Raw genomic sequence first — 57,671 nt, forward strand, 5'->3', positions numbered from 1 at the left:
GTCCAGCAAGTTGCGCAGCGCCGCCACCGCCAACGGCGCCGGCATGCTCAGGTAGACCTTGGCCGCCGCCTCGGGCAGGCGCAGGTGAATGCGCCGGTTGTCGCCGCCACCAGCGTCCTCGATGGCCTGTCGGGCAACCTGCTCGGCGCTGCACTGCACGCCATCGTCGAACGACAGGCTGCCCTCGACCCGCGCCAGCATCAGCAGTTGCTCCAGCGTGCGGTGCATGCGATCGGTACCCTGCTCGGCATGCTCCAACGCCTGCTCACGCATGGCACCGTCGGTCATGCGCGCCACCTGCAGATGGGTCTTGATGGCGGTCAGCGGGCTGCGCAGCTCATGGGCGGCGTCGTCAGTCAGACGGCGTTCGCGCTCGATGGTCTGGGCAATGCGCAGGAACAGCTGGTTCTGGGTATCGAGCAGCGGTTGCAGCTCGCTGGGCAGGCCGGCCACCTGCAACGGCTCGACGCTGTCGGCGCGGCGCCTGCGCAAGGCATCACGCATGCGATTGAGCGGCGCCAGCCCCTTGCCCAGGCCGATCCACAATAGCCCCAGGCTGCCCAGCAAGGCCATCAGCACAGGCGCCGAGGCCGCCAGCAGGATTGACTGGTTCAGCGCCTCGCGCTCCTGGTGGCGGTCGGCGGTGGTGATGCGCACATCGCCATGGTTGTAGGTGAAGGTACGCCAGGAGGCGCCATCGATGGTCTGGTCACGGAAGCCGCTGCGCTCGTCGTCCATGGCGCCGTCGTGCTTGTGGTTGCTGGCGAGGATCTCGCCGCGCAGCGAGCTCACCTGACAGGCCATGCCGTCCGGCACGCTGAACTGGTCGGCGGAAAAATGCGCATCCTGGCCCTTGGCAGTCAACGGTTGCGGCAACTGATCGATCAGCCCCGCGACCATGCGCGCCGACGCGACTAGCCGCTGGTCGAGGGAAAACATCATCTGCTGGCGCAGGTCGCGCAGCATCCAGGCCGCCGCCAGCGCCCAGATGACGATGAACACACTGCCGAGAATCAGTGAAAGGCGAACCCGCAGGCTCATGACACACGCTCCTCCGGCGCCTGGGCCGGCCCCAGACGGTAGCCAAGGCCGCGTACGGTCTCGACGATGCTGTTGCCCAGTTTGCGCCGCAGGTGGTGGATATGCACGTTCAGCGCGTTGCTTTCGACCTCGTCGCTAAAACCGTAGACGCAGTCCTTGAGTTGCTCGCTGGACAGCACGCGCCCCGGGTTCTGCAGCAATGCCTGCAGCAGCGCCTGCTCGCGGCGCGACAGGTCCACCGCCTGGCCGCCCAGGGTCGCCGCGCAACTGCTGGGGTCGTAGCGCAGCGGGCCGTGCTCGATGACGTTCACCGCCCGCCCGGCGACGCGGCGCAGCAGGGTATGCAGGCGAGCGGCCAGTTCGCGCAGGTCGAAGGGCTTGAGCAGGTAGTCGTCGGCGCCGGCCTGCAGGCCGTCGACCCGGTCGGTGACCGCGTCGCGGGCGGTGAGCACCAGCACTGGCAGGGTCTCGCCCTGCTGGCGCAGGCGGCGCAACAGCTTGAGGCCGTCCTCGTCGGGCAGGCCCAGGTCGAGGATCATCACATCAAACTTCGCGGTTCCGAGCATCTGCCGGGCCTGCGAGGCGCTGGCCACCCGGTCCACGGTCAGGCCCTGGGCCGAGAGGCCGGCGCAGATGCCGCTGGCGATCAGGTCATCGTCCTCGCAGAGCAGAACGTGCATATGGGGTCTCCTGGGTGGGGAAGCTGGCATTGCACAGGGTGGCGATTAAGGGGGGATTATGAACGGATTTGGAGGACTTCGTCGGGCTGATAGCATCGGGACAGACAAGGCTGTCGCCGATCCTAAGACCAACTTAACCTTCAGTTAATAACCCAAGGCCAGCATGGCCCTCTTCAAAGCTCTGCCAAGGCGTCGACATGCGTGTTCTCCTGCTCTTCCTGACATTCCTGCTCGCCGGCCCCCTCCAGGCCAACCCCTTTGCGGTCAAGCCGGACTTCCTGCCGGTCAACGAAGCCTTCGTCCTGACCCACGATCGCCTGGAAAACGGCCAGATGCGCCTGCATTTCCAGATCAAGGACGGTTACTACCTTTACCAAAAACGCCTGAAGTTCGACGGACTGCCCCCTGAGCAGCACCCCGTGCTGCCCCAGGCCGAGAACCACCACGACGAGTTCTTCGGCGACAGCGCAGTCTATCGCTCCGAGCTGGAACTGCTGCTGCCGGCCGGCGCCAGCGGTGAACTGCGCCTGGGCTGGCAAGGCTGCGCCGACGCTGGCCTGTGCTACCCGCCGCAGACCACGCCGATCGCTCTCGGCGGTAGCGCCACGCCAGTCGCCGCTGCCGATCAGGCCAGCGACCAGGCGCTGGCCGGTACCCTGCAACAGGACAGCCTGGCCTGGAGCCTGCTGGCGTTCTTCGGCTTGGGCCTGCTGCTGGCCTTCACCCCCTGCTCGCTGCCGATGCTGCCAATCCTTGCCGGGCTGGTCCTGGGCAACGGCGCCAGCGCCCGGCGCGGCTGGTGGCTGGCCGGTATCTATGTGCTGAGCATGGCGCTGGTCTACGCCGCCCTGGGCGTGATCGCCGCGCTGCTGGGCGCAAGCCTGCAGGCCTGGTTGCAACAGCCCTGGCTGCTGGGCAGCCTGGCCGGCCTGTTCGTGCTCCTGGCCCTGCCGATGTTCGGCGCCTTCGAACTGCAGTTGCCGGCCGCCCTGCGTGACCGCCTGGACCGAGCCGGACAAGGCACCCGTGGCGGCAACCTCTACGGTGCGGCATTGCTGGGCGCGTTGTCGGGCCTGCTGCTGGGACCTTGCATGACCGCGCCACTGGCCGGCGCGTTGTTGTTCATCGCCCAGAGCGGCGATGTGCTGCAAGGCGCGCTGGTGCTGTTCAGCCTCGGGCTGGGCATGGGCGTGCCATTGCTGTTGCTGGTCACCCTGGGCAACCGCTACCTGCCACGCCCGGGTGCCTGGATGAACCTGGTCAAGGGCTTGTTCGGCTTCGTGTTCCTGGCCATGGCTCTGTACACCGTGCGTGGCCTGCTGGCGGAAACGCTGGTGCTGGCCCTGGCCGGCGCCTGGCTGATCGCCCTGGGCTGGGCCGCCTGGCCGGCCCTGCAACGCCTGCCCGCCTTGCGCGCCATTCCTCTGCTCGGCGCCCTGTGGGGTGGCCTGCTGCTGGTGGGCGCCGCAGCCGGGGGCAACGACCTGTGGCAACCTCTGCAGCCCTTCGCCGGCAAGGGCACGGCAGCAGCCCCGGCCAACGCCCACGACGCCTTCGTCACCGTGAGCGCGCCGGCCGACCTGCAACGTGAGCTCGACGCCGCCAAGGCCCGTGGCCAGTGGGTGCTGGTGGACTACTATGCCGACTGGTGCGTGTCGTGCAAGGTCATGGAAAAGCAGGTGTTCGGCCGTGGCGATGTCCAGGCTAGCCTGGCCGGCATGCACCTGCTGCGCCTGGATGTGACCGCCGATTCCCCGGCCAGTCGCGAACTGCTGCAGCGCTTCCAGGTACCAGGCCCGCCCAGCCTGATCTGGATTGGCCCGGAAGGCGACGAGCGCCGTGCCCGACGCATCACCGGCGAGATCGACGCCACCGGTTTCCTGCAACACTGGGCCCAGACCAGGAGCCAAGGCTGATGCTGACCGTCACCCTCGGTCCACTGACCATGGCCCTTAACCACCTGCTGCTGCTCGCGGCGCTGGGCATCGCCAGCCTGGTCGGCTGGCGGGTGGCCAGGCACGGCGGCGAGAATCCGGAGTCGGCGCTGTTCAATTTGTTCCTGCTGGGATTGCTGTTCGCTCGCCTGGGCTTCGTCCTGGCCTACTGGCCGATGTACCGCGACGACCCGCTGCAGGTCATCGACATCCGCGACGGCGGCTTCCTGCTCTGGGGCGGCCTGCTGGGCATCGTCCTCGGCACCCTGTGGCAGGGCTGGCGGCGCCCCGGCCTGCGCCGGCCACTGGGCTGGGCGTTGTTCAGCGGCGCGCTGTTCTGGGGGCTGTCCAGCCTGGCCAGCCACCTGTACAGCAAGGGCACCGAGCTGCCGGACCTGAGCCTGCGCGACAGCCGCGGGCAGGTGGTGGCCCTGCACAGCTACCGCGGGCGACCGCTGGTGATCAACATCTGGGCCACCTGGTGCCCGCCCTGCCGGCGCGAAATGCCGGTATTGCAACAGGCCGAGGACGACTACCCCCACGTGACCTTCCTGTTCGTCAACCAGGGAGAAACCCCGGAAAACGTCAGCACCTTCATGGCCACAACCGGCCTGACCCTATCCCACGTACTGTTTGACGGCACTGGCGAACTGGCCCGCAAGGTCGGCTCCATGGCCCTGCCCACCACCCTGTTCTACAACGCCGAAGGGCGGCTGGTCGGCAGCCACTTGGGCGAGCTGTCGCGCGCCAGCCTGCGCCACGCCCTGGAACCCTTCGAACGCGCCGATGCGCCCGCCCCACAAGGAAACTGACATGCGATTGAATGCGCTGCTGCCCCTGACCTTCACCCTGCTCGCCGCGCCCCTGCTGCACGCCGAAGAGCTACCCAAGCCGATCCAGCAACTGCAGGCCAAGGGCGCCGTGATCAAGGGCAGCTTCGACGCCCCCAATGGCCTGCGCGGCTATGCCGCCGAGTACCACAACAACGGCATCGCCCTGTACCTGACGCCCGACGGCAAGCACGTGCTGGTGGGCAGCCTGTTCGACGAGCAGGGCAAGGACCTCAGTGCCGAGCCACTGGAAAAGCTGGTGTACGCACCGATGAGCAAGGCGGTCTGGGCGAAGATGGAAAAGACCGCCTGGATCCAGGACGGCAAGGTGGACGCACCCCGTACCGTCTACCTGTTCAGCGACCCCAACTGCCCCTATTGCAACATGTTCTGGCAGCAGGCCCGGCCCTGGGTCGAGTCGGGCAAGGTGCAGCTGCGCCACATCATGGTCGGCATCATCCGCGAGGACAGCCCGGGCAAGTCCGCCGCGCTGCTCGCCGCCAAGGACCCGGCCAAGGCCTTGCAGGAACACGAGAAGGCCGGCAAGGCCAGCACGCTCAAGGCGCTGGACAAGGTGCCGGAGACGGTTCAGAAGAGGCTCGAGGCGAATCTGGCGCTGATGGAAGAACTGGGCCTGGCCGCGACACCGGCGATCTTCTACCAGGATGAGCAAGGGCAGTTGCAGAGCCAGCAAGGGGCGCCGCGGCCGGAGATGCTGGGGAAGATACTCGGCAAGCGTTAAACGGCAATCTATCTGAAGGTGCAACGATAGCCTTTGGCGAATACCTCGACAGGGCTGTCGTAACCCACCAGCAGACAGCGCTTCAAGCCCAGCGACCCTGACGGGTCGCAAAGCGCTTTGCGTTCGCCTGGGCACTGTACGAAAAGTAATGCCATAAACACCGCCGCCAGCAAGCCATCCTGATCATTGCAGCAAAGCTTTCCGCCAGCTTGCAGCGGCGTGTACCCAGGCGGCGGTTCTCCTTCAGCCAACCAAATAGTCGTGGACAAGGAGATACGGTCGGCACACGGCCGGAGCCGTCCTTTACACGCTCATTGATACGCCCGCTTCACCCTCGACCTTGACCATGGCTCAAGCCATCAAGGTCTCGGAAAATAGAGTGTGTATACGCTGACAGAAATCTGATTTTTCGACACTGTCCGGCAACACCAATACATAGTAAAAAATTCGATTGAAGCGCAAATTGATATCGTACGGTTCGAAATCCGAATCACCTTCAAACTCGAATAGCGTAGCGATCCCGTTCAACGCTGCTGGCTTTGCCTCAACGCCGAAGCACCCCTCGCCCGTCGCCCCCAGATTGTAACCTTGCTCAAGGTGGGCCTTCAGCATCCCCTCATCTTTATAGAAAAGAATAAACTCCTCTCCCCGAATGCACTCCTGCTGTGACTGAAACCCCAGACGTGCTGCTTTTTCCGTCAATGCCGCGAGCCCTGCCTCCAGCGACGTATCGGTATAAAAGCCATACATGACACCCGACCAATCAGCCATTTCACTGTCTCCTATAGCTTGCATCCGGAAGCACCGTGACTGACATCAGCGCGAAGTCTTCTATTAGCGTCCCGGAGCTGAATATCTTCTTGTATATAGAGCCTTAGATAAGCATTCTGCCGATCCACTTTTTTAACTTTCCCGCTATCAACCTCAAATGAAACAAAATGGGTACTTTTCTCTTTGGTCAGCCCCATTTTACCTCTTACATTGGTGCTCTCCATTTCCTCAGGCGTTAGTGTCGTCACGTAGACACCTTTGGGCTTGCCTTGAATAGCGCCTCGCCCCCTGGCGCCGGGGTCACTTTGATTAATCACGCCTGTCCCCATGATTCCCTTATAACCTTCCTTGCTCGTGTAATGATAAACACGCACCACCTCCAAGCCTAACGGATCGATCCATGACAGAGGATTAGGCGCATATTGATAGAGGTTGATCCCGCCCCTCAAACCTAGCGGGTCTTGTTGGGTAAACCGCCCGATATCCGGGTCATAGAATCTGAATGTGTTGTAGTGCAGCCCAGTTTCCCGATCCAGGTACTGCCCCTGAAAACGCACATTCTGCCGGCTGACCTGCTCCGGCGCATGCCATTCCTCGCAGTTGTTGCCCCATACCTGGTACTGCCCCTGCCAGGCAGTTATCCCGTGTTCGTCGGTCAGTTGCTCTACCAGGCCGACCAGATTCGTATGAAAGTGGAAAACCTGCTCATGTCCAGGCAGCCCATCTACCCTGGCCAGTGGCTCATGGCCCGCCGCGTCTGCGTACAGATAGAGACTCGGTTTGCCGTCCTGAACTTCTCGCAACAGACGCAGGCCTTGCCACTGAAACTCGGTTCGGCTGACCGGCACGTCCAGCTCGTCACGGTAGACCCTTTTGTCGATGCGCCTGCCCAAGGGGTCGTAAGCAAACTCGATCCGTTCGCGAAGCGGCCCACGCCGCTGACGGATACAGACCAGCCGGTGCTCTGCATCGTACTCAAAACGCTGGAGCAGACGATTGCCGGAGCGTTTCTCCTCGAGCCGACCAAAGCGGTCGTAGCGATAGCGTCTGTCTTGGAACACCTTGACCCGGTTATGCCGTACCCGACCGTTGACCTGATATCCCTCTAGCAGGTTGCCGGCAAGGTCGTAGCCAAAGTGCTCGACCATCGGCTGTTGCTGAGGCAACTGGCGTGACGCGCCATGGATTCGTTCGGTGGGCCCATAGTCATAACCAATGCGCCCCTGGTAGCTGCCACGCCCACCGGCACCGGCCTGGAAACGACCGACCAGATGCTCAAGCTCGACCCCCAGCCCGCTACCAGCGCGCTGCGTCTGGGTCAGTACCTCGCCGACAAGGTTGTCTGTCGCATCGTACTCATAGTCCTTCTGCAGCAATGGCAAGCGGGTGGGCTCGCCATCCTGATATTCCACAGCCTTGCGCAGCAGGCGCCGCGTGCTGTCATAACGGGTTCTGGTAAGCAATGCGCCCTGGCTGCGCAAGACCTCGCCGTGTAGCGCATCGCGCTCGAAATCGCTGATCACCCGCCCATCGAGGTTGATCTGGTGCAGATGTCCGCTGCCGTAACACAGGTAGTTGATCCGGCGAGAGTCAGGCAGCGTCAAGGTCTGCAGGTTACCGAGGGGATCATAGGTGTAACCGAGTTGCCCTGGACCCTGACTTTCGCTCAGCAATCGCCCCATGGCGTCGTAGGTGAAGTCCAACTGCTGGACCTGACCATTACGGTGAGTGAAACGGATCGCCAGCAGATTGTCAGCAGCATCGTAGCGGTAGGTCGTCTCGCCATCGTCGGTCCGCCTGCACAACAGACGACCGACCGCATCGTGTTCATGGTAGTGAACCTGTGCAAACACTTCGGGCTCATCCGGGCTGCCCGGCAACACGGGCTCCGCTTCGCGGCATGGGTGCACGGTGCGTTGGGTGATCGCATCCAGGGCATCATAAAGCAGACTGAAACCGCCACCATCGAGGTTACGCTGACCAACCAACCGATCTAGTGCATCCCACTGGAAGCGATAGTGCTCGCCATTCTCGTTTTCCAACTGCTGCAAGCGGCCATAGGCATCCCAGTGCAACCGCACGGTGTGCCCCAGCGCATCAGTACGCTGCAGCAGTCGACCGCTGCCGTCATATTGCCATTGGGTCATGCGCTGTGCTGGGTCGACATGGCGGGCCAACTGCCCCGCTGCATCGATCTGGTAGTGCTCGACCCTGCCGTCAGCCAACTCGCGCTGCAACAGGCGACCACGGCTGTCGAAGCGATAGCGCGTGGTGCCACCCTCGGCGTTGCGCACCTCACTCAGGTGCCCGCGCCAATCGTAGCGATAGTGGGTCTGTTGAGCAGAGCAGTCACGCGCACAGATCAGTTGGCCGCGATCATTCCAATTGAACGAACGCTCCTTGCCTATGGCGTCGACACTACGCACCATACGCCCCTGACGATCGTGGTCGTAACGTGTCAGTTGCCCGAGTGGATCGACTTCGGACAACAGGTTGCCCCGAGCATCATAGGTATAACGACGCTCATGCCCTGCTCCATCGACGATGCGGGTGGGCAAGGCCCAATGTTCGGTGTAGCCGATGCTTTCACGACGCCCCAACGGGTCGGCAGTGGCAACCACGCGCCCGAGCGCATCGTAGCTATAGGACCACTCGCCACCTTGTGGATCGAGGGTGCGTCGCAACAGGCCATCGACATAGTCGTGCCGCCAGCGATATCCCAGCGCATCGATGTAGGTGTGTACCTCGTTCAGCGCGCCCCAGTGATAGTGTTCCTCACGCCCCAGGCCATCGATGACCTGGGTATGGCCCTGCTCCAGGTCATAGATGAAGCGATAGTCCTCGCCGTCGCTGCCCCAGTGCCGAACCACGCGCCATTCATGCTCAGGCTGTGGCTCCAACAGCGCAGGCATGGCGTAAGGCGTGCCATCCAGACTGCACGGTTGGCGCGCCGGCGGTGGCGTGAAGCAGGCCCACTCGTAGTACCGGGTAGCCCCCATGGGCAGCGTATGGCTGGCCAGCAACCCTTGGTCGGTGTAGGTAAACTGCCTCAGCAATTGCCCTTCGGCATCGGCGACAGCCTCCAATTGCCCTGCCGAGGTGTAGCGATACTGCACCAGGCATTCGCGCTGCTCGACGGCAAAGGCCCGGCCGGACCGCAAGGATAGTCTGTGGATCTCGGCTACCCGGCGCGGTTGCCCGTCGGCATAGCACAGTTCGATGAAGATCCGGGCCGAGCTGTCGCCGAGGAACTGCAATCGGCCGTGTTCATCGTAGAACAGCTCCAGGCAATTGAGGTTGCGATCACCGACCTTGACCAGGCGCGACCGCCGACTGTCCAGTGGATCGGTATGAAACACCCGGTACAAGCCGCTGTTGATGTCCTCGACGATGGTGAAGCCGTTGTCCTGATGAAAAAACGCCAGGCCATCGAGAATGCTGACAAAGGCACTGCCGACCTGCAGACGCCCGAGCTCCAGCCTGGCGCCCTCATCATCGACGTAGATCCACAACTCGCCCCCCTCAGGGTGCGCGACACGCTCCAGGCGCACTTCGTAGGGCACACTCCACCCCATGCCGAACAAGCCATCGCTACGCCGGTCGTTGCTGTCATAGCGCCGCGCCCAATTGATCGGGACCATCGCTGCGAGTGTGAAATCCACATCCTCGGGGCCGTCCTGGAATTTGCTGCCCATCGCTGGAGCCACCGGGTTGCCCACCCCGCAGCGGCGCCCCTTGAGCATGCCCCGGCGACTGATGAGCATCCCGGCAATCAGGCCAATGATCTTCGCCGCGGCGCTCTTGCCGTCTTGGATGTCGCGCACGGTGGTGGTGCCGCCACCGATGCGCACATTGGGCGAGTAGGTCATGCCGATCGGCCCGTCGCAGGTGGTCTTGTCTCCAACCCGCGCTGCCGGCTGACCATTGATGAACACCTTGTCCGAGCCCTGGGCAACGAACTGTTCGGGCATCGGTGGGTGCTTGCTGCAGACCGCCTTGTCCTCGGGCTTGGGAATCGATCCGGGCGCGGCCGGCGTGGTCACCGGCGGGTTGAAGATGCTGTTGATCTCCTGCGCCAGGCCGATCACCGGCAACACCATCGAGGCGCCGACCATGGCGTAGGCACCGATGTTTTCGAGGATCGACGGTTCATCGGCTGGGCCCGGCGCCTCGACCGGGCCACCACTCACTCCGGCGGCGCGCGCCGCGAAGATACCGTTGATGCGGGTGTTGTGCGAACCACTGCTGATCGAGCCGTACGGCTCGGGCGGAAACAGCGAATTGCCGACCCAGTTGCTGAAGTCGCTGATATGGTCGCCAATGCTCTTGTCTTCACCGGCCGGCAGCATGGCGGCGGCACTGACCATGACCCCGGCAATCAGCGGTGTGAGCACGGCGGCGGCGCCGCCGGTACCGACCACAGCGACCACCGCGCCACCGATGGCGGCGCCGACCGCGGCGACCGCCGCCGCATAGACGGCGGCCTCGACCAAGCCACTGACCAGCTCGGCCATCAGCGGGGGATGAAGAATGAGATCGCCCATACGGGCGGCATGCAGGCTATCGTCCATGAAACCAGTGAAATCCTTGCGCAGTGTGTGCAGCGTAGCACCGGCAAGTGTGAGGATTACAGGGTGGCCATGCGCCACTTCGGCGCATCAGCGCAGGGCTTGCCTGATCCTGTGGAAACAGGCAGGCCCTGCGCTGACGTGCCGAAGTGGCTACAACGCCTCCAGCTCCGCCATCAGGTCGCTCAACCGATCGACCTTGGCGTCATCCAGCGCGCTGTCCTGCAGCCCGCGCACATAGTCCGCCAGCTCTTCGACCGTGCTGCACTCGAACATCGCCCGCAACGGCACATTCAACTGCAGGGCCTTCTGCACCCGCGAGGCGATCTGCGTCGCCAGCAGCGAATGCCCGCCCAGCTCGAAGAAGTTGTCGCGCACGCCCACCCGCTCGGCCTTGAGCACATCGGCCCAGATGCCGGCGAGGGTCTGCTCCAGATCGTCGCGCGGCGCCAGGTAGGCCTGGCTGTGCTGGCCGCCGATCTCGATGGCCGGCAGCGCCTTGCGGTCGAGCTTGCCGTTGGCGTTGTGCGGCAGGTTGTCGAACCAGCCCCAGTGCAGCGGCACCATGTACTCCGGTAGCTCGGCGCGCAGGCGCTGCTTGAGCTGGTCGAGCAGCGCGGCGTCGGCGGCGACGCCATGGTGCGCCACCAGGTAGCCGACCAAGTGCTTGCCGTTGATTCCTTCCTGCACGCCCACCGCGGCATCGCGCAGCTCGGCTTGCTCGTGCAGGCGTGCCTCGATCTCGCCCAGCTCGATGCGGTAGCCGCGGATCTTCACCTGGTGGTCGATACGCCCGACGTACTCCAGCACGCCATCGGGACGGCGCCGGGCCAGGTCGCCGGTGCGGTACAGGCGATCGCCCGGCGCACCGTACGGGTGTGGGATGAAGGCCTGGGCGGTGCGCAGCGGATCGCCGACATAGCCACGGCCCACGCCGGTGCCGGCGACGCACAGCTCACCCACCGCGCCCAGCGGCACCAGGGTCTGGTCCTCGCCGAGCAGATACAGGCGGTTGTTGTCAGTCGGCGTGCCGATCGGCAGGTAGCTGCCCTGGGTCGAGGCGGCGTCGACGCGGAAGAACGCCACGTCATCCGAACACTCCGCCGGGCCATAGGCGTTGACCAGGCCGATGGTCGGGTAACGCTGCAGCCACTGGGCGGCCAGCTCGGGCGGCATGGCCTCGCCGGTCGGCAGCATCCAGCGCAGGCCGTCGAGGGCCTGGTGATCGTTGGCCAGCATGCCCTGGATCAGCGACGGCACGCTCTCCAGCACGGTGATGCCGGTGGCCTGCACATGGCTCAGCAGGCCCTGCGGGTCGTGGGCGATGGCGTTCGGCACGATCTGCACCTTGGCCCCGAACAGCGGCGCGGCGAGGAATTGCCACACCGAGATGTCGAAGCTCTGCGAGGCGGTCTGGGCGATCACGTCCTGCTCGTCCAGGGCCAGGTACGGCACCTTGCTCAGCTGGTTGTTGAGCATGCCGCGCTGCTCGACCATCACGCCCTTGGGCAGCCCGGTGGAGCCGGAGGTGTAGATCACGTAGGCGAGGTTGTCCGGCGCGCTGTGGATGCCGGGGTTGTGGCTGGCCACGTGGCTCGCCTGCACCTCTTCCCAGACCAGCAGCTTCGGCCGTGCCGCACCCGCCACTTCGTCGAGCAACTGGCGCGCCTGCTCGGCGCAGGCCGCGCTGCACACCAGCACCGGCGTGCGGCTGAGCTCGACGATGCGTTGCAGGCGCGCCGACGGCAGGCCCGGATCCAGCGGCAGGTAGCCGGCGCCGGCCTTGAAGCTGCCGACGATCATGCCCAGCAGCGCCAAGCCGCGCTCGGCCAGCAGCGCCACCGGTTGGTCGATGGCCACGCCGGCCGCGACCAGGGCATGGCCGAGGCGGTTGGCCGCCACGTTCAGCCCGGCATAGTCGTAGGACGCCTCCAGGCAGCGGGCGACGGTGCGCTGAGGGTGCGCGGCGACCCGCGCCTCGAACAGCTCGACGTAGCTCTGCTCCAGGGCGTAGCTGTGCTCGGTGCGATTGCAGTCGTCGAGCAGGAAGCGCTGCTCCTCGGCGCCCAGCAGTGCCAGCTCATCCACCTCGCCATTGAAGCCCTCGACCAGCGCCAGCAGCAGGCGCTTGAACTCGGCGAGCAGGCGCTCGACGGTCGGGTAGTCGAAGTAACGCTGGTCGAATGACAGGTGCAGGCCCAGGTCATCGCCCGGGTAGCACACTGCGGTCAGCGGGAAGTTGGTGTGGGTACGGCCCGAGTCGGAGCTGGCGTCCAGGTGCTGGGCGTGGTCGAGCACGGCGGTTTCCACCGGGGCGTTCTCGAACACGAACAGGCTGTCGAACAGCGGCTGGCCCTTGGGCAGTTCGCTGCACTCCTGGATCGCCACCAGCGGCAGGTACTCGTACTCACGCAGCTGCATGTTGCGCTCGAGCAGGCCTTGCAGCCAGTCACGCACGCTGCGCCGTTCGCCGGGCTGCGGCATCTGCACACGCAGGGCGATGCTGTTGATGAACAGGCCGACCGTGCGCTGCATCTGCGGCAGGCTCACCGGACGCCCGGCCACGGTGACGCCGAACACCACGTCGCGGTCGCCGCTGTATCGGGCCAGGGTCAGGGCCCAGGCCGCCTGGGCGAAGGTGTTGACCGTCAGCTGGTGAGCCTGGGCCAGTTCACGCAGGCGCACGCCCTCGCTCACCTCGAGGCGGGTGTAGCAATCGCCCACTACCATGCCGTCACCGGCGTGATCGTGGCGCAGCGGTCGATCGCTGGGGATCGCCGTGGCCCGTTCGAAGCCGGCCAGGTTGGCCTGCCACCACTGGCGCGCCTCGTCGAGGTCCTGGCGCTGCAGCCAGCCGATGTAGTCGCGGTAGCGCGGCGGCACCGGCAGCTGGGCTTGGCGTCCCTCGCCCAGGGCCTGGTAGATCTCGAAGAAGTCGTTCATCAGCAGCGAGCGGCACCAGGCATCGATGAGGATGTGGTGGTTGCTCATCATGAACCAGTAGCGTGCCTCGTCGACGCGCACCAGGCGCAGGTGGAACGGCGCTTCGCGCAGCAGTTCGAATCCGGCCTCGCGCTCCTGCTTGTGCAAAGCCTGCAGGCGCGCCTCCTGGGTGGTCTCGTCGAGGCCGCGCCAGTCCTGGTAGTCCACCGGGGTCTTGCCGGGCTTGTGGATGATCTGCAGCATCGCTTCGCCAGCGTTCCAGCTGAACGATGCGCGCAACGCCTCGTGGCGCGCCACAACGGCCTGCCAGGCCTGGGCGAAGCGCTCGGGGTCCAGGGCGCTGTTGATGCGGTAGCGGTCCTGCATGTAGTAGATGCCGGTGCCCGGCTCGAGCAGGGTGTGCAACAGCAGGCCTTCCTGCATCGGCGTCAGCGGGTAGACGTCCTCGATCTCGGCGGTCGGGATCGGCAGCGCGTCGATCTGCTCCTGGGTCAGTTGCGCCAGCGGGAAGTCCGACGGCGTGAAGCTGCCGTTGCCGTCCGCCAGGCAGTGGTCGACCAGGGCCAGCAGCTCGTGGCGGTAGGCGTCGGCCAGACGGGCAATGGTCGCTTCGTCGTAGCGCTCGGCGCTGAAGCTCCAGCGCAGTTGCAGCGCGCCGCCGTACACCTGGCCATCTACACTCAGCCAGTTCGGCAGCGGCGCATCGAGGTCATGGGCCAGGCCCGCGGGGGCGTCCAGCGGCTGGAACAGCGCCGCCTGGTCGAACTGCTGGTCGAACTGGCCCAGGTAGTTGAAGGTGATGCGCGCCTGGGGCAGCGCGGCCATGCGTTCGCGCCCGGCCTCGTCGGCCAGGTAGCGCAGCACGCCATGGCCCAGCCCCTTGTGCGGCACCTGGCGCAGTTGCTCCTTGATGCGCTTGATCGACCCGGCACGGGCCGACTCGTCCTCGCCCATCTGCGGGCTCAGGCTCAGCGGGTAGGCATTGGTGAACCAGCCGACGCTGCGGGTCAGGTCCATGTCCTCGAACAAGCCGTCACGGCCATGGCCTTCCAGCTGCACCAGCACCTGTTGATCGCCGCTCCACTGGCACAGGGTGCGCGCCAGGGCGGTCAGCAACAGATCGTTGACCTGGGTGTGGTAGGCCGCCGGCGCCTGTTGCAGCAGCTGGCGGGTCTGTTCGACGTCCAGCTCGATGGCGATGCTGCGGGCATGCCTGTGCAGGTTGCCGCCCTGGGGATGGTCGCAGGGCAGTTCGCGACGGGCGCTGCCCAGTTGCGCCTCCCACCAGTCCAGCTCGTCACGCAGCGAATCGCTGCCGGCATAGCTGGCCAGGCGCGCCGCCCAGTCGCCCATGGCATGGGTCTTGGCGGCCAGCGTTTCACCCCGATAAAGCGCCTGCAAGTCTTCCAGCAGGACACGCCAGGACACGCCATCGACCACCAGGTGATGGATCGTCAGCAGCAGGCGCTGGGCGCCCTGCTCGTCGCTGACCAGCAAGGCGCGCAGCAGCGGCCCCTCGGCAAGGTCGAGGCTGCGCTGCGCATCGGTATAGAGGGCCTGGCAGTTCTCCAAATCGCTCACGGTCGCGGTCCACAGCAACGGCTGGGTGCTCGACTGGGCGTACTCGGCCTGCCAGCGGCCATTGGCCCGGCCGAAGCGCAGGCGCAGGCTGTCATGGTGTTCGACCAGCGCGGCCAGGGCCTGTTCCAGCGCCTCGGCCTGCAGCGGCTGGCGTACCTGCAGCAGCACGGCCTGGTTCCAGTGCTGTGGTTGCGGCACTTCGCTGTCGAAGAACCAGTGTTGGATTGGCGTCAGGCCGGCTCTGCCCTCACGCGGGCCCTGCTCGATGCTGCCCGGCGCCTCGCTGCGGGTCACCACCGCCGCCAGGGTCTGGATGGTCTGGTGCTGGAACAGGTCGCGCGGGGTGAACTGCAGCCCCAGCTGACGGGCCCGGCTGACCACCTGGATCGACAGGATCGAGTCGCCGCCCAGTTCGAAGAAGTTGTCCTGCACGCCGATGCGCGGCAGGTTGAGCACTTCGCGCCAGACCTGCGCCAATTGGCTTTCCAGCTCATTGGCCGGTGCCTGGTAGTGCTGGCGCGCCTGCTGCAGGTCCGGCGCCGGCAGCGCGCGGCGGTCGAGCTTGCCGTTGCCCATCAGCGGCAGGCTGTCGAGCAGCACCAGGTGCGCCGGTACCATGTAGTCCGGCAGGTGCAGGCGGGCGTCGGCCTTGACCGCCTCGCGCAGCTGGGCCTGGGCCTCGCCGTCGGCGCTGGCCTGCGGGCACACCAGGTAGCCCACCAGTTGCTTGCCCCCCGGCAGGTCGAGGGCCAGGACCACCGCCTCCTCGACGTCGGCGTGCTCCTGCAGGCGGCTTTCGATCTCGCCCAGCTCGATACGGAAGCCACGGATCTTCACCTGCTGGTCGGCACGCCCGACATATTCCACCAGGCCATCGGCGCGCAGGCGTACCAGGTCGCCGGTGCGGTACAGGCGGCCACCGTCATGGCTGAACGGGTCGGCGACGAAGCGCTCGGCACTCAGGCCTGGACGGTCGTGATAAGCCTGGGCCAGGCCCGCGCCGCCCACGTACAGCTCACCGATGCCGCCCTGTGGCAGCAGGGCCAGGTCGTCGTCAAGGATGTAGGCCGTGCGGGCGCCGATCACCCGGCCGATAGGCACGCTGCTGGCATCGACGGGCAGCGTGTCCGGTGCCAGGCACGCCAGCGGCATGACCACGGTTTCGGTCGGGCCGTAGGCGTTGAAGAACTGTTGCGGGGCAAAGGCCTGGCGGATGCGCTGCAGGTGTTCGCCGGTCAGTGCCTCGCCGCCGGTGATCACCAGGCGCACCGGCAACTGCTCGCCCTGCCCGGCCAGGTACTGGGCCAGCTGGCTGCCGTAGCTCGGGGTGAAGCCGAGCACGCTGACCTGCTGTTCACGCACCAGTTGGCAGATTTCCTCGGCGCCCCATTGGCCCTGGGCGCGCAGCACCACGCGGGCGCCGCACAGCAGCGGCACCAGCAGGCGCTCGCTGGCGGCGTCGAAGTTGATCGAATAGAAATGCAGCTCACAGTCGTCGCTGCGCATGCCGAACTCGGCGATCACCGCCTTGCAGTGCATGGCGATTTCACCGTGGCTGACTACCACGCCCTTGGGCTTGCCAGTGGAGCCGGAGGTGTAGATCAGGTAGGCCTGGTGCTGCGCCAGGTTGAGGTTGTCCAGGGCGGCGTCGCTGTAGGCGGACAGGCTCGCGGCATCGTCCTCCAGGCTCCAGCGCGCGACACCCGGCGGCAGTTCGCCCAGGGTGTCGAGCAGGTCGCGCTGGCCGATCAGCAAGCCAAGGCGGCTGTCCTCGATCATGTAGCGCAGGCGATCGAGCGGGTACTCCGGATCCAGCGGCACATAAGCGCCACCGGCTTTGAGAATGGCCAGCAGGCCCACCACCATCTCCAGCGAGCGCTCCAGCGCCAGGCCCACCCGCACCTGCGGGCCGACGCCGCGCTCGCGCAGGGCGCGGGCCAGGCGGTTGGCCTGCTGGTCGAGCTCGGCATAGCTCAGGTGCTGGCCGGCAAAGGTCAGGGCCAGGGCCTGCGGGGTGCGCTCGGCCTGGGCGGCGAACAGCCCGTGCAGCGTCTGGTTCAGCTCGAAGTCCTGCTCGCCCTGGAGCTGGCCGATCAGCACCTGCTGTTCGGCTTCGGCGAGCATCGGCAGTTCGCACAGGCGCTGCTGCGGGTCATCGATCAACGCCACCAGCAACTGCTGCCAGTGCTCGGCCATACGGGCGATGCGCGGCTCGTCGAACAGGTCGCGGCTGTAGGTGAAGCAGCAGCCCAGGCGGCCGTCGAGGTCGGTGACCTCCAGGTACAGGTCGAACTTGGTGGCACTGGCGTCGTTGACCAGGTAGTCCACCTGCATGCCCACCAGCTCGCGGCTCTGCTGGAAGGCCCAGCGCTGCACGTTGCACATCACCTGGAACAGCGGGTTGTAGGCGCTCGAACGCGGCGGCTGCAAGGCCTCGACCAGTTGCTCGAACGGCAGGTCCTGGTGCGACTGGCCGTCGATGATGGTCTGGCGCACCTGGTCGAGCAGCGCGTCGGCGCTCATCTGCCCGTCCAGCTCGCAGCGCAGCACCTGGGTGTTGAGGAAGGCGCCGATCAGTCCTTCGCTTTCCGGACGGATGCGGTTGGCCACCGGCGCGCCGATGCGCAGGTCGCGCTGGCCGCTGTAGCGGTGCAGCAGCGCGGCCAGGGTGGCGGTCATGGTCATGAACAGGGTCAGGCCGCGCTGGCTGTTGAAGGCATGCACGCGCTTGACCAGCGCCGGATCGAGGTCGAAGCGGTAGAGTTCACCCTGGTGGCTCTGCACCGCAGGGCGCGGACGATCGGCCGGCAGCGCCAGCACCGGGTGCTCGTCACCCAGGCGGTCTTTCCAGTAGGCCAGCTGACGGGCGCCCTCGCCGCCTTCCAGCCACTGGCGCTGCCACACGCTGTAGTCGAGGTACTGCACCGGCAGCGGCGCCAGCGGCGACTCGCGCTCGTCGACGAAGGCCTCGTACAGCTCGCCCAGTTCACGGGCGAAGATGTCCATGGCCCAACCTTCGGTGACGATGTGGTGCAGGGTCAGGACAAAGTAATGCTCGCGCTCGCCGGCCTTGACCAGGCAGGCGCGCAGCAGCGGGCCGCGCTCCAGGTCGAACGGCTGGTGCGCCTGGTCGTCGGCCAGTTGCTGCAGGCGTTGCTGGCGGGCATCGTCGGCCAGGGTGCTGAAGTCGTGCCAGTGCAGTTGCAGGTGGCTGTCATCGGCCACGCACTGGTAGGGCTTGCCGTCGATGCTGGGGAAGGTGGTGCGCAGGGTTTCATGGCGCACGATCAGCGCCTGCAGGGCGCGTTCGAAGGCGTCCACATGCAGCGGCCCCTGGAAGCGGGCCATGCCGCCAACGTTGTAGGCGGGGCTGTGCGGGTCCATCTGCCAGAGGAACCACATGCGCTGCTGCGAGTACGACAGCGGCACGGCCTGGCGGCGGTCGACACGGGCGATGGCGCCCTGGCGGTTGCGCTCGCCGCTGCCCTGCAGGCGGGCGATCTCGGCGCAGAACGCGCCCAGCCCGCTGGCGTCGAACAGGGCCTTGAGCGGCAGCTCGACATCCAGCGCCTGGCGGGTGCGCGAGACGATCTGGGTGGCCAGCAGCGAGTGGCCGCCGAGGGCGAAGAAATCGTCCTGCAGGCCGACTTGCGGCAGGTTCAGCACCTCGCGCCAGATCGCCGCGACCTGCTGCTGCAGCGCGCTCTGCGGCTCGACATGTCCACGTTGTTGCCAGACCGGCGCCGGCAGTGCCTTGCGGTCGACCTTACCGCTCGGCCCCAGGGGCATCTGCGCCAGGTGGATGAGCTGCGCCGGCACCATGTAGGCCGGCAGGCGCTCGGCCAGCGCGGCCAGCAGCGCGTCGCTCTGCTCGATGCCGCTGTAGTAGCCCACCAGCTGGGCGCCGACGGCGTCCTGGTGGATCAGCACCAGCGCCTGGGCGACACCCGGCTGGGCCAGCAGCACCGCCTGCACTTCCTCGGGTTCGACGCGGAAACCGCGCACCTTCACCTGCTGGTCGAGGCGGCCCAGGTACTCCAGGGCCAGGCTCTGTACCTGCCAGCGGGCGCGGTCGCCACTGCGGTACAGGCGCGCGCCGTCGCCATCGGGCTGGGGCACGAAACGTTCGGCGGTCAGCCCCGGGCGGCCGAGGTAGCCACGGGCCAGGCCCGCGCCCCCCAGGCACAATTCGCCGGGCACGCCCGGCGCGCTCAGCTCGAATTCGTCGTCCAGCACCCGGCACAGCACGTTGCCCAGCGGGCGGCCAATGGGCGAGCGGGCGCCATCACTCGCCTGGCAGTGCCAATGGGTGACGTTGATGGCGGTTTCGGTCGGGCCGTAGCGGTTGTGCAATTGCACTTGCGGCAGCAGTTGCAGCACGCGGTCGCGCAGGGCCGCGGACAGCGCCTCGCCCCCGGAGAACAGCCGGCGCAGGCTGGTGCAGCCGGCGGCCAGCGGCTCCTGGACAAACACCTGCAGCAACGGCGGCACGAAGTGCAGCGTGGTCACCTCGTGTTGCTGGATCAGCTGGGCGATGCGCTGCGGGTCACGGTGCTCGCCGGGGCCGGCCAGCACCAGCCGACAACCGCTGACCAACGGCCAGAAGCACTCCCACACCGACACGTCGAAACTGATCGGCGCTTTCTGCATCAGCACATCGCTGTCATCCAGCGCGTAGGTGGCCTGCATCCACTGCAGGCGTTCGGCCAGGGCCGCGTGGGTGTTGCCCACGCCCTTGGGCTGGCCGGTGGAGCCGGAGGTGTAGATCACATAGGCAAGGTTGTCACCGTGCAGGTGCAGGCCGGGGGCCTGGCTCGGCCAGCTGTCCAGGTGCAACTGGTCGAGGGCGATGGCGCTGACGCCGTCCACCTGCGGCAGCTTGTCGAGCAGGCTGCCGTGACTGAGCAGCAGGCCGGCCTTGCAGTCGGCCAGCATGTAGGCCAGGCGCTCGGCCGGGTAGTCGGTGTCCAGCGGCACATAGGCGCCGCCGGCCTTGAAGATGGCCAGCAGGCCGACCAGCAGCTGTGGCGAACGCTCCAGGGCGATGGCCACGCAGGTATCCGGGCCGACGCCCTTGTCACGCAGGTAGTGGGCCAGGCGGTTGGCCTGCTGGTGCAGCTCGGCATAGCTGAGCTGGCCGCCCTCCCACACCAGCGCGGTGCGTTCGGGGGTCATGCGAGCCTGTTCATTGAGTTGCTCGACCAGCAGGCGCGGCGCGCTCGCCATCGGCGCCTGCCCCCAGCCGAGCAGTTGCGCGCGGCCTTGCTCGTCGAGCAGGCGCACTTCGCCAAGGGCCAGCTGCGGCTCGGCGCAGACCTGCTCGAGCAAGGCCAGCAGATGGCTGGCCAGGCGCTTGACGGTGGCCGCCTCGAACAACCCGGCGGCGTAGTCGAAGGCCAGCGTCAGACGGCCCTGGTGGTCTTCCTCGCTGTGCAGTTGCAGGTCGAACTTGGCTTCGCGGCTGTGCCACGGCAGCTCTTCGGCCAGCAGCCCGGGCAGGCGGCGCAGGGCCGACAGGTCGCGCTGCTGGTGGTTGAACATGACCTGGAACAGGCCCTGTTCACGGGCCTGCGGCAGCGCTTCGAGCAACTGCTCGAACGGCAGGTCCTGATGGGCCTGGGCCTCCAGGGTGGCCTGGCGCGCCTGGGCCAGCAGCCCGGCGAACGGCAGGCGGCCATCGAGTTCGGCGCGCAGCACCTGGGTGTTGATGAAGAAGCCGACCATGCCCTGGGTTTCCAGGCGCGGACGGTTGGCGTTGGGCACGCCGACGCGGATGTCGCCCTGGCCGCTGTAGCGGTGCAGCAGGGCCTGCCAGCCGGCGAGCAGGACCATGAACAGGCTGGCCTGCTGGTCGCGGGCCAGTCCCTTGAGGGCACTGGTCAGCGCCGCCGGCACCTTGAGGCTATGGCGCGCGGCGCGGATGTGCTGTTGGCTGGCGCGGGGCTGGTCGGTGCACAGGTCGAGCACCGGTAGTTCATCACCCAGCTTGTTTTTCCAGTAGTCGAGCTGACGGGCGCTCTCGCCGTCGGCCAGCCACTGGCGCTGCCATTGGCCGTAGTCGGCGTAGCCCAGCGTCAGTTCGGGCAGTTGTACGGTCTGGCCTTGGGCGGCGTACAGGCGGGCGAACTCATCCAGCAGGATGTTCAGCGACCAGCCGTCGGCGACGATGTGGTGCAGGGTCACCCACAGCTGGTGCTCTTCATCGTCCAGGCGGGCCAGGGTCACCCGCAGCAGCGGACCCTGGCGCAGGTCGAACGGCTGCTGCGCCTCGTCCTCGCGGCGCGCGGCCACCTCGGCGGGCGACAGCCCATCGAGATCCAGATGACGCAGGCTGAACGACTGGCTCGGCAGGATGCGCTGCACGGCCTGGCCGTCGACTTCGTCGAACAGCGTGCGCAAGGATTCGTGGCGGGCGACCAGGGCCTGGAAGCTCGCCTGCAGCGCCGCCTCGTCCAGCTCACCGCGCAGGTGCAGACCGGCGGGGATGTTGTAGGCGGCGGACTGCGGCTCCAGTTGCCACAACAGCCACAGGCGATTCTGTGCCAGTGACTGCGGTAACGCCTGATCGCGGTCCTGGTTGCGGATCACGCCGGCTGCGCTGCCGCCTTCGGCGACAATGGCCGCCACGGCGGCGCTGTACTCGGCCAGGGTCGGTGCTTCGAACAGGGTGCGCAGGCTCAGTTGCAGCCCCAGCTCGTCGCCCAGGCGCGCGGTCACCTGGGTGGCGGCGATGGAGTTGCCGCCCAGCAGCAGGAAGTGATCGTCCGCCGCCACCGCCTCGACCTTGAGCAGTTCACGCCAGATACCGGCGATCCGTGCCTGCAGGTCGTCACCGGCCAGGACATGGCCCTGCGCCGTTTGCGCCGTCGGGAACCGCGCATAGATATCCAGGCTGCCGTCGTTCATGCGCAGGCGGCAGGCCGAGCGCTGCAGCTTGCCGCTGGAGGTCTTGGGCAGCGCGCCGGGATTGAGCAGCAGGACCACGGCCGGCGCCTGGCGGCAGGCGTCGGCGATGACCCGGCGCAGGGTATTGATCAGCGCCTCGGGCGTATGCGCTTTCTGCACGTTGCGGCTGATCTCCACCGCCACGCCGATGCCTTCCTCGCCCTGGTCGTCGACGGCGAACACCGCCACCCGGCCCTTGCGCAGCATCTCGACCTCACGCTCCAGGGTCTTCTCCAGGTCCTGCGGGTAGAGGTTCTGGCCACGGACGATGAGCATGTCCTTCAGGCGCCCGGTGACGAACACCTCGCCGTCGCGCATGAAGCCCAGATCGCCCGTGCGCAGCCAGGTCTGGCCGTCCATCTCGACGAAGGTACGGGCGCTGGCCTCGGGGTTGCGCCAGTAACCCAGGGCGATGCTCGGGCCGCCGGCCCAGATCTCGCCCACCTGGTTGTCAGCCAGCACCTGCAGCTGTTGCGGCTCGACGATGCGCACCGCGTGGCCCGGCTGCGGATAGCCGCAGCTCATCAGTATGCTGCCCTTGCCCGGCTCGGCACGGTTGGCGGCGAAGGCCTCGGCATCCAGCTCCAGGGCACCGATGCCCTGGCCGCGGCGGCTGCCGCTGACGAACAGGGTGGCCTCGGCCAGGCCGTAGCTGGCGAAGAAGCTGCTGGCGTCGAAGCCACAGGCGGCAAATTTTTCGGCGAAGGTGTCGAGGCTGTCCTGGCGAATCGGCTCGGAACCGGAATAGGCCACGCGCCAGCGGCTCAGGTCCAGGCCGGCGAGCGCGGCCTCGCTGACCCGCTCGCTGCACAGCCGGTAGGCGAAGTCCGGGCCGCCGCTGATGGTGCCGCCGTATTCGCTGATCGCCTGCAGCCAGCGCAGCGGTCGGGCGAGGAAATAGCCCGGCGACATCAGCACGCAAGGCACGCCGCTGAAGATCGGCTGCAGCAGGCCACCGATCAGGCCCATGTCGTGGTACAGCGGCAGCCAGCTGACGATCACGTCATCCGGGTTCAGGTCGATGCCGAAACCCTGGCGGATCAGTTGCTCATTGGCCACCAGGTTGCCGTGGCTGACCTGCACGCCCTTGGGCAGCGCGGTTGAGCCGGAAGTGTACTGCAGGAAGGCGATGTCATTGCCCGTGAGCTCAGGCTCGCGCCACTGCTCGGCCAACTGCGGGTCCAGACGATCCACGGCCAGCAGGCCCGGAGCGCTGGCGCCAGCCAGGGCTTCGAGGCCCTGCAAACTGTCACTCAGCGCTTCTACCGTCAGCAGCAGGCGCGGCTCGGCGTCGTCGATGATCGACAACAGGCGCTCCTGGTGATGCTGGCGCGAAGACTCCGGCGGATAGGCCGGCACGGCGATCACCCCGGCATACAGGCAGCCGAAAAAGGCCGCGACATAGTCCGGGCCGCTGGGAAACAGCAGCACGGCTCGCTCGCCGAACCCGGCCCGGGCCTGCAACGCCGCGGCGATGGTCCGCGCGCGTTGGTCGAGGTCCCGGTAGCTAAGCACTGCCTGCTCGCCGGGCGCGTCGGCCAGGAAGCGCAAGGCGATGCGCTCTGGGGTCTGGGCGGCGCGCTGCGCCAGGGCCTGGACCAGCGAGTGCGGGAGTTCGAAGGCGTCCGTCATGGAATGTTCCTGCCAGTGTCTGGGTGAGTCGCGCCTGACTGACCCGCGCACGACAGGCGGGCAGTGTTCGGCAGCCGAGATGTACACAGGGGAACGGATGGGCCGGGGAAGAAATTAGGCCTGTCGGACGGCCCGGGAAGGCCGGCCGCAAAGGGATGGAGTGAAGCAGTTCACAGCCTGGAGCTTAGAACCAAAATAGATCAAAACTCATTAACTTTCGTATTTGACAATCATTATCATTACGAATAGTTTGTCGCACGTCGTAGGAAGCCTCCTTCAGGGGGCGCTCCCACTCCTCTTCGAGACAAGGTGATTTCCATGGCGGAACAACTATCCACAAGTAAGTGCGATTCACCATTACTCCAGGCATTCGTCGACAACCGCAGCATCCTGGTGAAGATCGCCGCGCGCATCACCGGTTGCCGCTCCCGCGCCGAGGATGTGGTGCAGGACGCCTTTTTCAGGCTCAGCGCCGCCCCGCAGATCACCTCGTCCTTCAAGGCCCAGCTCAGCTACCTGTTCCAGATCGTGCGCAACCTGGCCATCGATCACTACCGCAAGCAGGCCATGGAGCTGAAATACACCGGCAGCGAAGAGGAAGGGATGAATGTGGTCATCCAGAATGCCTCGCCCGAGGCCACCCACATCAATCTCGCCACCCTGGAACACATCGCCGACGCCCTCGACGAGCTACCCAAACGCACCCGCTACGCCTTCGAGATGTACCGCCTGCATGGCGTGCCGCAGAAGGACATCGCCAAGGAGCTGGGCGTGTCGCCGACGCTGGTCAACTTCATGATCCGCGATGCGCTGATCCATTGCCGCAAGAGCAGCCGCCTGGGCTGAAACCGCCATCGCAGGGCAAATCTCCAGTTCCTCGCGTCGCGAAAGGGCCGCTACAGGCACGTTTGCCTCGGACCCTGCACAATCCTGCACACTCATTACTGAATACGCGGCGGCTTCGTCGAAATTTAGTCGTGCGGGGCTTCGACGGTGATCTTGTAGGGCTGGAAGATGCGCAGCAGCTCGCCATTTTCCCGCAACTGACGCAACAAGCCGGCAAAGGCTTCGGGGCTGATGGAAGCCCCTGGACGCAGCAAGGCGTAGTGATGGTAGACCTGATCGACCCGTTGCGACGCCAGCAACTGCCCGGCGCTGTCCGGGTTGCGCTTGAGGAAGTCACTGAGGTACGAGCGGGTGACCAGGGCGATGTCAGCACGCCCACGCTCGACCATGTTGAGGTTGCTGTCGTGGGAGTAAGTCAGCGTGGCACGGTAGCGCTTCTTCAACCAGGCCGGGTCCGCGTTGAAATCGGCAAAGGCATAGTGATAGCCATTGAACAGCGCCAGGCGCTTGCCCTCAAGATCGTCGAAGTAATGCTGGTCACGCCCTGACTGCTGGCGGCTGACGAAGATCTCGGCATCCTCCAGCCCCATGTCCACCGCCTTGTGCTCGATCTCCTGCCAGCCCCACTGCGGATTCTCGAAGATCGCCATGTCGGTGCGGCCCTGCTGGAAATCGCCGAAGCGCCGGGGAATCGAGGTGGGCACCAGGACGAAACGGTACAAGGACTGCAAGCGGTTCAGCGACTCCACCAGCTGCGGCAGCAGACCGGTGTCGGCGCCCTGCTCCGGACGCACGGTGTAGGGCGGGAAATGCGCGGCCCCGATCTTCACTTCCCGCACCACCTCGGCCTGTGCCGCGGCATTCAGCAAAACCGTCGCGAACAGCAACAGGAAGGACGACAGCTTGGCACTGGGCAGTGGAATCAAGTCGGGACACTCATCACGGGTAAGGGCCTGAATGCGCCTAAGCTAGGCGTTTTCCCGCACGGGCACAACCGCCGAATATGCCAAAGTGCCAGGGGATGTCGTGAACCTCGAGTTTGGCTACGCTCTACTGGCCCGCGCACGCGCCCCGGCAAGTGCGCAGGTTTTTCTGCATTGATAGGGAGCCTGGCATGGGCCACTGGTTGGTGATCGACCTGGAAGCCACTACCGACGACGGCGGCTGGCCGGTCACGGAGATGGAAATCATTGAAATCGGCGCAAGCCTGGTCACCCGCGACGGGCGCGAGGTCGACCACTTCCAGCGCTTCGTGCGGCCCCGGCGGCGGCCGCAGCTGACCTCCTTCTGTCGCGAGCTGACCCATATCGGCCAGGCCGAGGTCGATGCCGCCGCGCCCTTCCCGGAAGTCTGGGCCGCGTTCGAACGCTGGCTGGGTCATCACCAGGCACAATTGCAGGCCTGGGTAAGCTGGGGCGACTACGACCGCAAGCAACTGCTGCTGGAATGGCAGACGCACCATGTGCGCAGCCTGCTGGAGCAACTGCCGCACATCAACCTCAAGCAACGCTTCGCCAAGGCCCGCCACCTGCAGCGTCCGGCAGGCCTGAACAGCGCCCTGCAACTGGCCGGCCTGCAGTTTGCCGGGCAACAGCACCGGGCCCTGGAAGACGCCCGCAACACCGCACGCCTGCTGCCCCTGAGCCTGCCGCCAAGCAGCACCTGAAACAGATGACGCAGGGGCGGGCCTTGGGCATACTGGCCAGCCCTTTTTTCAGTCCTTTTTCAGGAGTCGCCCGATGTTCAAGGTCAATGAGTACTTCGATGGCACCGTCAAGTCGATCGCCTTCGAAAGCAAGGAAGGTCCGGCCACCGTGGGTGTGATGGCCCCGGGCGAATACGAGTTCGGCACCGCCAAGCGCGAGATCATGCACGTAGTCTCCGGCGCCCTGAGCGTGAAGCTGCCAGGTAGCGACAACTGGGAAACCTTCAACGCGGGCGACAAGTTCAACGTGGCCGCCGACAGCAAGTTCCAACTGAAGGTGGCCGTGGATACCGCTTACCTGTGCGAGTACCGCGACTGAGCTGAGGCCCTCATCGCGGGGCAAGCCCGCTCCCACGAAGAGCGGGCTTGCCTCGCGATGGCTACACCCGCAGGAAAGCCGCCACGCGCTGCGCCGCCGCCTGCATGTGCTGCTCATGACTGAACCCTGACGCCTTCAACGGCTTGAGGTCATGATCGGCCGCCACCAGCCAGCTCACCTCGATCGCCGGCGATAGCGCATACCCCGCCACCGCCTCACGATTGCCCAGGGCATCCCGCTCGCCCTGCACGATCAACGTTCGCGTATGCAGCCCGGCCAAGTGCTCCACGCGTGGCTTTTCAGGCTTGCCCACGGCATAGAACGGATATCCCAGGCACACCAGCGCATCGGCGCCCAGTTCGTCCGCCACGAGACTGGCCATGCGTCCGCCCATGGACTTGCCACCGACAGCCAACCGCCCTGCGACCAATGGTCGCAGCTGGTCGTAGACAGTCCGCCAGCATTCAAGCAACACCTTCTGCGGATTGGGCGGCCGCTTGCCGCCGCTCAGACGCCGCTCGGCCATGTATGGGAACTCGAAGCGCACCACCCCTACCCCTTGCCCCGCCAGCCTTTGCGCCATGTCCTCCATGAACCCGCTGTCCATTGGCGCACCGGCGCCGTGGGCCAGGATCAGGCAGCTGGAAATGCCACGATCCTGCGGAATTTTCGGAGGATCGCAGCGCAAGCCTGGGACATTTCCGATCTTCGCCCATTGATCCCCGTCAATACCGGCACTTTGCCCATTAATCATGCTTGCCTCGCTGTCTAGCCTGCCTATAACCGTGGATGGGAACCCATACATGAACACAACCAGCAGTACCGCCTACAACTATCAGGTGGTCCGCCAATTCGCCATCATGACGGTGGTGTGGGGCATCGTCGGGATGGGGCTCGGCGTCTTCATCGCCGCCCAGCTCGCCTGGCCCGCCTTCAACCTCGACCTGCCGTGGACCAGCTTCGGCCGCCTGCGACCCTTGCACACCAACGCGGTGATCTTCGCCTTCGGCGGCTGTGCCCTGTTCGCCACCTCCTATTATTCGGTGCAACGCACCTGCCAGACCACCCTGTTCGCGCCACGCCTGGCCGCGTTCACCTTCTGGGGCTGGCAACTGGTGATCCTGCTGGCGGCGATCAGCCTGCCGCTGGGCTACACCAGCACCAAGGAATACGCCGAACTGGAATGGCCGATCGACATCCTGATCACCATCGTCTGGGTGGCCTATGCCGTGGTGTTCTTCGGCACGCTGATGAAGCGCAACACCAAGCACATCTACGTGGGCAACTGGTTCTTCGGCGCCTTCATCCTCACCGTGGCGATCCTGCACATCGTCAACAACCTGGAAGTACCGGTCAGCCTGACCAAGTCCTACTCGCTGTACGCCGGCGCCACCGATGCCATGGTGCAGTGGTGGTACGGCCACAACGCCGTGGGCTTCTTCCTGACCGCCGGCTTCCTGGGGATGATGTACTACTACGTGCCCAAGCAGGCCGAGCGCCCGGTGTATTCGTATCGCCTGTCGATCGTCCACTTCTGGGCCCTGATCACCCTGTACATCTGGGCAGGCCCGCACCACCTGCACTACACCGCGCTGCCGGACTGGGCGCAGTCGCTGGGCATGATCATGTCGCTGATCCTGCTGGCGCCAAGCTGGGGCGGCATGATCAACGGCATGATGACCCTCTCGGGCGCCTGGCATAAGCTGCGCAGCGACCCGATCCTGCGCTTCCTGGTCGTCTCGCTGGCGTTCTACGGCATGTCCACCTTCGAAGGCCCGATGATGGCCATCAAGACGGTCAACGCCCTGTCCCACTACACCGACTGGACCATCGGCCACGTCCACGCCGGCGCCCTCGGCTGGGTGGCGATGATCTCCATCGGCGCGCTGTACCACACCATCCCGAAAGTGTTCGGCAAAGAGCGCATGTACAGCCTTGGGCTGATCAACGCGCACTTCTGGCTGGCCACCATCGGCACCGTGCTCTACATCGCCTCGATGTGGGTCAACGGCATCGCCCAGGGCCTGATGTGGCGCGCGGTCAACAGCGACGGCACGCTGACCTACTCGTTCGTCGAAACCCTGGTGGCCAGCCACCCAGGCTTCGTCGTGCGCTTCGTCGGCGGCGCGATCTTCCTCAGCGGCATGTTCCTGATGGCCTGGAACACCTGGCGCACCGTGCGTGCCCCGGCCGCCGAGCAAGCCCCCGCCAACGCCCAGCTGGCTTGAGGAGTAGAGCCTGATGAACCATGAAGTCGTTGAGAAAAACATAGGCCTGATGGCCCTGCTGATGGTATTCGCCGTCAGCATCGGCGGCCTGACCCAGATCGTCCCGCTGTTCTTCCAGGACGTCACCAACAAGCCGGTCGAGGGCATGAAGCCCTACACCGCCCTGCAACTCGAAGGCCGCGACATCTACATCCGCGAAGGCTGCGTGGGCTGCCACTCGCAGATGGTCCGGCCATTCCGCGCCGAGACCGAGCGCTACGGCCACTACTCGGTGGCCGGCGAGAGCGTATGGGACCATCCGTTCCTGTGGGGCTCCAAGCGTACCGGTCCGGACCTGGCCCGCGTCGGCGGCCGCTACTCGGACGACTGGCACCGCGCGCACCTGTACAACCCGCGCAACGTGGTACCGGAATCGAAGATGCCGTCATACCCATGGCTGGTGGCCGCGCAGGTCGACAACAGCCACACCGACGTCAAGATGCGCGTCCTGCGCGGCCTCGGCGTGCCCTACAGCGACGACGACATCGCCGGCGCGAAGGACGCGGTCAAGGGCAAGACCGAGATGGACGCACTGGTCGCCTACCTGCAGGTGCTCGGCACCGCGATCAAGAACAAGAGGTGAGTGCGATGGAAATGGACATCGGCATGATCCGCGGCCTGGGCACCCTGGTGGTGATGATCGCCTTCATCGGCCTGTCGCTCTGGGTGTTCAACCGTCGCCGCGACCGTGATTTCGCCGAAGCGCGCCTGCTGCCCTTCGTCGACGACCGCCTGCCCCCCGCCGGGCAGGAACCTGCCGTATTGAGGAGTACCCAGCAATGACCACCTTCTGGAGTACGTACATCAGCGTACTGACCATCGGCAGCCTGATCGGCCTGACCTGGCTGCTGCTCGCCACCCGAAAAGGCCAGAGCAGCGACACCACCGACCAGACCATGGGCCACAGCTTCGACGGCATCGAGGAGTACGACAACCCGCTGCCCAAGTGGTGGTTCTGGCTGTTCGTCGGCACCCTGGTGTTCTCGGTCGGCTACCTGATCCTCTACCCGGGCCTGGGCAATTGGAAAGGCATCCTGCCTGGCTACGAGAATGGCTGGACCCAGGTGGACGAGTGGCAGAAAGAGATGGACAAGGCCGACGCCAAGTTCGGCCCGATCTTCGCCAAGTATGCCGCCATGCCGGTTGAGGAAGTGGCCAAGGATCCACAGGCGTTGAAGATGGGCAGCCGGCTGTTCGCCTCCAACTGCTCGGTGTGCCACGGCTCCGACGCCAAGGGCTCCTACGGCTTCCCCAACCTGACCGACAACGACTGGCGCTGGGGTGGCGAGCCGGAGACCATCAAGGCCTCGATCATGAACGGCCGCCACGGCGTCATGCCGGGCTGGTCCACGGTGATCGGCGAGCAGGGCGTGGCCGATGTGGCAGCCTTCGTGCTGACCAACCTCGATGGCCGCAGCCTGCCGGAAGGCGTCAAGGCCGACCCGGCCAAGGGCCAGGAAATCTTCGCCACAAACTGCGTGGCCTGCCACGGGCCTGAAGGCAAGGGCACCCCGGCCATGGGCGCGCCGAACCTGACCCATCCGCAGGCGTTCATCTACGGCTCGAGCTTCGCCCAGCTGCAGCAGACCATCCGTTACGGCCGTCAGGGCCAGATGCCGGCGCAGCACGACATCCAGGGCAACGACAAGGTCCACCTGCTGGCGGCCTATGTGTATAGCCTGTCGCAAGAGCAAGCAGCAGAAACGGTAACCGCCAAGTAAAACCCCGTGGGAGCGGTAGTGCGCCGCTCCCACGACTCCCTCCCTCGCCCCTCCCCGCCTTGCACCCCCTCCGAACGCAACTAAGCTTGTTGCCACAGTGGCTCCGCTCGCAGCGACCGGAACAGACGTGGTGCACAGCCTGACATCACGCATCGACTCCACGCTCACGAGCCTGCGGCTTTGGGATGACGCCTTGCGTGCCCGTCCCGATCAAAAAGCTTGACCGAACGATCAGAAAAACATGGAAAACGGTACACATTACAAATATTTATTTGTGTACAATCATCCAGCCCAAAAACCGCGGGACGGCGGTGAGAAGGGCCTGGACACGGGTCGGCGCAGGTTTCCTTGCGTTGCCATAACCCTGGTGGTTATCGATACTGGCGCCGATTTACCAACCAACAAGAACACCCAAACCGTGGAACCTTAGAATGAGCACTGCAATCAGTCCGACTGCTTATAACTATAAGGTCGTCCGCCAGTTCGCCATCATGACGGTGGTCTGGGGGATCCTTGGCATGGGGCTTGGCGTCTTCATCGCCTCGCAACTGGTATGGCCCCAGCTCAACCTGGACCTGCCATGGACGAGCTTCGGCCGCCTGCGCCCACTGCACACCAACCTGGTGATCTTCGCCTTCGGTGGCTGCGCCCTGTTCGGCACCAGCTACTACGTGGTGCAGCGTACCTGCCAGACCCGGCTGATCTCCGACAGCATGGCCGCCTTCACCTTCTGGGGTTGGCAGGCGGTGATCGTCGGCGCGCTGATCACCCTGCCGATGGGCTTCACCACCACCAAGGAATACGCCGAGCTCGAGTGGCCGCTGGCGATCCTGCTGGCCATCGTCTGGGTCACCTACGCCCTGGTGTTCTTCGGCACCATCGTCAAGCGCAAGACCAAGCACATCTACGTCGGCAACTGGTTCTACGGCGCGTTCATCGTGGTCACCGCGATGCTGCACATCGTCAACCACATCTCGCTGCCGGTGAGCCTGTTCAAGTCCTACTCGGCCTACGCTGGCGCCACCGACGCGATGATCCAGTGGTGGTACGGGCACAATGCCGTGGGCTTCTTCCTGACCACCGGCTTCCTGGGGATGATGTACTACTTCGTCCCGAAACAGGCCGAACGCCCGATCTACTCCTATCGCCTGTCGATCGTGCACTTCTGGGCGCTGATCACCCTGTACATCTGGGCCGGCCCCCACCACCTGCACTACACCGCGCTGCCGGACTGGGCGCAGTCACTGGGCATGGTGATGTCGATCATCCTCCTGGCGCCGAGCTGGGGCGGCATGATCAACGGCATGATGACCCTCTCGGGGGCCTGGCATAAGCTGCGCACCGACCCGATCCTGCGCTTCTTGGTGGTGTCGCTGGCGTTCTACGGCATGTCCACCTTCGAAGGCCCGATGATGGCCATCAAGACGGTCAACTCACTGTCGCACTACACCGACTGGACCATCGGCCACGTCCACGCCGGCGCCCTCGGCTGGGTGGCGATGATCTCGATCGGCGCGGTCTACCACATGATCCCGAAACTCTACGGCCGCGATCAGATGCACAGCGTCGGCCTGATCAACGCGCACTTCTGGCTGGCCACCATCGGCACCGTGCTGTACATCGCCTCGATGTGGGTCAACGGCATTACCCAAGGCCTGATGTGGCGCGCCATCAACGACGACGGCACCCTCACCTACTCCTTCGTCGAAGCCCTGCAGGCCAGCCACGCGGGTTACATTGTCCGCGCCCTGGGCGGTGCGTTCTTCGCCTCCGGCATGCTGCTGATGGCCTACAACGTGCTGCGTACCGTGCGCGCCGCCAACCCGGTTCAGGCTGAGGAAGCCGCCAAGATCGTCGTCGTGGGAGCCCACTGATGAAGCATGAAGCAGTCGAGAAGAATATCGGCCTGATGGCCTTCTTCATGGTCATCGCCGTCAGCGTCGGTGGCCTCACCCAGATCGTCCCGCTGTTCTTCCAGGACGTCACCAACAAGCCGGTCGAGGGCATGAAGCCACGTACCGCGCTCGAGGTCGAGGGCCGCGACATCTACATCCGCGAAGGCTGCGTGGGTTGCCACTCGCAAATGATCCGGCCGTTCCGCGCCGAGACCGAACGCTACGGCCACTACTCGGTGGCCGGCGAGAGCGTGTGGGACCACCCGTTCCTGTGGGGTTCCAAGCGTACCGGGCCCGACCTGGCCCGCGTCGGCGGCCGCTACTCGGACGACTGGCACCGCGCCCACCTGTACAACCCGCGCAACGTGGTACCGGAATCGAAGATGCCGTCGTACCCGTGGCTGGTGGAAAACAAGCTCGACGGCAAGGACACCGCCAAGAAGATGGAAGTGCTGCGCACCCTGGGCACGCCGTACACCGACGAAGACATCGCCGGCGCCCGTGACGCGGTCAAGGGCAAGACCGAGATGGACGCCATCGTCGCGTACCTGCAAGGCCTTGGCACCCTCATCAAAAGCAAACGGTGACACTGATGGATATCGGGATGATTCGCGGCCTGGGCACCGTCGTGGTGCTGGTGGCCTTCGTGGGCCTGGCGCTGTGGGTATTCAGCCCGCGGCGCAAGCAGGAATTCGACGAAGCGACGCAATTGCCGTTCGCGGACGATCCAGAAGCCACCCGCCACGTCGAGCAAGCAAAAGCTTCTAGGAGCAAACAACAATGACAACCTTCTGGAGTCTGTACGTCACCGTCCTGACCCTGGGCACCATCTTCGCCTTGACCTGGCTGCTGCTGTCGACCCGCAAGGGCCAGCGCGAAGAGATCACCGACGAAGTCGTCGGCCACGCCTTCGACGGCATCGAGGAGTACGACAACCCGCTGCCGAAATGGTGGTTCTGGCTGTTCGTCGGCACCGTCGTCTTCGCCCTCGGCTACCTGGTGCTGTACCCGGGCCTGGGCAACTGGAAAGGCATCCTGCCGGGCTACGCCTACGTCGACAACGAGAAGAAGACCGAGTTCTCCAACGGCCAGGCCGGCTGGACCGGCGTGCACGAATGGGAAAAGGAAATGGCCAAGGCCGACGCCCGCTTCGGGCCGATCTTCGCCAAGTTCGCCGCCATGCCGCTGGAGGAGGTGGCCAAGGACCCGCAGGCCCTGAAGATGGGCGCTCGCCTGTTCGCCTCCAACTGCTCGGTATGCCACGGTTCCGACGCCCGGGGCGCCTACGGCTTCCCCAACCTGACCGACAACGACTGGCGTTGGGGCGGTGAGCCGGAGACCATCAAGACCACCATCATGAACGGTCGCCACGGCGTGATGCCAGGCTGGGCCTCGGTGATCGGCGAACAGGGCGTGGCGGACGTGGCGGCCTTCGTGCTGACCAACCTGGACGGGCGCAAGCTGCCCGAGGACGCCAAGGCCGACCCGGCCAAAGGCCAGCAGATCTTCGCCACCAACTGCGTGGCCTGCCACGGCCCCGAGGGCAAGGGCACCCCGGCCATGGGCGCGCCGAACCTGACTCATCCGCAGGCGTTCATCTACGGCTCGAGCTTCGCCCAACTGCAGCAGACCATCCGCTATGGCCGTCAGGGGCAGATGCCGGCCCAAGCGCAGATGCAGGGCAACGACAAGGTCCACCTGCTGGCGGCCTACGTCTACAGCCTGTCGCACCAGGAGCAACAAGAGCCAAAAGCCGAGTGATGGGTCAAACGTGGGAGCGGCGGTGCGCCGCTCCCACGTTCATTCGAGCATAAAACGAGCCGAAACTGACCTGAATCAATTGACACCCGCCATAACACGATTCACACCACGAACCCAACGCGACTAAAGGTCGCAGCGCGCACCGCACGCGCCATCTCAGGCGTATCATGGGCCGCAGAGCGCTAGCAGAACGCGCGAGACTGCGGCCGGCACGCACTGGCCGCGGCATTTCTCCACTGCCGTGGGACTTGATGATGAGCAAGCAAATTCCGGTACATGACGTCACCCCGCCTGCCAGCAAAGGGAAGGATTCCGTCGACCTCTACGCCTCGCGCGAAAAAATCTACACCCGCGCCTTCACCGGCATCTTCCGCAGGCTGCGGATGGTCGGTGGCGCGGCGCTGTTTTTGCTGTACTTCGGCACCGTCTGGCTGAACTGGGGCGGCCACCAGGCCGTCTGGTGGAACCTGCCCGAACGCAAGTTCTACATCTTCGGCGCCACCATCTGGCCCCAGGACTTCATCCTGCTCTCGGGGATCCTGATCGTCGCCGCCTTCGGCCTGTTCTTCATCACCGTGTATGCAGGGCGGGTCTGGTGCGGCTACACCTGCCCGCAAAGCGTCTGGACCTGGGTGTTCATGTGGTGCGAAAAAGTCACCGAGGGTGATCGCAACCAACGCATGAAGCTGGACAAGGCGCCCATGAGCACCAACAAGTTCCTGCGCAAGCTGGCCAAGCACAGCCTGTGGCTGCTGATAGGCTTCGTCACCGGCATGACCTTCGTCGGCTACTTCTCACCGATCCGCGAGCTGGCCATCGAGTTCTTTACCGGCCAGGCCGATGGCTGGGCCTACTTCTGGGTCGGTTTCTTCACGCTGGCCACCTACGGCAACGCCGGCTGGCTGCGCGAGCAGGTGTGCATCTACATGTGCCCGTACGCGCGCTTCCAGAGCGTGATGTTCGACAAGGACACCCTGATCGTCTCCTACGACCCGCGCCGCGGCGAGACTCGCGGCCCGCGCAAGAAGGACATCGACTACAAGGCCAAGGGCCTGGGCGACTGCATCGACTGCACCATGTGTGTGCAGGTCTGCCCCACCGGCATCGATATCCGTGATGGCTTGCAGATCGAGTGCATCGGCTGCGCCGCCTGCATCGACGCCTGCGACAGCATCATGGACAAGATGAACTATCCCAAGGGCCTGATCAGCTATACCACCGAGCACAACCTGTCCGGGCAGAAGACCCACATGCTGCGCCCGCGCCTGATCGGCTACGCCCTGGTGCTGCTGGTGATGATCGGCGCCTTGGTCACCGCTTTCGCCACCCGTTCGCTGATCGGTTTCGACGTGGCCAAGGACCGCGTGCTGTACCGCGAGAACGCCCAGGGGCGGATCGAGAACGTCTACAGCCTGAAGGTGATGAACAAGGACCAGCACGACCACGTCTACGTGCTCGACGCCGCTGGCCTGCCCGACCTCAAGCTCGAAGGCCAGCGCGAGATACGCGTCACCGCCGGCGACATCGTCAACCTGCCGGTGCAGTTGTCGGTCGCCCCTGAACAACTGCCCTCGACCACCAACGAAATCACCTTCATCCTCAAGGACGCCGACGACAGCGCCAACCAGGTTGAAGCCAAGAGCCGTTTCATCGGCCCACAGATCCGCTGAGAGAGAACATCGACAATGCCTGCAGCCACCGCCGCCAGCCCCTGGTACAAGCACCTCTGGCCCTGGATCATCATCGGCATCCTGGCCACCTCGGTGTGCCTGAGCCTGACCATGGTCAGCATTGCCGTGCGCAACCCGGACAACCTGGTCAACGACAACTACTACGAGGCCGGCAAGGGCATCAACCGCTCTCTGGACCGCGAGCTGCTGGCACAGACCCTCAACCTCAAGGCCAGCGTGCACCTGGACGAGCTGACCGGCGAGGTGGAGGTGCGCCTGACCGGCAACAGCGACCCGCAGACGCTGGAACTGAACCTGATCTCGCCGACCCAGCCGGACAAGGACCGCAAGGTGCCGCTGATCCGCGCCGAGCAAGGCCGCTATGTCGGCCAGCTCGACGACAAGGTCCAGGGGCGGCGCTTCGTCGAGCTGCTGGGCAGCCAGGATGAGCATGTGTGGCGGTTGTTCGAGGAGGAGAAGGTCGAGCATGGGGTGACCTTGCAGCTGGGGGATGAAGCGCTGCAAGGGGCCGAGCACCAGCAATGAATCGCCGCACCGCAGGGGGCGCCTTGCGCCCCTTTCGCGGCACAAGGCCGCTCCTACAGGGACACGCGATCCCCTGTAGGAGCGGCCTTGTGTCGCGAAAGGGCTGCAAAGCAGCCCCAACAACCCCAAAGTACAAGACAGCACCAAGATGACCCACCCCACCCCCTGCTACCACTGCGCCCTGCCCGTCCCCGCCGGCAGCCGCTTCACCGCCGTGGTCCTCGGCGAGCCGCGGCAATTCTGCTGCCCCGGCTGCCAGGCAGTGGCCGAGTCCATCGTCGCCGGTGGCCTGGAGCACTACTACCAGCACCGCAGCGACACCAGCGCCAACCCCGAGGCCCTGCCCCGCCAGCTCCAGGATGAACTGGCGCTGTATGACCGCAGCGACGTGCAGCAATCCTTCGTGCGCCATGCCGGCGAGCTGGCCGAAACCATACTGATGGTCGAGGGCATCAGCTGCGCCGCCTGCGGCTGGCTGATCGAGAAGCACCTGCGCAACCTGCCCGGCGTCGACGACGCCCGCCTCAACCTGTCCAACCACCGCCTGCTGGTCAGCTGGGACGACCAGCAACTGCCGCTGTCCAGGCTGCTGGCCGAGCTGCGCCAGATCGGCTATGCCGCCCACCCCTACCAGCCCGACCAGGCCGCCGAACGGCTGGCCCGGGAGAACCGCGGCGCCCTGCGCCGCCTGGGCGTGGCCGGGCTGCTGTGGTTCCAGGCGATGATGGCGACCATGGCCACCTGGCCGGAATTCAATATCGACCTGTCGCCCGAGCTGCACACTATCCTGCGCTGGGTCGCGCTGTTCCTCACCACCCCCATCGTGTTCTACAGCTGCGCGCCGTTCTTCAAAGGCGCGGCCCGCGACCTGCGCACCCGCCACCTGACCATGGACGTCTCGGTGTCGCTGGCCATCGCCCTGGCCTACTGCGCCGGGATCTGGACCGCGATCACCGGCAGTGGCGAGCTGTACTTCGACACCGTCGGCATGTTCGCCTTGTTCCTGCTCACAGGCCGCTATCTCGAACGCCGCGCCCGCGAGCGCACCGCGGCAGCCACCGCGCAACTGGTCAACCTGTTGCCGGCCTCGTGCCTGCGCCTGGACGCCAACGGCCAGGGCGAGCGCATCCTGCTCGGCGAACTGCAGTGCGGCGACCGGGTGCAGGTGCTGCCCGGCGCGGTGATCCCGGCCGACGGGTTGATCGTCGACGGCCGCTCCAGCGTCGACGAATCGCTGCTAACCGGCGAGTACCTGCCCCTGGCGCGCCGCGTTGGCGACCGGGTGACCGGCGGCACCCTCAACGTCGAGAGCACCCTCACCGTCGAAGTCCAGGCCCTGGGCCAGGACTCGCGCCTCTCGGCCATCGTCCGCCTGCTGGAGCGCGCCCAGTCGGAAAAACCGCGCCTGGCGGAAATCGCCGACCGCGCCTCGCAGTGGTTCCTGCTGTTCACCCTGGTGGCCGCCGCCGTAATCGGCGTGGTCTGGTGGCAACTGGATGCGCCACGGGCGTTCTGGATCGTCCTGGCCATGCTGGTCGCCACCTGCCCCTGCGCCCTGTCACTGGCCACGCCGACCGCCCTCACCGCGGCCACCGGCAGCCTGCACAAGCTCGGCCTGCTGATCACCCGCGGGCATGTGCTGGAGGGGCTGAACCAGATCGACACGGTGATCTTCGACAAGACCGGCACCCTCACCGAGGGCCGCCTGGCCCTGCGCAGCGTGCGACCGCTGGGCCAACTGGATAGCGACCAGTGCCTGGCGCTGGCCGCCGCCCTGGAAAACCGCTCCGAGCATCCCATCGCCCGCGCCTTCGGCCGCGCCGCCCAGGCCGCCGAAAGCGTCAATGCCATGCCAGGGTTGGGTCTGGAAGGCGAGTTGGCCGGCCAGCGCCTGCGCATCGGCCAGGCCGCCTTCGTCTGCGCCCTCAGCGGCGCCGAGGTCCCCGCCGTGCCGGAGCCGCGCGGGCAATGGCTGCTGCTGGGCGATCGGCAAGGGCCGTTGGCCTGGTTCGCGCTGGACGACCGCCTGCGCGACGACGCCCAGGACCTGGTGACCGCCTGTAAAGCCCGTGGCTGGCAAACACTGCTGCTGTCCGGCGACAGTTCACCGATGGTCGCCGAGGTGGCCGCGCAGCTGGGCATCGACCAGGCGATCGGCGGCCTGCGCCCGGACGACAAGCTCGCTCGCCTCAAGGCCCTGCAAGGCGAGGGCCGCAAGGTGCTGATGCTCGGCGACGGCGTCAACGACGTGCCAGTGCTGGCCGCCGCCGACATCAGCATCGCCATGGGCAGCGCCACCGACCTTGCCAAGACCAGCGCCGACGCGGTATTGCTGTCCAACCGCCTGCAAGCGCTGGTACAGGCCTTCGACCTGGCCCGCCGGACCCGCCGCAATATTGTCGAGAACCTGCTCTGGGCGACGCTGTACAATGGCCTCATGCTGCCGTTCGCCGCGCTCGGCTGGATCACCCCGGTGTGGGCGGCAATCGGCATGTCGGTCAGCTCGCTGATCGTGGTGCTCAACGCCCTGCGCCTGACCCGGCTGCCCGCCGATGCGGCGCCGGCCGCGCGCGAGCCGGCGTCGCTCGAAAGGAAACCGCTATGCCCGCCCTCTACGTGATGATTCCCGCCGCCCTGCTGCTGGTCGGCGTTGCCGTGTACATCTTCTTCTGGGCGGTGGACAGCGGCCAGTACGACGACCTCGAAGGCCCGGCCCACAGCATCCTGTTCGATGACCAGGATCCGCGCCATCAGGCCGCCGTGAAGCCCGGGGACGAACAGCCCGACGACCGGGACCCCTCGCCACGTGCCTGAACTGATTCCGCTCCTGGGCTCGGCGCTGGTCCTGGGCCTGCTCGGCGGCGGCCACTGCCTGGGCATGTGCGGCGGCCTGATGGGCGCCCTCACCCTGGCCATCCCACCCGAGCAACGCGGCCGGCGCCTGCGCCTGCTGCTGGCCTACAACCTCGGGCGCATCCTCAGCTATGCCGCCGCCGGCCTGCTGCTGGGCCTGGCCGGCGTGGCGCTGGCCAGCAGCCCGCTGGCCATCGGCTTGCGCGTCATCGCGGCGCTGCTGTTGATCTGCATGGGTCTGTACCTGGCCGGCTGGTGGAGCGGCCTGACCCGTATCGAGGCGCTCGGCCGCGGCCTGTGGCGCCATGTGCAACCCGTGGCCACCCGACTGCTGCCGGTGTCCAGCCTGCCTCGCGCCCTGCTGCTGGGCGCCCTGTGGGGCTGGCTGCCGTGCGGGCTGGTATACAGCACCCTGTTGTGGGCGGCGAGCCAGGGCGATGCGCTGCACAGCGCGGCGCTGATGCTGGCGTTCGGCATCGGCACCTGGCCGGTGCTGCTGGCCACGGGGCTCGCGGCGGAGCGCGTCGGCGCCCTGTTGCGCAAGCGCGGCGTGCGCGTGGCCGGGGGCGTGCTGGTTATCCTGTTTGGTTTGTGGACGTTGCCTGGGCCGCACCAGCACTGGTTGATGGGACACTGATCGCGGGGCAAGCCCGCCCCCACGCCAGCCCCGCAACGGTCGCCAACTCACCTTGATACAAATCAACACGACTTCTTACATCCGCCCCTAGACTCCGGACACTGCAGCTCTATCCGGGGACCACCCACATGCTCGACGACCTACGCTGGGACGCCGACCTGATTCGTCGCTACGATCTGGCCGGGCCACGCTACACCTCCTATCCGACCGCCGTGCAACTGCACGGCGAAGTGGGCTCGTTCGACCTGCTTCACGCCCTGCGCGAAAGCCGCCGCGCCACGCGCCCGCTGTCGCTCTACGTGCACGTGCCGTTCTGCGCCAACATCTGCTACTACTGCGCCTGCAACAAAGTCATCACCAAGGACCGTGGCCGCGCCGCGCCCTACCTGCAGCGCCTGGAGCAGGAGATCCAACTGGTCGCCTGCCACCTCGACCCGAAACAGGTGGTCGAGCAGCTGCACTTCGGCGGCGGCACGCCGACTTTCCTCAGCCATGTGGAACTGCGCCAGCTGATGGCCACCCTGCGCCAGCACTTCCACCTGCTGGACGACGACTCCGGCGACTACGGCATCGAGATCGACCCGCGCGAGGCCGACTGGTCGACCATGGGCCTGCTGCGCGAGCTGGGCTTCAACCGCGTCAGCCTCGGCGTGCAGGACCTCGATCCGGCCGTGCAACGCGCGGTCAACCGCCTGCAGAGCCTGGAGCAGACCCGCACCCTGATCGAGGCGGCGCGCACCCTGCAGTTCCGCTCGATCAACCTCGACCTGATCTACGGCCTGCCCAAGCAGACCCCGGAAGGCTTCGCCCGCACCGTCGAGGAAGTGATCCGTCTGCAGCCCGACCGTCTGTCGGTATTCAACTACGCACACCTGCCCGAGCGCTTCATGCCCCAGCGGCGCATCGACAGCGCCGACCTGCCGGCGCCGGCGGCCAAGCTGGAAATGCTCCACGCCACCATCGACCAACTGACTGCCGCCGGCTACCGCTACATCGGCATGGACCACTTCGCCCTGCCCGACGACGAACTGGCCATCGCCCAGGAGGAAGGCACCCTGCAGCGCAACTTCCAGGGCTACACCACCCACGGCCACTGCGACCTGATCGGCCTGGGCGTGTCGGCAATCAGCCAGATCGGCGACCTGTACTGCCAGAACAGCAGCGACCTCAACACCTACCAGGACACCCTTTCCACCGCCCAGCTGGCGACCCAGCGCGGCCTTTTGTGCAACCAGGACGACCGCCTGCGCCGGGCGGTGATCCAGCAACTGATCTGCCACTTCGAACTGGATTTCGAGGCGATCGAGCAGGCCTTCACCATCGATTTTCGCGGCTATTTCAAAGAGCTGTGGCCGCAGCTGCAGGCCATGCAGCGCGACGGCCTGATCAACCTGGACGCCAAGGGCATCCGCATCCTGCCAGCCGGCCGCCTGCTGGCGCGCTCGGTATGCATGGTGTTCGACGCCTACCTCGCGCAGCAGAATCGCCAGCGTTTCTCCCGGGTGATCTGAGGCGATTGAGGCGTTTCACCACATGGACAGACCGCCTTTCGAGGCACACTATGGACAGTTGAACGGTAGCGGAACACCCCTTCCCTGCCGCCGCTAGCGTGCACCAAAAATGCGCACACTGGCCTACAGCCCATGCCGCAGGTTATCCTTACGGCTTATGTGTGCTTTCCCACAAGGATCGAAAGAAATGTCCGAGCCAGTAAAACTGCGCCCACACAACCAGGCCCACTGCAAGGATTGCAGCCTGGCCCCCCTGTGCCTGCCCCTGTCCCTGAACCTGGAAGACATGGATGCACTGGATGAAATCGTCAAACGCGGTCGCCCGTTGAAGAAAGGCGAGTTCCTGTTCCGCCAGGGTGACAATTTCGGCTCGGTCTATGCGGTTCGCTCTGGCGCCCTGAAAACCTTCAGCCTCAGCGATGCCGGCGAAGAACAGATCACCGGCTTCCACCTGCCCAGCGAGCTGGTCGGCCTGTCGGGTATGGACACCGAGGCCTATCCGGTGTCGGCCCAGGCCCAGGAAACCACCTCGGTGTGCGAGATCCCCTTCGAGCGCCTCGACGAACTGTCGGTGCAACTGCCGCAGCTGCGCCGCCAGCTGATGCGGGTGATGAGCCGCGAGATCCGCGACGACCAGCAGATGATGCTGCTGCTGTCGAAGAAGACCGCCGACGAGCGCATCGCCACCTTCCTGGTCAACCTGTCGGCGCGCTTCCGCGCCCGCGGCTACTCGGCCAACCAGTTCCGCCTGAGCATGTCGCGCAACGAGATTGGCAACTACCTGGGCCTGGCGGTGGAAACCGTGTCGCGGGTGTTCACACGCTTCCAGCAGAACGGCCTGCTCAAGGCCGAGGGCAAGGAAGTGCACATCCTCGACCCGATCCAGCTGTGTGCGCTGGCCGGTGGTGCGCTCGAAGCCTGATCGCCGCGTGAACAGGGTATACTGGCGCCGAGTTTTTCCAGGATACCCACCCATGCACAGCGACACCTTCGACCTCAAAGCCCTGATCCGCCCGGTAGTGGACTTCCCCAAGCCGGGCGTGATCTTCCGCGACATTACCCCGCTGTTCCAGTCGCCGCGCGGACTGCGCTATGTCGCTGACCAGTTCATCGAGCGCTATGTCGAGGCCGAGTTCAGCCATATCGGTGCCATGGACGCGCGGGGTTTCCTGATCGGCTCGATCATCGCCCATCAGTTGAACAAGCCGCTGATCCTGTTCCGCAAGCAGGGCAAGCTGCCGGCCGACGTGTTGAGCGAGGGTTACCAGACCGAATACGGCGAGGCCTTCCTGGAAGTGCACGCCGACAGCCTCTGTGAAGGCGACTCGGTATTGATCTTCGATGACCTGATCGCCACCGGCGGCACCCTGCTGGCCGCAGCCAACCTCGTGCGCCGCACCGGTGCCCAGGTGTTCGAGGCGGCGGCGATCATCGACCTGCCGGAACTGGAAGGTTCACGCCGCCTGCAGGCGGCCGGGGTGCCGACCTTCTGCCTGACCGAGTTTTCCCTGAGCGAATACTGAGTTCGCGTCCAGAACGATCGCGGGGCAAGTCGCATCGGCGCACCGCCGCTCCCACGAGATCGACACGGATCGGCGTGGGAGCGGCGGTGCGCCGATGCGACTTGCCCCGCGATGCTTTACATGGACTTACAGCGAAATCGGCCTGCGCCCCGCGAAAGCATGGGCCAGCGTCCCGCCATCCACCAGCTCCAGCTCCCCACCCAACGGCACGCCATGGGCGATGCGCGTGGCGGCCAGGCCTTTCTCGGCCAGCAACTGGGCGATGTAGTGGGCAGTCGCCTCCCCTTCCACCGTGGGGTTGGTGGCCAGGATCACCTCGCTGAAGGTGCCCTGCTCTTCGATCCGCGCCATCAACTGCGGAATGCCGATCGCCTCCGGCCCCAGGCCATCGAGCGGCGACAGGTGTCCCTTGAGCACGAAGTAGCGGCCGCGATAACCGGTCTGCTCCACCGCGTACACGTCCATCGGCCCTTCCACCACGCACAGCTGGCTGTCGTCGCGGCGCGGATCGGCGCACTGCGGGCACAGCTCCTGCTCGGTCAGGGTCCGGCACTGGCGGCAGTGGCCGACGCCTTCCATGGCCTGGCTCAGGGCCTGGGCCAGGCGCGTGCCACCGCTGCGGTCGCGCTCGAGCAGCTGCAAGGCCATGCGCTGGGCGGTTTTCTGGCCGACGCCGGGCAGGATGCGCAGGGCATCGATCAGTTGGCGGATCAGGGGGCTGAAGCTCATCTCGGCGGGCCGTCCAATTTCAGGAAACACAATGAACAAGGGAGCAACGTCCCACAGGTCGTTGCTCCCCGGTGTGAAGCGATCAGCCGATCAGAACGGCATCTTGAAACCAGGCGGCAGTTGCATGCCGGCGGTCATGCTGCCCATCTTGTCCTGGCTGTTCTGCTCGATCTTGCGCACGGCGTCGTTCAGCGCGGCGGCGATCAGGTCCTCGAGCACTTCCTTGTCGTCCTCGTCGGTCGACATCAGGCTCTGGTCGATGCTGACGCGCTTGACGTCGTGGCGACCGGTCATCACCACGCTGACCAGGCCACCGCCGGACTGGCCGGTGACTTCCGCGTTGGCCAGCTCTTCCTGCATCTTCTGCATCTTTTCCTGCATCTGCTGGGCCTGCTTCATCAGGCCGGCCATGCCACCTTTCATCATGGGGGTATACCTCGATTGGGTCATGTGATGCGGCCCCGCACAGGCGGGCCGCATGGTTATCCGTTATTGGCCCTGGCTGGCCAGGGCATCTACAGGCTCAATAGTATCCTGCCTGACCGTCGCGCCGAACTGCCGGATCATCTGCTGGATGAGCGGATCCTGCTCGATCGATACGACGGCGTCATGCTGGCGCTCGGCGCGCTTGCGCGAGGCCGCCTGGGCCGGCGTTTCCTGCTCGGGGCGAATCAGCTCGATCTTCAGGCGGATCTCGCGGCCCAACTGTTGGTTGAGCGCCTCATTCAGTCGGCGCTGCTGGGTCGAGTTGAACAGCGCGCCCTGCCCCGGGTCCAGGTGCAGCAGCCAGTCATCACCATCAGCGGCGATCAGCGTACAGTTTGCGGCGATGTTGCCTGTCATACCGGAGACAGGCAACTGTGGGAATAATTCCAGCCATTGCAGGGCCAGCCCGGTCGCCGGCATGGCCGCCGGCAGCGGCTCCGGCGCCTGGACGGGCGCCTCTTCCTGCACGTGCTCGGCCAGCTCGTCCAGGTAGCTGAAGCCGGCCGGGTCGCTGTCGGGCGTGTAGTAGTCCTCGTCTCCCGGCGGCTCGTCGTCACGCTCCATGCCCGCCGGGCTGTAGGCCGACGGATCGAACGGCGGCTCGTCGTAGTCCGGCTGCGGGTTGGCGGCTTCGACCGCAGGTGCAGGCTCGGGCGGCTGCTCGGGTGCAACCGGCGCCGGCGCGGCAACGGGCTCCTCCCACGGCAGGTCGATGACCTCCTCGACGGGCTGCGGCTGTGGCTCGGGCTCTGGTTCCGATTGCGGCGCCTCGACAACCTCGGCAACGACCGGCACTTCGACGACTGGCGGCTCGGGCTGCTCGGGTGGCTCAGCCATGGGCACCGGCGCGACCGCTTCAGCGACAGGGCTGGCGACAGCGGGCGGCGCCACGGCCACAGCCGCCGCTGCCACCGGTTGGGCCGGATCAGCTGTGGCCTGGCTGATCCCCAACGGCTTTAGTAGCGGCTTCGGCGCATCGTCGGTGTCGGCTGGGCGGAACGCCAGCATGCGCAGCAGGACCATCTCGAAGCCGCCACGCGGGTCCGGCGCCAGCGGCAGGTCGCGACGGCCGATCAGGCCCATCTGGTAATAGAATTGCACATCCTCGGCCGGCAGGGCCTGGGCCAGCGCCAGCACGCGCTCACGGTCGCCCTGGCCGTTGTCAACCGCCTCGGGCAGGGCCTGGGCGATGGCCACCCGGTGCAACACATTGAGCATTTCCGACAGCACGCCGTTCCAGTCCGGCCCTTGTTCGGCCAGGTCGCGCACCGCCTCCAGCAATGCCCGGGCATCACCTTCAAGCAACGCCTGCAGCACCCCGTACACCTGGCCATGATCGAGCGTGCCGAGCATCGCCCGCACGTCGGCAGCCAGCACCTTGCCCTCGCCAAAGGCGATGGCCTGGTCGGTCAGGCTCATGGCATCGCGCATCGAGCCATCGGCAGCGCGGCCGAGCAGCCACAGGGCATCTTCCTCGAACGGCACGTTCTCGGCGCCCAGCACATGGGTCAGGTGCTCGACCACCCGTTCCGGGCTCATGTTCTTCAGCGAGAACTGCAGGCAGCGCGACAGGATGGTCGCCGGCAGCTTCTGCGGGTCGGTGGTGGCGAGGATGAACTTGACGTAGGGCGGCGGCTCTTCCAGCGTCTTCAACAAGGCGTTGAACGAGTGGGTGGAGAGCATGTGCACTTCGTCGATCAGGTAGACCTTGAAGCGCCCGCGGCTCGGCGCGTACTGCACGTTGTCGAGCAGTTCGCGGGTGTCCTCGACCTTGGTGCGACTGGCGGCGTCGATCTCGATCAGGTCAACGAAACGGCCTTCGTCGATCTCCCTGCACACCGAACAGGTGCCGCACGGCGTGGAGGTGATGCCGGTCTCACAGTTCAGGCACTTGGCGATGATCCGCGCGATGGTGGTCTTGCCCACGCCCCGGGTACCGGTGAACAGGTAGGCGTGGTGCAGGCGCTGGTTGTCCAGGGCGTTGATCAAAGCCTTGAGCACATGGGTCTGGCCGACCATTTCGCGGAACGAGCGCGGACGCCATTTACGTGCAAGAACCTGATAACTCATCAAAAAACCATCGTGACCGGAGCGGGCGGAAAGAGCGCTAATGCTAGCGGAGCGGGGCCGAAATTGCACCCTGCCGATCTCGTCTAAGCTCATAGGCGGGCACACCAGCGGCAGATCAGGGAGGATGAGGCGTGCGGCGAGTCCTGGCCATCCTGTTACTGTGGACCACCCACGGCCTGGCGCAACCGCCGGTGCTGCGCTTTTCCGTCGCCGAGAGCTGGAGCATGCCGTTGATGCGCACCGAGGACCAGCAACCGGTGGAAGGCATCCTGTTCGAGCTGATGCAGGCCATTGCCCGGGAGACCGATGCCCGCCCGCAATACCACGTGATGGCCCGCCTGCGCCTGCAAGAGGCGATGCAAGCCGGCGAAATCGACGTGCGCTGCTATGTCTCCACCCAGTGGCTGACCGACCGGCCGGGCGACTACCTGTGGAGCATCCCCATCATTGAGCAGCGCGACCTGCTGATCGGCCGCCCCGGCCACAGCGGTCCCACCCGCCCGGAAACACTGCCGCCGCAGGCCATCGGCACCGTGCTCGGCTACACCTATCCCACCCTGGAGCCCCTGTTCAGCCAGGGCCGCCTGCAGCGCGAGGACAGCCGCAACCAACTACTGGCCCTGCAGAAGCTCGAGGCCGGACGCTTTCGTCACGCGATCAGCAACCAGCTGTCATTGCAGTGGTACAACCGCTCACTGCCACCGGGGCAGCGCCTGCAAGCCTTGGCCGTGCTGGAAGAGCAAGCGCTGGGCTGCATGGTGCGCAACGATCCCCAACTGCCGACCCAAGGTGTGCTCAGGGCGCTGGTGCGGATCAAAGAGTCCGGGGAGATGCAGCGAATCGTCGAGCGGTATACCGATGGTCGCCAGCCCCGCCAGTTCGCCGATGACCAAGGGCCTCAAATACCTGCTGCCACGACACCCAGCGCCGCCAGGTAGAGGCCGATCCCGAACACGCAATGCGTCACCAGGCTGCACAGACAACTCTTCAAGGGCGATGGCGTATTCGCAGCGAAGTACCCTGCACCCAATGCAGGCTGCACCACCACCAGCGGCACCAGCACCGAGACCACCCCGAACAGCAACGCGGGCCACAGGACCGGCGCCAGCAACCACCCCTCCCCGGCAATAGCCACCAGCAGCGCCGCAAACACCAGCCCCGTGGCGTAGTGGAGCAACCAGCCCCACGCCAGCTCACCCCTGACCGGCGCGGCCTTGCCGATCGCCACATGCCGCCAGCGCCCCGCGAACAGGTGGCCCGCCCAGCGCCCGACCAGCGCGTAGTTCAGCGTGGTGACGCCCAGGCGCCTGAGCAGCAGGGTCCACAGGTCCATGACCAGGGTGGCGCCGATGCCGATAAGCAAAATGGAAAATGCGAGAGAAGAAGCGCTCATGACGAAAGCCCTTGGCGGATTGACGGAAAGGTCGATGCCAAGCAGCATGCAAGTTGAAGTCAACTTCAAGTCAAGGGAGCTAAGATGGACATTGCCGATGTCGCCAGGCGCACCGGAGTGCCGGCGTCGACCTTGCGTTACTACGCGAACAAGGGCTTGCTCACATCGCTCGCCGGCCATGGCCAACGGCGGCAATTCCCGGCGGATACGCCAGAACGCCTGGCCCTGATCGCCCTGGGCCAGGCGGCAGGCTTTTCGCTGGACGAAGTGGCGGCGATGCTGGATGAGCAACGGGTTGACCGAGCGTTGCTGCTGGTCAAGGCCGATGAGATCGAGCAGAGGATCAAGCGCCTGCAGGCGATGAGCAAAGGGCTGCGGCATGCGGCAGTGTGCCCCGAGGAGAACCACCTGCAATGCCCGACCTTTCGGCGACTGATGCAAGTGTCGGCCAGCAAGGGCAAGCGTGGGAGTCGCCCTGTCCCGCGATAAGGCCCGCCAGACCACAGTACGACAGCGGGCTCAGTAGCCGTGCAACTCGCGGAACGGCTGGCCCTTGTGGTAGTTGATCCACTCTTCCACGTCATAGGGCAGGTACAACTGCCGACGCGCCCGCGACAGGGCGATGTACACCGCGCAAATCCGCGCATCGAAGGCGTAGGCGTCCTTGAAGCGCTGGGTGGTCATCAGCTCCGGCGTCAACAGCACCTGATCGAACTCCAGGCCACCGGCCTCCTCGGCCATCAACAGCGTGAGGCTGGCAGGCTGCGCGGCGACCCGCGCGTCCAGGCCGGTCAGGTCGGCAAGCTTGAAACCCGCCTCCAGCCGCGCCTCAACCCACTGGAACGCGGCATCGAAACGCTCGGACTCGCGCACCTGCTGCCAGTCGAGCAGGTGCGCGAAGTACGCATGCGGCCCTTCGGCGTCCTGTCCCGGTGCATAGAACGCCGCCCTGAACAGGCCAATCGCGGTGACCATGAACCGTCGCATGTCAGGCCAGTCGGGGAAGTTCAGCAGGCAGTTGGACTCGGCCATCTCCATGGCCCAGCGCATCGTGTCCCAGCGCGAGGCGGTCAGCACCACGCAGCCCTCGGGCGGGACGAACCCTTCGGGGAAGTGCTCGATGCCGACATCGACATGCCGCGCCGCCTCGAACGCGACCTTGGACTTCTTCGAGTGCACACCGATCAACGGGTTGATCAGCCGTTCCACCTTGGGCCCGGAGCGCACGGCGAAGGCCATGTCCTTCTGGCGCACCTGACGCTCGCGCCTGACCACCTCGCCGGAGGCCTTCTGGTACTCGTCGCCCAGGGTGATCAGCACCTGGCGGCCACGCTCGATAACCTGCAGCAGCGAGGCCGGCACGTCCTGGCTCTCGTCGATGATCACATGGCTGAAACGCGCGGGCACGCTGCAGCCACCCAGGCTGGCGCGCTTGAGCAGCAGCAACGCCTCGAACCCGGTCTGCGCGCCCCAGGCCGGCTGCGCCTCCAGGTAACGCCACAGGCGGCTGGCGTACTCGAGCAGCACCTGGGCATCGAGGCCGGACAGCGCCTGGCGAAAATGCGGCAGGTGGCGGCTGGACAGGCTGTAGTCCCGCGACTCGCAATAGTTGCGCAGCACTTCCAGGCAGATATCCAGGGCGTGCTCGGCGTCGTACTGGCGCAGCCCGACGATCCCCAGCTCTTCGGCCAGCCGGCGCTTGCCGGGACCGCGCTGGGCCGTCCGGGCGGGAACCGGCCGGGTGTCCTTGAGCAGGGCCCGGGCGAACTGGCCAAAGGTCATGCCGACCTTGGCCTGGGCATCCAGCCCCATGCGTCGACGCAGGGTACCGAGCTTGGCCGGCGTGCGCGCCAGGGCCAGCACCCGGCCACGGGGCAGGCATTCCATCAGCGCGCCGAGCAGGTAGCTCTTGCCGATCCCGGCGTAGCCCTGCACATGGATGTCCTCGTCGAGGTTGGCCTGGATGACCTTGAGCAGCTTGTCCTGCTCGACGGTCAGCCAACGCTCGCTGTCGAAGCCAGTGGTCACCCGCTGGCTGAACGGGTTGTCACTGTGGTGCAGGCGGATACGGTAGTCAAAATCCCACTTGCCGTCCGCCAGCAGGTACTCCCGCGCCTGAACCTGTTCGGTATCGAGCAGGCGCAGCTTGGAGCCCTTGATCACCTCGAGACCAAAATAGAGCTTGCGCGCATCGAACAGCCGACGGGCCTCGGACAGCAAGCCCACGCCAGGCGAGTGCGCGCCATCGACCGCCCATGCCAACAGCTTGCCGAGCACCTTTTCCGCCGCCCGCGCATCGACCTGCCCCTGTGCCTGGGCCAGGTTCTGGATCACCAGTACGGCCGCCAGTTCAGGGTCGCCCAGGGTATCGAGCGCAGGCGCGCCCTCGGCCTGCAGCAAGGCCTGGCACACCTCTGCGCTGACCGGCAGGTACACCGGATGGGAAAAATCGAAGTGTTCGGGCTGCATGTCGGTATGGGTCCGGGGATCACTCAAGATTTGTCGGATTCAGCGGCCTGCCCCACCACCAATTCGAAGCGGTAGGCCCCCAACGACCCCGACATGTCGCCGGGATAGCTGACACCCACCCGCGGTGCGTCGAGTACGCCATCGAGCTCATGCAGCGCCAGTTCCAGCAGCTTGCGCAAGTCGCGCACCGACTGCGCCGACACCTGCACCTGCAGCTCGAAGGCCGCCGCGTCAGCCGTTACTGCCACCGGCACGACCGCTGCCTCGAGAATACGCTCGTGTTCTTCTTCCATCTGGTCGAGCACCTGCGACAACTCCAGCACACGCTCAGGGCTGGCGGCCATCTGGTCCTTGATTTCCAGGCGGCGCAGCTGCCACTCGCGGATCTTCTGGCGGGTGAGGTCGTCGACATGTTCCACGGTCGCTATCTCCTGGCCGAATGGGCCAACACGATGGGATGCATGATAAGGCGCTACGCGGGATCGTGCAGGCGGAAAACAGTGCGAGGGTGTAAAGAAACGCGTCTGCTGGACGACGCCTGACAGGTACGCCGGAAAATTCCTGCGCCCAAAATGGAGGCGGCCCCACCAGCCACACCCCGGCACTCGATGTTCCCGCTATGGCTGCTCCCTTCCGGGCCTGACCAGGTTAACGGGTAATCAATGCGGGGGGACCGATGGGGCCACCACGACGGCTCGTCAGTTGACGAGCCGCGCCATTGTACAGCGCCGGGGCGAAGTTACAACCTTTGATCGTGAAAAAACCATCATTTCTCAAGGACTTGTGGCAAATCTATCGCGGGGCAAGCCCGCGCCCACGCCTCATCACCCGCGGGAGCGGGCTTGCCCGGCGAAAGGCAAGCGGGTTCAGACGCCGATACCACGCTCCGCCAGGAAGCCCACGAACGACTCCTCGTCCATCACCGCGACGCCCAGCTCGGCAGCCTTGGCCAGCTTGGAGCCGGCGCCGGGCCCGGCGACCACGCAGTGGGTCTTGCCGGACACGGAGCCCGCCACCTTGGCCCCCAGGCTTTCCAACTTTTCCTTGGCGATATCACGGCTCATGCGCTCCAGGGTGCCGGTCAGCACCCAGGTCTGCCCCGCCAGCGGCAAGCCCTCGGCGGACTTCTTCTCGCACGACCAGTGCATGCCGAAGTCCAGCAACTGGGCCTCGATGGCACGGGCCAGTTGCTGGTTGGCCTCGACCTTGAAGAACTCGCGTACGCCTTCGGCCTGCTTGGTGTTCAGGGCCTGGCGCAGGTCGATACCGTCGGCGGCGATAATCCGCTCCAGGGTGCCCAGCTTGTCTACCAGTTTCTCGGCGCCGGTCGGGCCGACCGAGGGGATGTCGAGCTTGGCCAGCATTCCGGCCAGCGTGGTGCTGGCAGCGAACTCGGCGCCCAGCTCACCCTCGTCCTGCAACTGCATGCCGCAGGCCAGCAACTGCGCGATGACTTCGCGGTTGTGCGCGTCCTCGAAGAAGTTGTGGATCTCGTGGGCAACTTCCAGGCCGATGTCCGGCAGGTAGGTCAGTACCTGCGGCAACGCCACCTGCACTCGCGCCAGGCTGCCCAGGGACCGGGCCAGGACCTTGGCGGTCTCCTCGCCGACATCGGGGATGCCCAGCGCATAGATGAAGCGCGCCAGGCTCGGACGCTTGCTCGCCTCGATGGCAGCCAGCAGCTTGTTGCTCGACACCTCGGCAAAGCCTTCCAGCGCCACCACCTGGTCGAAGGTCAGGTGGTAGAGATCGGCCGGCGAGCGGATCAGGTTCTCGTCGACCAACTGCTCGACGCTCTTCTCGCCCAGGCCGTCGATGTCCATGGCCCGACGCGACACGTAGTGAATGATCGCCTGCTTGAGCTGGGCGGCGCAGCTCAGGCGCCCCACGCAACGGTACACCGCGCCTTCGCTGGTGGTTTCCTTGCCCTTGCTACGCTTGACCAGCTGGGTGCGCTCGACCTGCGAGCCGCACACCGGGCACTGCGTGGGCACCTCGACCGGCCGGGCGTCCTGCGGACGGCGGTCGAGCACCACCTGCATCACCTGCGGGATCACATCGCCGGCGCGGCGGATGATCACCGTGTCGCCGATGCGCAGGCCCAGCCGGGCGATCTCATCCATGTTATGCAGGGTGGCGTTGGACACCGTCACGCCGGCCACCTTGACCGGCTTGAGCCGCGCCACCGGCGTCACCGCGCCGGTGCGCCCGACCTGGAACTCGACGTCGAGCACCTCGGTGAGCTCCTCCATGGCCGGGAACTTGTGGGCGATCGCCCAGCGCGGCTCACGGGCGCGGAAGCCCAGTTCACGCTGGGAGGCCAGGCTGTTGACCTTGAACACCACGCCATCGATTTCGTAGGGCAGGCCGTTGCGGCGGGCGCCGATGTCGCGGTAGTAGTCCAGGCACTCTTCGATACCAGCGGCATGGCGCAGCTCGCGGCTGATCGGCAGCCCCCAGGTCTTGAGCTTCTCGAGGATGCCGATATGGCTGTCGCCAAAGGCCTCGGACACCTGGCCAACGCCATAGCAGCAGAACTCCAGCGGGCGGCTGGCGGTGATCTTCGAGTCCAGTTGGCGCAGGCTGCCGGCCGCGGCGTTGCGCGGGTTGGCGAAGGTCTTGCCGCCGGCTTCGGCCTGCGCGGCGTTGAGCCGGTCGAAACCCGCCTTGCTCATGTACACTTCGCCACGCACTTCCAGCACCGCCGGCCAGCCCTCGCCCTGCAGCTTGAGCGGGATGTTGCGCACGGTGCGCACGTTGGCGCTGATGTCCTCGCCGGTGGTGCCGTCACCGCGGGTGGCGCCCTGCACCAGCTGGCCATCACGGTACAGCAGGCTCACCGCCAGGCCGTCGAGCTTCGGCTCGCAGCTGTAGTCCACCGCCGCCTGATCGCCGCCCGGCAGGTCCAGGCCTTCCACCACGCGACGGCCGAAATCACGCAGGTCGCCCTCCTCGAAGGCGTTGCCCAGGCTGAGCATGGGCACTTCGTGACGGACCTGGCTGAACGCCGCCAACGCCGCGCCACCGACGCGCTGGGTCGGAGAGTCCGGGGTCACCAGGTGCGGGTGCTCGGCCTCCAGTGCCTTGAGCTCGTTGAACAGGCGGTCGTATTCGGCATCGGGCACGCTGGGTTCGTCGAGCACGTAGTAGCGGTAGTTGTGCTGGTCGAGTTCGGCGCGCAGGGCATGGATTCGGGATTCGGCGTTCATGGGTCGTCTTCTCTTGCAAAGCAAAAGAGCAGCCCCTGGCTGCTCTTTTGCTTGTGTCAGTGCGGCGCGGATCGAGGCTGGATCCGCCCGCTCGTAAACATCAGCGTTTCTGGGTCAGGGCGCGGCGCTCGAACTCGACGATGCGCTGGCGATAGTGCTCGATGGTCTGGGCGGTCAGCACGCTGCGCTGGTCGTCCTTGAGTTCACCGTTGAGCTCGTGGGCCAGCTTGCGCGCGGCAGCCACCATCACGTCGAAAGCCTGCTTGGGATGGCGCGGGCCGGGCAGACCGAGGAAGAAGCTCACCGCTCGGGTGCTGAAATGGTCGATGTCGTCCAGGTCGAACACGCCGGGCTTGACCGCGTTGGCCATGGAGAACAGCACTTCACCGTGGCCGGCCATGCTCTCGTGACGGTGGAAAATATCCATCTCGCCGAAGCGCAGGCCGCTTTCGAGGATGTTCTGCAGCAGTGCCGGGCCCTTGAAGCCACTCTCGTCACGGGAAATGACGCTGATCACCAGCACTTCCTCGGCCGGTGGCAGCTCCTTGGCCGGCGTGCTCGGCGCGGTAAAGCCGTTGGCGCGGGTGTTGTCGGCGGCGAAATCGTCGTCGCCCCCCTCGAACAGGTCGGGCTCGCGGGGCTCGGCGGCCAGGTTCAGGTCACCCTGCTGCGGCTCGCTATGGTTGCGCTTGCCGCGCTTGGCCTTGGCCGGCTTGGGTTCGCGCTCGCGCTCCCGTTCGCGCGCGGGGGCGCTCACCGACGGCAGGTCGGACTCGTCCAGCTCGGGCTCTTTGTGGGTTTCCAGCACACGCGCAGGGCCGAGCACCTCGGCGCTGCCGCTGTCGTCGTCCGGGGCGTTGGCGTAACTACGGTCCAGACGGAACTTCAACTTGCCCTTGCCGCCGCGCATGCGGCGCCAGCCGTCGAAAAGAATACCGGCGATGACAATGATGCCGATGACGATCAGCCACTCGCGCAGACCGATTTCCATGTAATCCCGTGCCTCTATAAAAAATATGCTTGAAAACAAAGGCTTCAAAGGCCTTTAACACGTGGCGCCAACTCTATGTTCTGACAGGCGTTTTACCCACGCAAAAAACAAGTGACATTAAGCTAGCACGACCAAAGGCAACTTTACACCGTCTGTCGCGTCTGCTGAGGCTTTTGCCTACATGTTCACACCCTTTCTTTACCCCTTACGCATCGACCATGGCCATAGCCTCTTCCACATCAACTGCTACAAGACGTGAACAGCCCGGCTCATGCATGGTCACCCCCATCAACTGGTCGGCCATTTCCATGGCGATCTTGTTGTGGGTGATGTAGATGAACTGCACGGTCTCGCTCATTTCCTTGACCAGGCGGGCATACCGCCCGACGTTGGCATCGTCCAGCGGTGCATCGACCTCGTCGAGCATGCAGAACGGTGCTGGGTTCAACTTGAAGATGGCGAACACCAGGGCCAGGGCCGTGAGTGCCTTCTCGCCGCCGGACAGCAGATGGATGGTGCTGTTCTTCTTGCCCGGCGGGCGCGCCATGATCGTCACCCCTGTATCGAGTAGATCTTCGCCCGTCAGTTCCAGATAAGCGCTGCCGCCACCGAAAACTTTTGGGAAAAGTGCCTGTAATCCGGCATTTATCTGATCAAAGGTATCCTTGAAGCGGTTGCGGGTTTCCTTGTCGATCTTGCGGATGACGTTTTCCAGGGTCTCCAGCGCCTCGACCAGGTCGGCGTCCTGGGCATCCAGGTAACGCTTGCGTTCGGACTGCTGTTCGTATTCCTCGATGGCCGCCAGGTTGATCGCGCCCAGGCGCTGGATACGTGCCTCGAGCTGCTCCAGGGCCTGCTCGGTGCCCTGCTCGCTGGCGTCGGCCTCGAGCGTGGCGAGCACGCCCTGAAGATCGTAGCCGTCGGCGAGCAATTGTTCCTGCAAGGTCTTGCGCCGCACATCCAACCCCTGGGACTCCAGGCGCTGCTGCTCCAGCTGGCCGCGCAGCAGTTGCGACTGCTGCTCGGCCTGGGTACGGCGCCGCTCGGCATCGCGCAGCTCGCGATCGGCCTCATCCATGTGCAGGCGCGCCTGACGCATTTCCTCGTCGACGCTCATGCGTCGTTCCAGCAGTTCCTCGAGCTTGAGGCGCAATTCTTCCAGCGGTGCCTCGCCCTCCTCCAGGTTCAGGTTCAACTGCTCCTGACGCTCGCTCAAGCGCGCGGCCTGCTGCTCCAGGCGTTCAAGCGCCTGGCGGGTCGAGTCGTGCTGGGCGCGCAGCGAGCCCAGGCGCACGGCCAGCTGGTGGGCATGGTCCTTGTGCTGGCGGGCCTCCTGACGGATGCGGTCAAGACCTTCGCGCAGGGTGTCGCGGCGCGCCATCAGCAGCTCTCGCTGTTCGGTATCCTGGGCCATCATGTCCAGGGCTTCCTGCAGCAACAGGCGCGCCTCGCCCAGTTGCTCGTGCTCCAGGGCGCGCTGCTCCTGCAGCTCGGCCAGTTCTTCCTGCAGGCGGCGGCGGCGCAGCTCCAGCTGTTCGGCACGGGCACGGCCGGCGGACAGGCGCGCCTTGAGCTCGCCATGCTGGCGGCTTTCGTCCTGGCTGCGACGGCGCAGTTGCTCGCGCTGCTCTTCCAGATCGAGCTGCTGCTCGCGCAGGCGTTGCAGCTGCTCGTCGAGCTGCTCGAGCAAGGCCTCCTGTTCCAACTGCTCCCGGCCCAGGCGCTCGATCTCCTGGCCACGGGCCAGCACGCCACCTTGGGCCTCGCCCCCTCGGCTGACCCGCAGGAAATGCCGCCCGACCCAATAGCCGTCGCGGCTGACCAGGCTCTGCCCGGCGCCCAGCGAGCCCCGCCGTGACAGGGCCTGTTCCAGGGTCTCCACCGGCATGACCTGGCCCAGCCAGGGCGACAGGTCGACGCTTCCTTCGACCTTGTCGAGCAGGCTGCCAGTAACACTCGCGCCCTGCGCGCCGACCATCAGCAGGCGCAGCTCGCCCTGCTCCAGCGCGGCGAATTCCAGGCCTGTGAAGTCATCCAGCAGCACCGCCTGCAGATCGGCGCCCAGCACAGTTTCCACCGCCAGCTCCCAGCCGGGCTCGACCCGCAGCCCCTCGGCCAGCCGTGGACGCTGCTCCAGGCCCTGGGCACGCAGCCAGTCGGCGGCCCCGACTCCCGGCTCCAGCGCGGCCTGCTGCAAGGCTTCGAGAGACGCCAGGCGCCCGCCCAGACGCTGCAGGTCGCCCTGCTGCTGTTGCTGCGCCTGGTTGGCCTGTTGCATCTGCTCGCGCAATGCGTCCAACTGCTCGACCACCCGCCGCTCCTGCAACTGGAGGTCTTCGAGCAGCAACTCACTGCTGGCCACCTGCTCGTCCAGGTCGCAGGTCTCGGTATCTTGCGAATCGCCGCCGAGCTGGTCACGCTCCTCGCCCAGCTTGCGCTGGCGCTCGGCCAGGCGTTCCAGGCTGGCCTCCAGCTGCGCCAGGCGCGCCTGCTGCACTTCGGCCTGGCGGCGCGGCTCGGCGGAGCGGGTGTTGAAACTGTCCCACTGCTCCTGCCAGCCGTGCATGCCCAGCTCGGCCTCCTCCAGGGTCGCGGCGGCCTCCTCGGCCGCGGCCAGGGTCAGTTCCTGCTCGGGTTCGAGCATGGCCAGTTCTTCACCCAGGGTCGCCAGCAAGGTGCGGTCGTGCCCCAGGTGCGATTCGGTTTCCAGACGGCTGCGTTCGGCCTCCTTGAGGTCATCCTGCAACTGACGCAGGCGCTGCTGGCCGTGCTGGATGCTCTGCTCGACCCGGGCGATATCGCCGGCCACCGAATAGAAGCGGCCCTGCACCTGGTTGAAGCGCTCGGACAGCTCATGATGGCCGTCGCGCAGGCGCTCGATGCTGGCATCGGCGTTACGCTGCTCGGCCACCAGGGCCTCGAAGGCGATCTCCTGGTCGCCAATGACCGTCTCACGCTGACGCACCCGCTGGTCCAGGTCGCGCCAGCGCAGGGCCGCCAGACGCGCCTTGAGCTGGCGCTCCTCGGCCTTGTACTCGCGGTACTTCTCGGCGGCCTGGGCCTGGCGGTGCAGGCGCTCGAGCTGGCGTTCCAGCTCTTCGCGCAGGTCGGTCAGGCGCGCCAGGTTCTCCTGGGTGCGGCGGATGCGGTTCTCGGTCTCGCGGCGGCGCTCCTTGTACTTGGAGATGCCTGCCGCCTCCTCGATGAAGTTGCGCAGCTCTTCGGGCTTGGCCTCGATCAGCTTGGAGATCATGCCCTGTTCGATGATCGAGTAGCTGCGCGGCCCCAGGCCCGTGCCGAGGAAGATATCGGTGATATCACGGCGCCGGCACTTGGTACCGTTGAGGTAATAGGTGTTCTGCCCGTCGCGAGTGACCTTGCGGCGGATCGAGATCTCGGCGTA

The 57,671-nt window shown here is 65.9% G+C and carries 40 protein-coding genes, 1 other RNA gene and 1 pseudogene (2 of these 42 cut by a window edge); 24 read left to right on the plus strand and 18 right to left on the minus strand.

Annotation, left to right across the window (positions count from 1 at the left end; translation table 11 throughout):
- Both K5H97_RS19840 and K5H97_RS19845 read right to left on the minus strand, forming a co-directional pair.
- Positions 1 to 1,041 carry the 5' portion of an ATP-binding protein gene (locus K5H97_RS19840; RefSeq protein ID WP_028692893.1) on the minus strand. It extends 282 nt beyond the left edge of the window, so the window shows 1,041 of its 1,323 coding nt (coding positions 1-1,041); its start codon is at positions 1,039 to 1,041; its stop codon lies beyond the left edge, outside the window.
- A complete protein-coding gene (locus K5H97_RS19845) occupies positions 1,038 to 1,721 on the minus strand; it encodes a response regulator (RefSeq protein ID WP_028692892.1) in 684 nt (227 codons plus the stop codon). The genes K5H97_RS19840 and K5H97_RS19845 overlap by 4 nt, the downstream gene beginning before the upstream one ends.
- Before the next feature lie 197 nt (positions 1,722 to 1,918).
- Between K5H97_RS19845 and dsbD the strand changes: the two genes are divergently transcribed.
- From dsbD to dsbG, 3 genes are read left to right on the plus strand one after another with little or no spacing between them, the layout of a single operon-like run.
- Positions 1,919 to 3,637, plus strand: a complete 1,719-nt coding sequence (gene dsbD / locus K5H97_RS19850; protein WP_028692891.1) for a protein-disulfide reductase DsbD — start codon at positions 1,919 to 1,921, stop codon at positions 3,635 to 3,637.
- Positions 3,637 to 4,467 carry a TlpA family protein disulfide reductase gene (locus tag K5H97_RS19855; RefSeq protein ID WP_028692890.1) on the plus strand — a complete coding sequence of 277 codons (831 nt, stop codon included), beginning with the start codon at positions 3,637 to 3,639 and terminating at the stop codon, positions 4,465 to 4,467. Before dsbD ends, K5H97_RS19855 begins: the two co-directional genes overlap by 1 nt.
- 1 nt (position 4,468) lies before the next feature.
- Positions 4,469 to 5,227, plus strand: a complete 759-nt coding sequence (gene dsbG, locus K5H97_RS19860; RefSeq protein ID WP_028692889.1) for a thiol:disulfide interchange protein DsbG — start codon at positions 4,469 to 4,471, stop codon at positions 5,225 to 5,227.
- 82 nt (positions 5,228 to 5,309) lie between these two features.
- Here the strand turns inward: dsbG and K5H97_RS19865 are convergent.
- The 4 genes and pseudogenes from K5H97_RS19865 to K5H97_RS19880 form a co-directional block, all read right to left on the minus strand.
- Positions 5,310 to 5,489, minus strand: a pseudogene (locus K5H97_RS19865) (hypothetical protein); the annotation flags it as partial.
- Positions 5,490 to 5,578: 89 nt separating this feature from the next.
- A complete protein-coding gene (locus tag K5H97_RS19870) occupies positions 5,579 to 5,998 on the minus strand; it encodes a hypothetical protein (RefSeq protein ID WP_028692888.1) in 420 nt (139 codons plus the stop codon).
- Between the two features lie 11 nt (positions 5,999 to 6,009).
- Positions 6,010 to 10,569, minus strand: a complete 4,560-nt coding sequence (locus K5H97_RS19875; RefSeq protein WP_155952734.1) for an RHS repeat-associated core domain-containing protein — start codon at positions 10,567 to 10,569, stop codon at positions 6,010 to 6,012.
- Between the two features lie 150 nt (positions 10,570 to 10,719).
- Positions 10,720 to 23,667, minus strand: coding sequence for a non-ribosomal peptide synthetase (locus tag K5H97_RS19880; RefSeq protein WP_028692887.1), 12,948 nt, complete (start codon positions 23,665 to 23,667; stop codon positions 10,720 to 10,722).
- 318 nt (positions 23,668 to 23,985) lie between these two features.
- On the opposite strand from K5H97_RS19880, the gene K5H97_RS19885 reads away from it, so the two are divergent.
- Positions 23,986 to 24,513 (plus strand): RNA polymerase factor sigma-70, encoded by a 528-nt coding sequence (locus tag K5H97_RS19885; protein WP_028692886.1) that lies wholly within the window; start codon positions 23,986 to 23,988, stop codon positions 24,511 to 24,513.
- Positions 24,514 to 24,638: 125 nt separating this feature from the next.
- On the opposite strand, the gene K5H97_RS19890 is transcribed toward K5H97_RS19885, so the two are convergent.
- Positions 24,639 to 25,439: a substrate-binding periplasmic protein gene (locus tag K5H97_RS19890; protein ID WP_028692885.1), complete on the minus strand. Its 801-nt coding sequence runs from the start codon at positions 25,437 to 25,439 to the stop codon at positions 24,639 to 24,641.
- 188 nt (positions 25,440 to 25,627) lie between these two features.
- On the opposite strand from K5H97_RS19890, the gene K5H97_RS19895 reads away from it, so the two are divergent.
- Together K5H97_RS19895 and ppnP are read left to right on the plus strand one after the other, a co-directional pair.
- Entirely contained in the window at positions 25,628 to 26,179 is a 552-nt protein-coding gene (locus K5H97_RS19895) for an exonuclease domain-containing protein (protein ID WP_028692884.1), read from the plus strand.
- Between the two features lie 73 nt (positions 26,180 to 26,252).
- Complete coding sequence (gene ppnP, locus K5H97_RS19900) at positions 26,253 to 26,537, plus strand: pyrimidine/purine nucleoside phosphorylase (protein WP_028692883.1); 285 nt, start codon at positions 26,253 to 26,255, stop codon at positions 26,535 to 26,537.
- A 61-nt stretch (positions 26,538 to 26,598) separates the two neighbouring features.
- On the opposite strand, the gene K5H97_RS19905 is transcribed toward ppnP, so the two are convergent.
- On the minus strand, positions 26,599 to 27,291 hold the full coding sequence (locus K5H97_RS19905) for an alpha/beta family hydrolase (protein WP_028692882.1): 693 nt from the start codon (positions 27,289 to 27,291) through the stop codon (positions 26,599 to 26,601).
- A gap of 49 nt (positions 27,292 to 27,340) precedes the next feature.
- Here K5H97_RS19905 and ccoN (K5H97_RS19910) point away from each other — a divergent pair, with 49 nt between their 5' ends.
- From ccoN (K5H97_RS19910) to K5H97_RS19985, 16 genes are all read left to right on the plus strand, one after another.
- A complete protein-coding gene (gene ccoN, locus K5H97_RS19910; protein WP_028692881.1) occupies positions 27,341 to 28,765 on the plus strand; it encodes a cytochrome-c oxidase, cbb3-type subunit I in 1,425 nt (474 codons plus the stop codon).
- A gap of 13 nt (positions 28,766 to 28,778) precedes the next feature.
- Entirely contained in the window at positions 28,779 to 29,387 is a 609-nt protein-coding gene (gene ccoO / locus K5H97_RS19915; RefSeq protein WP_028692880.1) for a cytochrome-c oxidase, cbb3-type subunit II, read from the plus strand.
- 5 nt (positions 29,388 to 29,392) lie between these two features.
- A complete protein-coding gene (locus tag K5H97_RS19920) occupies positions 29,393 to 29,587 on the plus strand; it encodes a cbb3-type cytochrome oxidase subunit 3 (RefSeq protein ID WP_028692879.1) in 195 nt (64 codons plus the stop codon).
- Positions 29,584 to 30,525, plus strand: coding sequence for a cytochrome-c oxidase, cbb3-type subunit III (gene ccoP, locus K5H97_RS19925; protein WP_028692878.1), 942 nt, complete (start codon positions 29,584 to 29,586; stop codon positions 30,523 to 30,525). The genes K5H97_RS19920 and ccoP (K5H97_RS19925) overlap by 4 nt, the downstream gene beginning before the upstream one ends.
- 431 nt (positions 30,526 to 30,956) lie before the next feature.
- Complete coding sequence (ccoN, locus tag K5H97_RS19930; RefSeq protein ID WP_028692877.1) at positions 30,957 to 32,399, plus strand: cytochrome-c oxidase, cbb3-type subunit I; 1,443 nt, start codon at positions 30,957 to 30,959, stop codon at positions 32,397 to 32,399.
- A complete protein-coding gene (gene ccoO / locus K5H97_RS19935; RefSeq protein ID WP_028692876.1) occupies positions 32,399 to 33,007 on the plus strand; it encodes a cytochrome-c oxidase, cbb3-type subunit II in 609 nt (202 codons plus the stop codon). The genes ccoN (K5H97_RS19930) and ccoO (K5H97_RS19935) overlap by 1 nt, the downstream gene beginning before the upstream one ends.
- A gap of 5 nt (positions 33,008 to 33,012) precedes the next feature.
- Positions 33,013 to 33,204, plus strand: a complete 192-nt coding sequence (locus K5H97_RS19940) for a CcoQ/FixQ family Cbb3-type cytochrome c oxidase assembly chaperone (protein ID WP_028692875.1) — start codon at positions 33,013 to 33,015, stop codon at positions 33,202 to 33,204.
- Positions 33,201 to 34,181 (plus strand): cytochrome-c oxidase, cbb3-type subunit III, encoded by a 981-nt coding sequence (gene ccoP, locus K5H97_RS19945; protein ID WP_028692874.1) that lies wholly within the window; start codon positions 33,201 to 33,203, stop codon positions 34,179 to 34,181. The genes K5H97_RS19940 and ccoP (K5H97_RS19945) overlap by 4 nt, the downstream gene beginning before the upstream one ends.
- Before the next feature lie 254 nt (positions 34,182 to 34,435).
- Positions 34,436 to 35,851 (plus strand): cytochrome c oxidase accessory protein CcoG, encoded by a 1,416-nt coding sequence (gene ccoG / locus K5H97_RS19950; protein WP_028692873.1) that lies wholly within the window; start codon positions 34,436 to 34,438, stop codon positions 35,849 to 35,851.
- A 15-nt stretch (positions 35,852 to 35,866) separates the two neighbouring features.
- Complete coding sequence (locus tag K5H97_RS19955) at positions 35,867 to 36,397, plus strand: FixH family protein (RefSeq protein ID WP_028692872.1); 531 nt, start codon at positions 35,867 to 35,869, stop codon at positions 36,395 to 36,397.
- A gap of 148 nt (positions 36,398 to 36,545) precedes the next feature.
- A complete protein-coding gene (locus K5H97_RS19960) occupies positions 36,546 to 39,017 on the plus strand; it encodes a heavy metal translocating P-type ATPase (RefSeq protein WP_028692871.1) in 2,472 nt (823 codons plus the stop codon).
- The gene (gene ccoS / locus K5H97_RS19965; protein ID WP_028692870.1) at positions 38,999 to 39,211 is read left to right on the plus strand and encodes a cbb3-type cytochrome oxidase assembly protein CcoS; all 213 of its coding nucleotides are present in this window, start codon (positions 38,999 to 39,001) and stop codon (positions 39,209 to 39,211) included. Before K5H97_RS19960 ends, ccoS begins: the two co-directional genes overlap by 19 nt.
- A complete protein-coding gene (locus K5H97_RS19970) occupies positions 39,204 to 39,887 on the plus strand; it encodes a sulfite exporter TauE/SafE family protein (protein ID WP_028692869.1) in 684 nt (227 codons plus the stop codon). The genes ccoS and K5H97_RS19970 overlap by 8 nt, the downstream gene beginning before the upstream one ends.
- A 128-nt stretch (positions 39,888 to 40,015) precedes the next feature.
- Complete coding sequence (hemN, locus tag K5H97_RS19975; RefSeq protein ID WP_028692868.1) at positions 40,016 to 41,398, plus strand: oxygen-independent coproporphyrinogen III oxidase; 1,383 nt, start codon at positions 40,016 to 40,018, stop codon at positions 41,396 to 41,398.
- Positions 41,399 to 41,585: 187 nt separating this feature from the next.
- On the plus strand, positions 41,586 to 42,320 hold the full coding sequence (gene fnrA, locus K5H97_RS19980; RefSeq protein ID WP_011533044.1) for a Crp/Fnr family transcriptional regulator FnrA: 735 nt from the start codon (positions 41,586 to 41,588) through the stop codon (positions 42,318 to 42,320).
- 52 nt (positions 42,321 to 42,372) lie between these two features.
- The gene (locus tag K5H97_RS19985; RefSeq protein ID WP_028692867.1) at positions 42,373 to 42,921 is read left to right on the plus strand and encodes an adenine phosphoribosyltransferase; all 549 of its coding nucleotides are present in this window, start codon (positions 42,373 to 42,375) and stop codon (positions 42,919 to 42,921) included.
- Between the two features lie 126 nt (positions 42,922 to 43,047).
- Here the strand turns inward: K5H97_RS19985 and recR are convergent, their stop codons facing one another.
- The 3 genes from recR to dnaX form a co-directional block, all read right to left on the minus strand.
- Positions 43,048 to 43,650, minus strand: a complete 603-nt coding sequence (recR, locus tag K5H97_RS19990) for a recombination mediator RecR (RefSeq protein ID WP_028692866.1) — start codon at positions 43,648 to 43,650, stop codon at positions 43,048 to 43,050.
- 90 nt (positions 43,651 to 43,740) lie between these two features.
- Positions 43,741 to 44,076 carry a YbaB/EbfC family nucleoid-associated protein gene (locus K5H97_RS19995; protein ID WP_028692865.1) on the minus strand — a complete coding sequence of 112 codons (336 nt, stop codon included), beginning with the start codon at positions 44,074 to 44,076 and terminating at the stop codon, positions 43,741 to 43,743.
- A 63-nt stretch (positions 44,077 to 44,139) separates the two neighbouring features.
- Positions 44,140 to 46,206 (minus strand): DNA polymerase III subunit gamma/tau, encoded by a 2,067-nt coding sequence (gene dnaX, locus K5H97_RS20000; protein WP_028692864.1) that lies wholly within the window; start codon positions 46,204 to 46,206, stop codon positions 44,140 to 44,142.
- A 131-nt stretch (positions 46,207 to 46,337) separates the two neighbouring features.
- On the opposite strand from dnaX, the gene K5H97_RS20005 reads away from it, so the two are divergent.
- Positions 46,338 to 47,144: a substrate-binding periplasmic protein gene (locus K5H97_RS20005; protein WP_028692863.1), complete on the plus strand. Its 807-nt coding sequence runs from the start codon at positions 46,338 to 46,340 to the stop codon at positions 47,142 to 47,144.
- Here the strand turns inward: K5H97_RS20005 and K5H97_RS20010 are convergent.
- Positions 47,105 to 47,599, minus strand: coding sequence for a DUF2938 family protein (locus K5H97_RS20010; protein ID WP_028692862.1), 495 nt, complete (start codon positions 47,597 to 47,599; stop codon positions 47,105 to 47,107). The two genes, K5H97_RS20005 and K5H97_RS20010, sit on opposite strands and share 40 nt — an antisense overlap.
- A gap of 84 nt (positions 47,600 to 47,683) precedes the next feature.
- Here K5H97_RS20010 and K5H97_RS20015 point away from each other — a divergent pair, with 84 nt between their 5' ends.
- The gene (locus K5H97_RS20015; RefSeq protein WP_028692861.1) at positions 47,684 to 48,088 is read left to right on the plus strand and encodes a helix-turn-helix domain-containing protein; all 405 of its coding nucleotides are present in this window, start codon (positions 47,684 to 47,686) and stop codon (positions 48,086 to 48,088) included.
- Positions 48,089 to 48,118: 30 nt separating this feature from the next.
- Here K5H97_RS20015 and K5H97_RS20020 read toward each other — a convergent pair whose 3' ends face one another.
- From K5H97_RS20020 to smc, 6 genes are all read right to left on the minus strand, one after another.
- Complete coding sequence (locus K5H97_RS20020) at positions 48,119 to 50,068, minus strand: hypothetical protein (RefSeq protein ID WP_028692860.1); 1,950 nt, start codon at positions 50,066 to 50,068, stop codon at positions 48,119 to 48,121.
- A 23-nt stretch (positions 50,069 to 50,091) separates the two neighbouring features.
- The gene (locus K5H97_RS20025; protein WP_036986831.1) at positions 50,092 to 50,487 is read right to left on the minus strand and encodes a hypothetical protein; all 396 of its coding nucleotides are present in this window, start codon (positions 50,485 to 50,487) and stop codon (positions 50,092 to 50,094) included.
- Between the two features lie 163 nt (positions 50,488 to 50,650).
- An RNA gene (gene ffs / locus K5H97_RS20030) (signal recognition particle sRNA small type) lies at positions 50,651 to 50,747 on the minus strand.
- A gap of 187 nt (positions 50,748 to 50,934) precedes the next feature.
- Positions 50,935 to 53,277, minus strand: a complete 2,343-nt coding sequence (gene ligA / locus K5H97_RS20035) for an NAD-dependent DNA ligase LigA (protein WP_028692858.1) — start codon at positions 53,275 to 53,277, stop codon at positions 50,935 to 50,937.
- Between the two features lie 100 nt (positions 53,278 to 53,377).
- Positions 53,378 to 54,268: a cell division protein ZipA gene (gene zipA / locus K5H97_RS20040; RefSeq protein ID WP_028692857.1), complete on the minus strand. Its 891-nt coding sequence runs from the start codon at positions 54,266 to 54,268 to the stop codon at positions 53,378 to 53,380.
- 205 nt (positions 54,269 to 54,473) lie between these two features.
- Positions 54,474 to 57,671 carry the 3' portion of a chromosome segregation protein SMC gene (gene smc, locus K5H97_RS20045; RefSeq protein ID WP_028692856.1) on the minus strand. It continues 291 nt past the right edge of the window, so 3,198 of the gene's 3,489 nt are visible here — the last part of the coding sequence; the start codon falls outside the window, past its right edge — the gene reads right to left on this strand; its stop codon occupies positions 54,474 to 54,476.

This window comes from Pseudomonas mosselii, from assembly GCF_019823065.1.
GTDB lineage: Bacteria > Pseudomonadota > Gammaproteobacteria > Pseudomonadales > Pseudomonadaceae > Aquipseudomonas > Aquipseudomonas mosselii.

What these genes read in the sequence shown, in the direction of transcription:
- K5H97_RS19985 (WP_028692867.1), top strand. Translation starts at nt 42,373, where the DNA reads ATGCACAGCGACACCTTCGACCTCAAAGCCCTGATCCGCCCGGTAGTG.
- K5H97_RS19920 (WP_028692879.1), top strand. Translation starts at nt 29,393, where the DNA reads ATGGAAATGGACATCGGCATGATCCGCGGCCTGGGCACCCTGGTGGTG.
- K5H97_RS19995 (WP_028692865.1), bottom strand. Translation starts at nt 44,076, where the DNA reads ATGATGAAAGGTGGCATGGCCGGCCTGATGAAGCAGGCCCAGCAGATG.
- dnaX (WP_028692864.1), bottom strand. Translation starts at nt 46,206, where the DNA reads ATGAGTTATCAGGTTCTTGCACGTAAATGGCGTCCGCGCTCGTTCCGC.
- K5H97_RS19895 (WP_028692884.1), top strand. Translation starts at nt 25,628, where the DNA reads ATGGGCCACTGGTTGGTGATCGACCTGGAAGCCACTACCGACGACGGC.
- dsbD (WP_028692891.1), top strand. Translation starts at nt 1,919, where the DNA reads ATGCGTGTTCTCCTGCTCTTCCTGACATTCCTGCTCGCCGGCCCCCTC.
- ccoO (WP_028692876.1), top strand. Translation starts at nt 32,399, where the DNA reads ATGAAGCATGAAGCAGTCGAGAAGAATATCGGCCTGATGGCCTTCTTC.
- K5H97_RS19885 (WP_028692886.1), top strand. Translation starts at nt 23,986, where the DNA reads ATGGCGGAACAACTATCCACAAGTAAGTGCGATTCACCATTACTCCAG.
- ccoP (WP_028692874.1), top strand. Translation starts at nt 33,201, where the DNA reads ATGACAACCTTCTGGAGTCTGTACGTCACCGTCCTGACCCTGGGCACC.
- ligA (WP_028692858.1), bottom strand. Translation starts at nt 53,277, where the DNA reads ATGAACGCCGAATCCCGAATCCATGCCCTGCGCGCCGAACTCGACCAG.
- K5H97_RS19875 (WP_155952734.1), bottom strand. Translation starts at nt 10,569, where the DNA reads ATGGACGATAGCCTGCATGCCGCCCGTATGGGCGATCTCATTCTTCAT.
- ccoP (WP_028692878.1), top strand. Translation starts at nt 29,584, where the DNA reads ATGACCACCTTCTGGAGTACGTACATCAGCGTACTGACCATCGGCAGC.
- ppnP (WP_028692883.1), top strand. Translation starts at nt 26,253, where the DNA reads ATGTTCAAGGTCAATGAGTACTTCGATGGCACCGTCAAGTCGATCGCC.
- K5H97_RS19870 (WP_028692888.1), bottom strand. Translation starts at nt 5,998, where the DNA reads ATGGCTGATTGGTCGGGTGTCATGTATGGCTTTTATACCGATACGTCG.
- K5H97_RS19905 (WP_028692882.1), bottom strand. Translation starts at nt 27,291, where the DNA reads ATGATTAATGGGCAAAGTGCCGGTATTGACGGGGATCAATGGGCGAAG.
- K5H97_RS19940 (WP_028692875.1), top strand. Translation starts at nt 33,013, where the DNA reads ATGGATATCGGGATGATTCGCGGCCTGGGCACCGTCGTGGTGCTGGTG.
- recR (WP_028692866.1), bottom strand. Translation starts at nt 43,650, where the DNA reads ATGAGCTTCAGCCCCCTGATCCGCCAACTGATCGATGCCCTGCGCATC.
- K5H97_RS19960 (WP_028692871.1), top strand. Translation starts at nt 36,546, where the DNA reads ATGACCCACCCCACCCCCTGCTACCACTGCGCCCTGCCCGTCCCCGCC.
- K5H97_RS20015 (WP_028692861.1), top strand. Translation starts at nt 47,684, where the DNA reads ATGGACATTGCCGATGTCGCCAGGCGCACCGGAGTGCCGGCGTCGACC.
- ccoS (WP_028692870.1), top strand. Translation starts at nt 38,999, where the DNA reads ATGCCCGCCCTCTACGTGATGATTCCCGCCGCCCTGCTGCTGGTCGGC.
- K5H97_RS19880 (WP_028692887.1), bottom strand. Translation starts at nt 23,667, where the DNA reads ATGACGGACGCCTTCGAACTCCCGCACTCGCTGGTCCAGGCCCTGGCG.
- K5H97_RS19855 (WP_028692890.1), top strand. Translation starts at nt 3,637, where the DNA reads ATGCTGACCGTCACCCTCGGTCCACTGACCATGGCCCTTAACCACCTG.
- dsbG (WP_028692889.1), top strand. Translation starts at nt 4,469, where the DNA reads ATGCGATTGAATGCGCTGCTGCCCCTGACCTTCACCCTGCTCGCCGCG.
- hemN (WP_028692868.1), top strand. Translation starts at nt 40,016, where the DNA reads ATGCTCGACGACCTACGCTGGGACGCCGACCTGATTCGTCGCTACGAT.
- K5H97_RS19845 (WP_028692892.1), bottom strand. Translation starts at nt 1,721, where the DNA reads ATGCACGTTCTGCTCTGCGAGGACGATGACCTGATCGCCAGCGGCATC.
- ccoG (WP_028692873.1), top strand. Translation starts at nt 34,436, where the DNA reads ATGAGCAAGCAAATTCCGGTACATGACGTCACCCCGCCTGCCAGCAAA.
- zipA (WP_028692857.1), bottom strand. Translation starts at nt 54,268, where the DNA reads ATGGAAATCGGTCTGCGCGAGTGGCTGATCGTCATCGGCATCATTGTC.
- ccoN (WP_028692877.1), top strand. Translation starts at nt 30,957, where the DNA reads ATGAGCACTGCAATCAGTCCGACTGCTTATAACTATAAGGTCGTCCGC.
- fnrA (WP_011533044.1), top strand. Translation starts at nt 41,586, where the DNA reads ATGTCCGAGCCAGTAAAACTGCGCCCACACAACCAGGCCCACTGCAAG.
- K5H97_RS20010 (WP_028692862.1), bottom strand. Translation starts at nt 47,599, where the DNA reads ATGAGCGCTTCTTCTCTCGCATTTTCCATTTTGCTTATCGGCATCGGC.
- ccoO (WP_028692880.1), top strand. Translation starts at nt 28,779, where the DNA reads ATGAACCATGAAGTCGTTGAGAAAAACATAGGCCTGATGGCCCTGCTG.
- K5H97_RS19955 (WP_028692872.1), top strand. Translation starts at nt 35,867, where the DNA reads ATGCCTGCAGCCACCGCCGCCAGCCCCTGGTACAAGCACCTCTGGCCC.
- K5H97_RS20020 (WP_028692860.1), bottom strand. Translation starts at nt 50,068, where the DNA reads ATGCAGCCCGAACACTTCGATTTTTCCCATCCGGTGTACCTGCCGGTC.
- ccoN (WP_028692881.1), top strand. Translation starts at nt 27,341, where the DNA reads ATGAACACAACCAGCAGTACCGCCTACAACTATCAGGTGGTCCGCCAA.